This window comes from Leisingera sp. ANG-Vp (assembly GCF_000813725.1).
GTDB lineage: Bacteria > Pseudomonadota > Alphaproteobacteria > Rhodobacterales > Rhodobacteraceae > Leisingera.
Genome location: NZ_JWLD01000007.1, coordinates 56,264 through 111,483, shown reverse-complemented (window position 1 = coordinate 111,483; position 55,220 = coordinate 56,264). Strand labels below are relative to the sequence as shown.

Here is a 55,220-nt window from a genome sequence, read left to right as displayed (position 1 = left end):
TGCGGTCTGCAATCCAGAACACGGGACGGCCAAGGGTGCGGGCGGCATGGGCCACGGCGAAATACTCCGGATAGGCAAAGGCCTTCATGCCAAAGCCGCCGCCGACGTCGGGGATGGTGACTTTCACATCCGCCTCATCCAGTCCCAGCTTGGCAGACATCTGGGACTTCAGCCCCCAGACCCCCTGCCCGCCGAAACAGAAGTGCAGCCGGCCGTCTTCCCATTCGGCAAAACAGCCGCGCGGTTCCATCGAGTTCACGATGATCCGGTTGTCCTCAACCTGCAGCGCAACAGTATGGGCAGCGCTCCGGAACGCTTCTTCCGTCGCCACCTCATCCCCCGTGCCCCAATCAAAGGCCTTGTTGTCCGGGACATCATCATGCAGCGCTTCCCCGCCCGGCTTCACATCCATCTTCACCGGCAGGTCATCAATATCCAGCTCGATCAGCTCGCCCGCGTCCCGCGCCTGCTCCAGAGTATCCGCGATAACCACCGCAACCGGCTCGCCCACATAGCGGACACGGCCGCGCGCCAGCATCGGCCGCTCCGGCGAAGCGCCGTCCGAGCCGTCCCGGTTCTTGACCGTTGCCCCGTCCATGGAAACATCAATGCCAGCCGCTTCCAGATCCGCGAGAGTAATCACCAGATGGACGCCATCGCACTCGCGGGCGTCCTCCACATTCAGCGCCGCGATCATCCCATGCGCCACCGGGCTGCGCAGCACCCAGGCGCGCAGGGACCCAGTAGGGGCGGCGTCCTCGATGTAGCGCCCCTGGCCGGTCAGGAAACGGGTGTCTTCAACCCGTTTCACCGGCTGGCTTTTTCCGAATTTTTCCATGCTCGCCCCCTGTCCCGCGCTGGCTGGTGTCCGGGGGCGAGACTACTGTTAGCTGGCCGGTTGTCCAGCCAGCTCAATCACCGTCGCCACGTCACTGAGGCCGTAGCCGTTGAACTGCGTGCTCATGGCCGAGGAATAGGCGCCAAGCCCCGGGAACAGTACATAGTCGCCCGTCGCCGCATCACAAGGCAGCGGCAGCCCGTCGGGCAGCCGGTCAAGGCTGTCGCAAGTCGGCCCGAAGACCACCCGCGGCTTGCGGTCGCCCTCACGATGCTTGCCGCCGGAGGACACCACCTCCACCCGGCCCGGCAGACCCATATCGCGGATGTCCACCAGCCCGCCATAGATACCATCGTTCAGGAATACGACCTCGCCGTCCTTGCGCATCCCCTTGATGCGCGCAGCGAGAGTGAAGCTTTCGGAAACCATTGCCCGGCCCGGCTCGCAGATCAGGGTGGGACGGTCTGTGCCAAAAGCCTTGTCCGCCGCCTTTTCTATTGCGGCAAAGACCTTCTCCAGATCGGGCGCCTCGCCATCGCGGTTCGCGGCAAATCCGCCGCCGACGTTCAGCCGGGCAATCTGAACACCCGCATCATCGACGATCTTCTTGGCCGCGTAGATATACTCCACCCAAGCCGCCTCATCCTCGCACTGGGTGCCGGGGTGGAAGCACAACGCCGGGGTCCAGCCCTTGGCTGCCACCTGCTTCAGCAGTTCCACAGCCTCTTCCGGCGCAGCCCCGAATTTGCTGCCAAAGTCATAAGCCGCCCCCGCCACTGGCAGGGCAAAGCGCACCGCCAGCTCGCAGGAGCGCGGCACCGCGTCCAGCTTCTCCAATTCGCTCAGCTCATCCACCGACCAGCTGGCTACACCATGCTCGATCCCGGCAGCGATCTCTGCCTCCGACCGCATCGGGTTGTTGTAGTGCATCACCGCGTCGGGGCTGGCGGCACGCACGGCCTCCATTTCAGCGGGCGAGGCCACATCAAATGCAGTGATCCCCGCCGCCACCAGATTGGACAAAACAGCGGGGTGCGGGTTGGCCTTCACCGCATAGGTCACCAGCCCAGGAAACCCGCTGCGGAACCGCCGTGCCACCTCGTGCAGGACCCGCGGCGAGAAATACAGGATCGGATGATCCGGCGCGCTGCGGGCCAGGTGGGATTCAGGCGAAAGCCAAAGCGGAGGAATCTGCTGCATCGGGTAACCCTCATTCGTTTTACATATTTTCCGGGAAATTCCCGTCGATATCGCTTGGCACTTCGCCTATAGTGACGAAAACTTTCGTCATATCGCAGGTAAAACATGCAAACAGACGACACCGATCAGCGCCTTGTCACCCTGCTGCGCGAAAACGCCCGCCGCCCGGTGGCGGAGCTTGCCCGCCATCTGGGCCTCGCCCGCACCACTGTTCAGGCGCGGATCGAGCGGCTGGAGTCCACCGGCGTGATCACCGGCTATACCCTCAAATCCTCCGCCGCCGCCCGGCCGCCGCTGCAGGCGACGGTGCTGATGTCGATCGAGCCGCGGTCAGGCCCGGAGGTGCTTGCCCGCCTGCGCAGCCTGCCGGGGGTGGAGGTGGTGCATACCACCTCGGGCCGGTTCGACCTGCTGGCCCAGGTGGTGGCGCAAAGCACGGCTGAACTGGACGAGACCATCGACCGCATCGCGGAGGCACGCGGAGTGCGGTCGTCGGAAAGCCTGATCCATCTGGCAACCAAGCTTGACCGGACCGGGCAGTAGACGCTGCCAGTCACCAATGTACCGCCCGGCGGCACGCCGGGCAGCGCCTGACCTTCCCCCTGGGAAGGCGCTGCCCTCCGCTGCTCGGTTTCAAACCGTCCGCACGTAGTCCAGCAGCCAATCCCGGAACAGCTTGGCCGCCGGACGCATTGCACCACGGTCGGGATAGATCAGATGATAGGCCTCCTGCCCCGGCACCGACACCCCGGGCAGGCAGGGTACTAGACCAGCTGCTTTCATTGCGGCGTCAGATGCTGGCGCCCGGGCCAGCGCAATACCACCCCCCTGCGCCGCCAGTTCCGCGGCCATCAGCGAATTGTCGGCAAAGAAGTAGCGCGCCTGCCCATGCGGCAGCCGTAGATGCTCAAACAGCTGCACCCAGCTGGCGCGGTGGGTGGAGACTTCGATCAGCGGAAACTGAAACAGATCCTGCGGAGCGGCGATCTGCGCCGCGATTTCCGGCGGCGCCATCGGATACAGTACCTCCCGCAGCAGTTCGTCGCTTTCGGTGCCAAACAGCGCCGGATTGCCGAAGACGATCTGCAAGTCGGTGAACCGGTTGGCAAAATCCGCCGCCATATTGCCGGTGCTGAGCGCCAGATTGACCTGAGGATGCGTCGCCTGGAAGTCCGGCAGCCCCCGCGCCAGCACCCCATGGGCAAACAGCAGCACCGATTGCACAAACAGCCGCTGCTCACGGCTTTCCCCGAACAACCCCGTGGTGGCGGTCTCCAGCATCAAGAGCGACTGCTGCACTGAGGGCAGATAAGCCCGCCCCGCCTCGGTCAGCGTCACCGCATGGGCATGGCGCTGAAACAGCGGCGTGCCCAGCTGCGTCTCCAGCGCCTTCACTTGCTGGCTGACCGCAGCGGCCGACATGTTCAGCTGCGCCGCCGCCCGGGCAAAGCTTTCGGTGCGCGCCGCCGCTTCGAACACGCGCAGCCAGTTGAGTGAGGGAATCCGTGTCGCCATAGAAGCAGGCTAAGCTGAACTTAGCCTAACCGGCAAGACATACCGTGCTGGGATTTGCCGCCGTCACCCTAAGCTTCCAGCCAGCGAACAGAGATGCGTCTTCGCGCAGCCTCACCCCACCAGCCAGATGAGAGACGAGACATGACAAGTCCCGCCAACGCACCGCGCCCCAAGCGCAAAATTTGGAACTTCACCCCGCAGCTGCCGATCCAGACCTCGCCCTATTGGGACTGGCCTTTGAGGCCGCTGGCCTCGATCAAATACCTGCTGCAAAGCTGGAACCCGCTGGCGCTGCGGGCGCTGCTGCTGGGTTTTGCCATCATCACCTGGAATTTCTTCACCCCGTCGCTGGACCGGATCGCAACGCTCAGCTGGGACTGGGTGGCCGAGATCTGGTTCCGCAACTTCTGCATCCTGATGGTGGTGGCCGGCGGGCTGCATCTGGCCTTGTGGAAGTTCCGGACGCAAGCCGATGAGTACCGATATGACATGCGCCCGATGATGAAAGGCGCCAAGGTCTTCACCTTCAAGAACCAGGTTTGGGACAACATGTTCTGGACGCTTGGCCCGGCGCTCACCTTCTGGACCTTCTGGGAAAGCTTCATCCTTTATGCCTATGCCAACGGCTGGGTCACCATGATCACGCTGGACGGCAATCCGGTCACCTTCCTCCTGATGACCATCTTCATCCCGATCTGGGCAGGCTTCCACTTCTACTGGCTGCACCGGCTGCTGCATGTGGGCGTGCTTTATACCAAGGTCCATGCCTGGCATCACCGCAACATCAACACCGGCCCCTGGTCCGGCCTGGCGATGCACCCGGTGGAAAGCTTCTTCCTGATGTTCGACACGATGATCTTCTTCCTGCTGCCCTCGCACCCGGTTCTGGCCCTGTTTCTGCTGTTCCACCACGGCATCGGAGCTCCGACCTCGCACGCAGGCTTCGAGAACATCAAGTTCGGCAATAAGGCGAAATTCCTGGTCGGCGACTTCTTCCACCAGCTGCACCACAGGTTCTTCGACTGCAACTACGGCACCTGGGAGACGCCCTGGGACGAGTGGTTCAACACCTTCCACGACGGCACCGACGAGGGCAACGAAATGGTTAAGGAACGCCGCCGCAAGATCTGGGCTGCCGAGTAACCACGCCTAACAGCACACATTGCCGGGCCTGAATGGCCCGGCTTTCCTTTTTGAACAACAGGGGATGAACATGAAAAACATCTACACCTTCGGCCGCCGCCCGGCGCAACGCAACTATACGGTCAAGGACCTGATCGACCTCAAGAAAACCGGCAAGCGCCTGACCATGTGCAACCCGGCCAACGAGGCGGAAATCCGGGCCTGCGTCGATGCGGGCATCGATCTCTTGACGCTGTGGGACGTGCATCTGGAGATGGCGCGGGAAATCGCCCCCACCCACTTTGCCGGCACCGCGATGAATTGGGGCCAGTTCGCCACCAAGGATGAAATCATGCGCCACGCCATCGATTGCATGGAAAACGGCGCCGACATGTATTTCACCAACCGCTCCTATGACGTGGTGGAGATGCTGGCCAAGGAGGGCATCCCGGTGCAGGTGCATATGGGGCTGGTGCCCTCGCTCAGCCACTGGTGCGGGGGTTTGCGCGCCTTTGGCCGCACCGCGGAAGAGGCGATGCAGATCCACGAGACCTTCAAGAGCTATGAGAACGCCGGCGCCTTTGCCTGCGAGATTGAGTGCGTGGCCGAGGATACCCTGCGGCTCTTGAACGACCGCACCTCCATCGTCACCATCTCGCTGGGCTCCGGCAACGCAGGCGACGTGATCTTCCTGTTCATGGCTGACATCTGCGGCGAAGCGGACAACCCGCCGCGCCACGCCCATGCCTTCCGCGATCTCGGCCGGCTGCACAAGCAGATGTACCAGGAGCGGGTCGAGGCGCTGCAGGAATTCCAATCGGAGGTACGCGCCAAAAACTTCCCCTACAAGGCGCAAGCGATTTCGATGCACGATGGCGAACTGGAAAAGCTGCACGAAGCGCTGGACAAGCTGTAACTGGAGCTTAGCGGTGCGCGCCCGCGGGCGCGCGCTGGTTTCAGCGCCTGCGGCGCGGGATTTGGGTATTTTGACCAGAAAGAAGCCACAAGCGAAGCGCCCTTGCCCGCTGGCCGTCCGTCCGCCAGGGGATAATCCTGCCAGGAGCAAGGGCAGCTTCTTCCTGGTGCGGTCATCGGCTCCCCAGCCTGTACCGCATAAGGAGAGTGCGCCGATTCTGGTTAACGGAATCTTGCCGCTTCTTTCTGGTCTTAAATACCCAATAGCGCTCCGGCAGCCCCAGACGGACCGTTTGCGGCAAAATCCGCCTTCCCCTTCCCGGCCCCATTGGGTAATTGATCGCCCAACTGCATGAGGGATCACGAGCGATGGCGATGGAAAAGACGTTCAACGCAGGCGAAGCCGAAAGCCGCCTGTACAAGGCCTGGGAAGAAGCCGGCTGCTTCAAAGCGGGCGCAAATGCCAAGCCCGAGGCCTCGACCTATTGCATCATGATCCCGCCGCCGAACGTCACCGGCGTGCTGCACATGGGCCATGCCTTCAACAACACCCTGCAGGACATCCTGATCCGCTGGAAACGCATGCAGGGGTTCGACACCCTCTGGCAGCCGGGCACCGACCATGCGGGCATCGCCACCCAGATGGTTGTCGAGCGCGAGCTGGCCAAGACCCAGCAGCCCTCGCGCCGGGAACTGGGCCGCGAGAAGTTCCTCGAGAAGGTCTGGGAGTGGAAAGAGAAATCCGGCGGCACCATTGTGGAACAGCTGAAACGCCTCGGCGCCTCCTGCGACTTCTCCCGCACCGCCTTTACCATGGCAGGCGCGCAGGGCGACACCCGCACCGGCCATGAGAACTCCCCCAATTTCCACGACGCCGTGATCAAGGTCTTTGTGGAGATGTACAACAAGGGGCTGATCTATCGCGGCAAGCGGCTGGTGAATTGGGACCCGCATTTCGAGACCGCGATTTCCGACCTTGAGGTGGAGAACATCGAAGTCGCAGGCCACATGTGGCACTTCAAATACCCGCTCGCAGGCGGCGCCACCTACACTTACGTGGAGAAGGACGAGGACGGCAACGTCATCCTCGAGGAGGAGCGCGACTATATCTCCATCGCCACCACAAGGCCTGAGACCATGCTGGGCGACGGCGCGGTGGCTGTGCACCCCTCGGATGAGCGTTACGCGCCCATCGTCGGCAAGCTGTGTGAAATCCCGGTCGGCCCCAAGGAGCACCGCCGCCTGATCCCGATCATCACCGATGAATACCCGGACAAGGATTTCGGCTCCGGTGCCGTGAAGATCACCGGCGCGCATGACTTCAACGACTATCAGGTGGCCAAGCGCGGCGGCATTCCGATGTACCGCCTGATGGACATGCGTGGCCAGATGCGGGCTGACGGCGACAGCTACGAGGCCGCTGCCACCCTCGCCATGGCTGTGGCCAAAGGCGAAAAGACCCTGAGTGAGAACGAAGCCGACGCCGTCAACCTGGTGCCGGAGAACCTGCGCGGTCTGGACCGGTTCGAGGCCCGCAAACTGGTGGTCGAGCAGATCACCAGCGAAGGCCTGGCGGTGATGGTCAGCGAGACCAAGACCATCAAGGGCGAGGACGGCGAGGAAACGCAAGTCACCGAGACGGTGCCGTATGTCGAGAACAAGCCGATCATGCAGCCCTTTGGCGACCGTTCCAAGGTGGTGATCGAGCCGATGCTGACCGACCAGTGGTTTGTGGATGCGGAAAAAGTTGTCGGCCCCGCGCTGGATGCGGTGCGCAATGGCGATGTGAAGATCCTGCCGGAAAGCGGTGAGAAGACCTATTACCACTGGCTGGAAAACATCGAACCCTGGTGCATCTCGCGCCAACTGTGGTGGGGCCACCAGATCCCGGTTTGGTATTTGCCGTCGATTACCAAAGCTGAAGGGTCTTCCTCCATTGCTGACGCGGAATTGGACTTCAGCAGCCCGGTTCATTTCTGTGCAGCCTCTGAAGAAGAAGCTCAGAAACAAGTTGCGGCATATCTGAACGAACAGGGTGTTTCCTACGAGTTCTTCCACTCCGGTTACACAGTGGCATCCGAACTTAAGCAGGAGTTTGAAGCCAACGGTGGAGTACCGATCTGGCGCGACCCTGACGTGCTGGACACCTGGTTCTCCTCCGGCCTCTGGCCCATCGGCACCCTGGGCTGGCCGGAAGACACCGCGGAAATGCAGAAGTACTTCCCGACCTCGACCCTGGTCACCGGTCAGGACATTCTGTTCTTCTGGGTGGCCCGGATGATGATGATGCAGCTGGCCGTCGTTGATCAGATCCCCTTTGACACTGTCTACCTGCATGGCCTGGTGCGCGACGCCAAGGGCAAGAAGATGTCGAAATCCACCGGCAACGTGGTGGATCCGCTGGAGATCATCGAGGAATTCGGCGCCGACGCGCTGCGCTTCTCCTCGGCGGCGATGGCAGCTCTTGGCGGCGTGCTGAAACTGGATATGGAGCGCCTCAAGGGCTACCGGAACTTTGGCACCAAACTGTGGAATGCGGTGAACTTTGCCCATTTCAACAAAGTCTATGACGACACCTTCCCGGCCTTTGCCTGCCCCGATGCCAAAGCGGCCGTCAACCAGTGGATCATTGGCGAGACCGCCAAGGTGCGGGTGGAAGTGGACGCCGCATTGGAGGCCTACCGTTTCAACGACGCGGCCAATGCGCTTTATGCCTTTGTCTGGGGCAAGGTCTGCGACTGGTATATCGAACTCAGCAAACCGCTGTTCAACTCGGACGATGAGGCGGTGATCGCCGAGACCCGCCAGACGCTGGGCTGGGTGCTGGATCAGTGCATGATCCTGCTGCATCCGATCATGCCCTTCATCACCGAGGAGCTGTGGGGCAACACCGCCAAGCGCGAAAACATGCTGGTGCATGAGGACTGGCCGGCCTATGGCGCCGAACTGGTCAATGCCGACGCAGACGCCGAGATGAACTGGGTGATCACCGCGATCGAGAACATCCGCTCCACCCGGGCGCAGATGCATGTGCCGGCGGGCGCCAAGATCCCGATGGTGGTGACGGAGTTCTCGGACCAGGCGCGGTCGGCCTGGGAGAAGAACGAGGCGATGATCCAGAAACTGGCCCGCATCACCTCGCTGGAACAGGTGGACAGCTTCCCCAAGGGCTGCGCCTCCGTGGCGGCGCCCGGCGCCTCCTTCGGCCTGCCGCTGGCGGATGTGATCGACGTCGATGCCGAAAAGGCCCGCCTGGAGAAAACCCTGGGCAAGCTGGCCAAGGAACTGGGCGGCCTGCGCGGGCGGCTCAACAACCCGAAATTCGCGGCCTCCGCGCCGGAAGACGTGGTTGCGGAAGCCAAGGCGAACCTCGCCGCGCGCGAAGAAGAGGAAGCCAAGGTCAAGGAGGCGCTGGCGCGCCTGGCCGAGATCGGCTGATCCCGCCTTCCGCTGAACAGAAACGCCCGCCTCTCCGGCGGGCGTTTTGCGTTTTTGGCGCAGCGCTTTGAAACTGCCGCAAATTCCGCACGGAACGGGGAAATTCTTAACAACCGCCCCATTGTCTTTGACGCGGTTTTGTATCAGCCTGCCCACAACCATAAAATGCAGGGACACAAACGCCATGCCCAAGGGATACTGGGTTGCCCACATCGATGTGGAGGATACCGAGCGGTACAAGGACTATATCGCCGCCAATGCCGCGCCTTTTGCCGAATACGGCGCCCGCTTTCTGGTGCGCGGCGGCCGCAAGGAAGTGCGCGAGGGGCAGATGCGCTCCCGCACCGTGGTGATCGAATTCAAGGATTTCGAAACCGCAAAAGCCTGCTATGATTCAGTGGCCTACCAGGACGCCAAGGCCTTGCGCGATCCGGTGTCCGCAGGTGATATGGAAATCATCGAAGGCTACGGCGGCTGATGCCGCCTGCTTTGCTGCCCGGGGTCCGCTAATGTCACTGCTCAAGAAGTTCTTTCAAGCTTTCCGTCCCTCCGAACCGCCGGCGCTGCCGGATCCGGACGCCGAACTGGCACTGGGGGCGCTCCTGGTGCGGGTGGCGCAGTCGGACCGGGACTATCAGCTGGAGGAGATCAGCCTGATCGACCGGATCCTGGCGCGGCTCTATCAGCATAATGCGATCGAAGCCGCCAAGGTGCGCGCCACCTGCGAGAAGCTGCACATGGCAGCCCCCGAAACCGATACCTTCGGGCGGCTGATCCGCGAGACCACGGGCCTTGAAGAACGCCTCGCCGCGCTGGACGCGCTGTGGGAGGTGGTGCTGGCCGACGGCAACGAGCACCCGGGCGAGATCACCATTGTCGAGGATGCCCGCAAGGCGATGGGCCTGTCTTATGCCGACAGTCAGAAGGCCCGCGCCCGCGCCACTGAGAAGTTCACCGGAAATGCGGCTGACGTGCAGGAGGGCAGCTGATGTTCAAGGAACTGCTCCACAAGCTTCTGGAACCCGCCCCGGCGCCGCTGGATGACGAAGGCGCGCGGATGGCGCTGACGGCGCTGCTGGTGCGCATCGCCCGCTCGGACAATAATTACTCCGAGGTGGAAAAGGACCGTATCGACCGCATCCTTGGCGCCCGCTACGGGCTGGATACCGGCGGCGCCCTGATCCTGCGGGAACAGGCCGAGGCGATGGAGGCTGAGGCGCCGGACACTGTGCGCTTCACCCGCGCAATCAAGGATGCGGTGGCTTATGAGGACCGCACCGGTGTGATCGAGGCGCTGTGGCAAGTGGCGCTTGCCGACGGGCACCGTGATGCAAACGAGGATGCGCTCCTGCGGCTGTCTGCCAGCCTGCTGGGCGTTTCGGATATCGACAGCGCTCAGGCGCGCAAACGGGCAGAGGCTGCTTTATGATTGCTCACCTAGGAATGTACGACCGGCCGGAGACGGCCGCTGCAAATGACCGGTTCTGGGCTTCGGTCCGCGAACACCTGGGCGGCGGGCCCGAGGCGCTCACCCGCGATGCTGACTTCTGGGAGGTATGGAAGTCTCCCGATCTGGTGCTGTCGCAGACCTGCGGCTGCCCCTACCGCACCCGGCTGTACGGCGAGGTGGAGCTGGTCGGCACCCCTGACTACGGCCTGCCCGGATGCCCGCCCGGCTATTACAACAGCGTCTTCATTGCCCGCAGCGAGGATGCCGGCAAGCCGCTGAGCAGTTTTGCAGGCCGCCGCTTGGCCTATAACGAGGCCCTGTCGCAGTCCGGCTGGGCCGCGCCGATGGTGCATCTGCACGACCGCAATATTCTGCCCGGTGCATTGGTCGAAACCGGCGGCCACAAGCTGTCGGCCGAAGCGGTTGCCGAAGGGCGCGCCGATTTTGCCGCACTGGATGCGCTGACTTGGGAATTGATCAAGGAATACGACGAATTCGCCAGCGGGCTGGCGGAAATCGAGCGCACTGAGCCGACTCCGACTCTGCCTTACATCACCTCCCTCGGAACTGACGTGCAGGCATTGTTCACGGCGATAGAATCCGCCATCCGCGGGCTGGATGAAGAAACCCGCAGCCTGCTGCACCTGAAAGGCCTGGTGCAGATACCCCCCGCTGACTACCTGGCCGTGCCGACTCCTCCCGGCCCGGTGCTGACCGAGCAGCGCATCCGCGCCGCCGAGCTGACGTAACGCTCCCCTCCAAAATGACGGCCTGCCCTGCCATTTTGGCGCCTGCCCTGCCGGTTTGTGCGGTTTGAACGTTGCATTCGGTCTTTTTTTCGGTCCAATAAGAACGAATTTCCACTCACAGGGACAAAGACACCTTGACCGACACATCGCCCGTTCTGCAAATCCGCGGCCTGCATAAATCCTATGGCGAGCTGGAAGTGATCAAAGGCGTCGACATCACTGCCCACAAGGGCGATGTGGTCTCGCTGATCGGGTCTTCAGGATCGGGCAAGTCCACCCTCCTGCGCTGCTGCAACCTTTTAGAGGACAGCCAGCAAGGCGAAATCCTGTTCAAGGGCGAACCGATCACCTGGGCCGGCCAGGGCCTCAGCCGCCGCCCCGCCGACGCCAAGCAGGTCCTGCGCATCCGCACTAATCTCTCGATGGTGTTTCAGCAGTTCAACCTGTGGGCCCATATGACCATCCTGCAGAACGTGATGGAGGCCCCGGTCACCGTGCTGGGCCGCGACAAGGCAGAGGTTGAGGAAAAAGCCCGCCACTACCTGGCCCAGGTCGGCATCGGCGACAAATGCGATGTCTACCCGGCGCAGCTCTCTGGCGGCCAGCAGCAGCGCGCGGCGATTGCCCGCGGCCTGTGCATGGAGCCCGAAGCACTGCTGTTCGACGAGCCCACCTCTGCGCTCGACCCCGAGCTGGAGCAAGAGGTCATCAAGGTGATCAAGGACCTCGCCGCCGAAGGCCGCACCATGCTGATCGTGACCCACGATATGAAGATGGCGGCAGATGTTTCCAGCCACGTGGTGTTCCTGCATCAGGGGCTGATCGAGGAAGAAGGCACCCCGGACGAAGTCTTTGGCGGCACCCGCTCGGAACGGCTGCGGGCCTTCCTGTCCTCGACCCGCCACGCGCACTGACCGATAATAAACAAATCCAATAACCAATCAGAACGGGAGTAAATATATGAAATCTCTGATTCTCGGCACCGCCGCCCTGGCGCTGACCGCAGGCATGGGCCTGGCGGACACCGTACGCCTGGGCACCGAAGGCGCCTATGCGCCGTGGAACTTCGTGAACGACGCCGGCGAGATCGACGGCTTCGAGCGCGAGCTGGGCGACGAGCTGTGCAAGCGCGCCGAACTGACCTGCGAATGGGTCAAGAACGACTGGGATTCGATCATTCCGAACCTGGTGTCCGGCAACTACGACACCATCATCGCCGGCATGTCGATCACCGACGAGCGTGACGAAGTCATCGACTTCACCCAGGCCTACACCCCGCCGGATCCGTCCGCGTACCTGGCCCAGTCCGCCGATGTGGATCTGGCTGGCGGCGTGATCGCGGCCCAGGCGACCACCATTCAGGCCGCCTTCATCGCCGAGCAGGGCTGGACCCTGGTTGAATTCGCCACTCCGGAAGAAACCGTTGCCGCCGTGCGCAGCGGCGAAGCGGATGCGGTTCTGGCCGACAACAGCTTCATCGACACCATGGTCGGCGACGGCCTGGTCAAGCTTGAGCGCACCGAATCCATCGGCGGCGGCGTCGGCATGGGCTTCCGTGAATCCGACGCGGAACTGCGCGGCAAGTTCGACGCGGCGATCCAGTCGATGAAAGACGACGGCACGCTGAACACCCTGATCGCCAAGTGGGAAGTGGCTTCCCAGTGGTAATCTGATCCTCAAACAGGATCTGCAGGCCCGCGCGCCGTAGCACGCGGGCCTCATTCATTCTCTTCCGGCCGTACCCCGGCCGGGCGTGACCCGAGAAAGACAGGCTCATACATGTTTTCCTATTGCACGGACCCATCCACGCTTGAGGGGCTGAGCTGGCTCAGCTGCTACCTGACCACAGGCAAGCATATGAACCTCTACATCTCGGTCTTTGTGGTGCTGGTGCTGCTGGCCATCACCGCGCCGGTCGCGCTGTTGTTCGGCTTTGGCGCCGCCAGCGCCGCCCGCTCCAAATTCCTGCCGCTGCGCTGGTTCGGCATGGGCTACACCAGCATCGTGCGCGGCGTTCCGGACATTGCTTTCTTCCTGTTCTTTGTCATCGCGCTCGACCAGGCGTTTGAGTGGATGCGCCACAAGGTGAAATGCCCGGACTGGGATCAGCCGATCCGCCAGGGCATCGACTTTGTGGTCTGCGACGCGGCCAAGCTGCCGCTCTCCACCGCGCCGCAATGGGTGCATGAAACCTACGGCTTTTTCCTGGCCGTGCTGACCTTTTCCATCGTCTTCGGCGCCTTTGCGGCCAACGTGCTTTACGGCGCTATGCGTGCGGTGCCACGCGCCCAGATCGAAACCGCCGAGGCCTATGGCATGACCTCCCGCCAGGCCTTCTGGCGCATCCTGGTGCCGCAGATGTGGGTCTATGCGCTGCCCGGCCTGTCAAACCTCTGGATGGTGCTGATCAAGGCCACACCGCTCTTGTTCCTGCTCGGGGTCGAGGACATCGTTTATTGGGCGCGCGAACTGGGCGGCACCAAGACCGCACGGTTCACCGACTACCCGCACCCGAACTGGCACGTCTGGTATTTTGCAGCGCTGCTGGTCTTCTACCTCTGCTTCACCAAAGTGTCCGAGGTCGCCCTGGACCGCATCATGAAGCGCCTGACCAAAGGCCAGGCCACCGCAGGCGGCGAAGCACAAAGAAAGGCAGCGGCATGAGTTGCGTTGAAACCATCCAGGCCTATGCCTTCCGCTCCCTGGGCTTTGGCGAGCGCCTGCTGCCCAAAGGCGAGTACACCCTCTGCGAGCACTTCACCCTGATCGGCTCCGGCATGATCTGGAACGTCTACTTCGGTGTTTTGGCCCTGCTCACTGGCTTTTTCCTGGCGGTTGCTCTGGCCGTCGGCAAGTCCAACGCCAACCCGATGTGGCGCAAACCTGCGGAGTGGTTCATCTTCGTGTTCCGCGGCAGCCCGCTGTTCATCCAGTTCTTCTTTGCCTACGCCTGCTTTCTCAGCCTAAAAGGCGTCTCCAACTTTTTCGACCCCTTCACCTCAGCCTGGCTGGGTGCGCTGATCGTGCTGTTCTTCAACACCGCCGCCTACTCGGGCGAGATCTTCTACGGCGCGCTTCTGTCCATCCCCAAGGGCGATATCGAGGCCGCAGACGCCTATGGCATGACCGGCTGGACCCGCTTCCGCCGCATCACCTTCCCGACCATGATGCGGCTGGCCTGGCCCGCCTACACCAACGAGGCCATCTTCCTGTTCCACGCCACCACACTGGTGTTCTTCTCGGGCTTCCCAGCCTGGCGGCAAAAGGGCGACGCGCTTTATTACGCCAGCTATTTTGCGGACAAGACCTTCAACCCCTTTGTCCCCTACCCGATCCTGGCCTTCTACTTCATCCTGCTGACGCTCTTGATCATCTCGATCTTCGGCTTCGTGAACCGGCGCTTGAACAAGCACCTGCCGCAAGAGCGGCGCAGCAAGACCAAGCTGAAGCTCAACCTGATCCGCTGAAGAATGGCTCCTCCGAGAGCCATTTCATTTTTCGCGTCAAGCAGGCCATTCTGCCCCTGCCTAGGGCCTGTCGCGCTCAATCGAATTCACCGGCTGCCGCGCTAGCGGCAGCCACGCGCCTGCCCGCCCGTCAAACCGAAGGTTTGCCTCTGGCAAAACGGCGGGCGCGTACCGCGCCCACCCGGGCAGCCGCTCACCGCCAAGGGGAAACAAACACACTCTAATGCAACAGGCTCCGGTCGCTCCGCCGGGAACCAGGCCGCAGTTTTTCCAAGGAAAACTCCTGCAAAACGACGCCGCTCAAAACTTTTGATCAAATTATCTTGGCGAATGGAATTCCTTGCGCTAGGGTTGGCGCAACGAATTCATGGAGCCCCCTATGGACCTGTCCGCACTCAAGACCATCCGCATTGCCGCCTGTGACATGAACGGCCAGATGCGCGGCAAGCGCCTGCCTGCCGATATGGCCGACAAGCTGGACAGCGGCGCCGCGCGGATGCCGATCTCCACCTTGAACGTGGACCTTTGGGGCCAGGACATCGACAACAGCCCGTTGGTGTTCGAGACCGGCGACGCCGATGGCATCATGCTGCCCGCCGACCGCGGCGCGGTGCCGATGCCCTGGCTGGCAAACCCCTCTGCCCTGGTGCCGATGATGATGTACTGGGAAGACGGCTCCCCCTTCATGGGCGACCCGCGCCAGGTGCTGTCGCATGTGCTGGAGCGCTACAAGGCGCGCGGCTGGTCGGTGCTGGCCGCAACCGAAATGGAGTTCTGCCTGATCGACGACAGCGGCGACACCCCCCGTCCGGCCGTCAACCCGCAGACCGGCCGCCCGCTCGACCAGCAATCGGTACTGTCGATCAGCGAACTGGACGCTTTTGATGCCTTCTTCACCGACCTCTACGACGGTGCCGAGGCGATGGGCATCCCCGCCCAATCGGCGATCTGCGAGGCCGGCATGGGCCAGTTCGAGATCAACCTGAACCATCAGACTGCCCTGCGCGCTGCCGATGATGCGTGGCTGTTCAAGGCTTTGGTCAAAGGCATGGCGCGCAAACACGGCTTTGCCGCAACCTTTATGGCCAAGCCTTATGCCGAAGAAGCCGGTAACGGCATGCATGTGCATTTCTCCATTGTGGACCAGGACGGCCGCAACGTCTTTGACGATGGCACCGAGCAGGGTTCTGACCTCCTGCGCCAGGCAGTGGCCGGCTGCCTCGCGGCGATGCCAGCCAGCACCCTGATCTTTGCCCCGCACGGCAACTCCTATGAGCGGCTGGTGCCCGGCGCCCATGCCCCCACCGGCGCCGCCTGGGCCTATGAAAACCGCACCGCCGCCATCCGCATTCCCGGCGGCAGCCCCAAGGCCCGCCGCATCGAACACCGCACCGCCGGCGGCGACATCAACCCCTATCTGATGCTGGCCACTGTTCTGGGCGCAGCCCTGCTGGGCATCGAGGAGCAGATGGAGGCCCCCGCCCCCTCGGACGGCAACATCTATGAAATCGAAGGCCTGCCGCAGCTGGCCGCTGACTGGGAAACGGCCATCACCTGGTTTGAAACCGACCCGCTGATTGCCCGCATCCTGCCCAAGGACGCGATCCGCAACCTGGTGATGACCAAGCGCCAGGAGCTGCAACAGTTCGCAGACCGCCCCAGGGAGAGCCATTGGCTGTCCTGGCTCGAGGCGGTATAGAGCCCCGTTGAACAAGCGGCGCAACCGGGCTCTTGCCTGCTTCAGCCCCCTCAGCTAGGCTCAATTTGATCAAATCTGGTGACTCATGAAAATCGGCATCCTGCAAACCGGCCACTCCCCCGAAGACCTGTTCGGCCCCTTCGGCGATTACGACGGCATGTTCCGCGACATGCTGGATGGCAACGGCTTTGAATTCCAGACCTGGGCGGTGGTGGACGGCGTGTTTCCGGACAGCGCCGGTGACGCCGACGCCTGGCTGATCACCGGCTCCAAGCACGGCGCCTATGAGGACCACGCCTGGATTCCGCCGCTGGAAGCGCTGATCCGCGAGATCAACGCCAGGAAACAGCCGCTGGCAGGCATCTGCTTTGGCCATCAGATCATCGCTCAGGCGCTTGGCGGCAAGGTCGAAAAATACGAAGGCGGCTGGGCCGTCGGCCGGGTCACCTATCAGGTGGACGGCAAGGACCTGACCCTGAATGCCTGGCATCAGGACCAGGTGGTGGAACTGCCCGATGGCGCCCGGGTGCTGGGCGGCAACGCCTTCTGTGAGAACGGCATCCTGGCCTATGGCGACCATATCATTTCCTGGCAGCCGCATCCTGAGTTTCCCAGCGCCTTTGTCGGCGGCCTGATCGAGAAACGCGGCCGCGGCGTGGTGCCGGACAACCTGCTGGACCGTGCAGCCTCCGAGCTGGACGCCCCCGTGGACAACCCTGAAATTGCAACCTTCCTCGCAGAGTTTTACAGGAAAGAGAGGACCTAATGTCAGCCTGGCTCGACACCCTTCCCGAAGCAGCACAAGCCTATCTGGAGGGGCGTCGTCTCGACGAAGTCGAATGCGTTATCTCGGACCTTCCCGGTATCGCCCGTGGCAAGGCGGTACCGGCATCGAAATTCGCGAAAACCGATTACTTTCATCTGCCCGACAGCATCTTTTACCAGACCATCACCGGGGACTGGGCCGATGCCGCGGATGATGACGGCTGGATCGAAAAGGACATGACGCTGAAGCCGGACATGTCAACGGCCACGGCAGCGCCCTGGACCGGCGACTGGACCCTGCAGGTGATCCATGACGCCTATGACCGGGATGACAGGCCGATCCCCTTCTCTCCGCGCAACGTGCTCAAGCGCGTGGTGCAGCTCTACCACGACAAGGGCTGGAAGCCGGTTGTGGCACCGGAAATGGAGTTTTTCCTGGTCGCCCGCAACATTGACCCGGCCAAGGAAATCGAGCCGATGATGGGCCGTTCGGGGCGCCCGGCTGCGGCGCGCCAGGCTTATTCGATGACCGCGGTGGACGAGTTCGGCCCGGTCATCGACGACATCTACGACTTTGCCGAAGCGCAGGGGTTCGAGATCGACGGCATCACCCAGGAAGGCGGCGCCGGCCAGCTGGAGATCAACCTCCGCCACGGCAACCCGGTCAAGCTGGCGGATGAGGTGTTTTACTTCAAGCGCCTGATCCGGGAGGCGGCGCTGCGTCACGATTGCTTTGCCACCTTCATGGCCAAGCCGATCGAGAATGAGCCGGGATCGGCCATGCACATCCACCACTCGATCCTGGACATCGAGACGGGTGAGAACATCTTCTCCGGCCCCCAGGGCGGCGAGACAGATGCCTTCTACCACTTCATTGCCGGGCTGCAGAACCATCTGCCGGCAGGGCTTGCGGTGATGGCGCCTTATGTGAACTCCTACCGCCGCTACGTGAAGGACCACGCAGCACCCATCAATCTGGAATGGGCGCGCGACAACCGCACCACGGGCATCCGCATCCCGCTGTCGGGACCGGAAGCGCGGCGGGTGGAAAACCGCATCGCCGGCATGGACTGCAACCCCTATCTGGGCATCGCGCTGTCGCTTGCCTGCGGCTACCTCGGCCTGATCAAGGAAGAACGCCCGCGCAAACAGTTCAAGGGCGACGCTTACGAAGGCGAAGGCGATATCCCGCAAGTGATGGGCCAGGCGCTGGATCTGTTTGACGAGGCCACCGAGCTGCACGAAGTGCTGGGGCCGGAATTCGCCCGCGTCTACTCCATCGTGAAACGCGCGGAATACGAGGAGTTCCTGCAGGTGATCTCACCCTGGGAGCGCGAGCATCTGTTGATGAACGTGTAATCCATTTGCGCTGCCGCCCTCAGCCGGCGGCAGCGCAATTGAGTATTTGGACAAAGAAGAACAGCGGGACGCTCTAATAGGCCTCCCGCCAACAGGTGAGGTGCGGAATGGGGATGAATCTACTCTATTCCAATGATCGCAAAGGCGAATATCCAAACAGCTGGTATGCGGCGACGGCCATCCCGATGCAGCCGTTTCCGGCGCTGGCCGGCGAGGTAAAGGCTGACGTCTGCATTGTCGGCGGCGGCTATACCGGGCTGTCGGCGGCGCTGCATCTGGCCGAGGCCGGGATGGATGTGGTGCTGCTGGAAGCGCAGCGGGTGGGCTTTGGCGCCTCGGGGCGCAATGGCGGCCAGCTGGGCAGCGGCCAGCGGATGGACCAGGAAGGGCTGGAAGCGCTGATGGGGGAACCCGAGGCGCAGAAGCTCTGGCAGCTGGGCGAGGACTCCAAGGACCTGGTGAAATCGCTGATCGCCAAGCACGGGGAAGATTGCCACCTGAAACCCGGCGTTGCCTGGACCGCGTTCTCGGAGAAAGAAGCCACGGAGCTGCATGAATACGGCCGCCACCTGCAGGACCGCTACGGCTACAGCGGCATCGAATTCCTGGACAAGGACGCCTGCTGGGCCATGTGCCCCTCGCCCGCTTACAAGGGCGGCATCCTGGACCATGGAGCCGCGCATCTGCATCCCCTGAATTTTGCCTTCAGCCTCGCCCGTGCCGCCTCGGCTGCCGGCGCCCGCATTCATGAAGGCAGCGAAGTTCTGGATATCCAGGAAGGCGCCAAGGTACGCATCCGAACCGCAGGCGGCAGTGTCACTGCCGATCATTTGATCCTTGCCTGCAACGGCTATCTGGGCGGGCTCAACGGCCAGGTGGCGGCGCGGGTCATGCCGATCAACAACTTCGTGGCCGCAACCGAGCCGCTCGGCGATGAGGCCGCCCGGGTGCTGGCCCGCGACGTCGCGGTGGCGGATACCAAGTTCGTGGTCAACTATTTCCGCCTCAGCCACGACAAGCGGCTGCTGTTTGGCGGCGGCGAGAGCTACGGCTACCGGTTCCCGGCGGATATCTCTGCCACCGTGCGCAAGCCCATGGCCGGGATCTTCCCGCATCTGAAGGACGTGAAGATCGATTACGCATGGGGCGGAACCCTGGCAATCACCATGAAGCGGATGCCCTACCTGGCCCGCTTGGCGCCGAACATCCTGACAGCCTCCGGTTACTCCGGCCACGGCGTCGGCACCGCCACCCATGCAGGCCAGCTGATGGCACAAGCCATACAGGGACAGGCCGAAGGCTTCGACACCATAGCCCGCGTTCCCGCACCGCGATTCCCCGGCGGCCCGCGGATGCGCTCGCCGCTTCTGGCACTGGCAATGACCTGGTTTGCCCTGCGCGACCGGCTGGGGATCTGATCCCGGCCGGAATCCGCGCGAACTCCGCAACAGTTCAGTGAAATTTCGCGCGCGGCGGCAATTTCCGCCGCGTCGCCTCTTGGCATAGCCCTGCCATAGTTTTACATTTCCTGAAGCAACAATTCAGGATTTTGAAATATGGCTCTGCCGCCCAACGTTCATGACGCTGAACCCATTCCCGCAGCCGCCCGCGACGCCATCGACGCCCTGATGCAATCCGGCGACCTGTTCCGCTATACCGCTGCGGAAGACGCTCCGGTCACGCTGCTGGAGCAGGAATACGCCGAACTTCTGGGCAGCAAATACGCGCTGGCAGTGTCCTCCTGCTCGGCAGCGCTGTTCCTGTCGCTGAAGGCGCTTGGCCTGCCCCGCGACGCCCGGGTGCTGATCCCCGCCTTCACCTTTGCCGCGGTGCCGTCTTCGGTGGTGCATGCCGACTGCGTGCCGGTGCTCTGTGAAGTCGGCGACAACTACCGCATCGACATGAGCGACTTTGAGGCCAAGCTGGACAGTGTGCAGGCGGTGATCATCAGCCACATGCGCGGCCACACCTCCGACATGGACGCCATCATGGCGCTCTGCGATGCCCGCGGCCTCCCGGTGGTCGAAGACGCCGCCCATTCGCTTGGAACCACTTGGAACGGCCGCAACATCGGCACCATCGGCAAGGCGGGCTGCTTCTCCTTCCAGTCCTACAAGATGGTCAATGCCGGCGAAGGCGGCATCCTGATCACCGACGATGCCGATCTGGTCGCCCGCGCCGCCATCATGTCCGGCGCTTACGAGCACAACTGGAAAAAGCACAAAGGCCCGCACGGCGAAAACACCCCTGATCTGCAGCAGGCCTTTGCCAAATGGCAGAACCAGCTGCCGCTTTATAACCTGCGGATGAGCAACCTGTCCGCCGCCGTGATCCGCCCGCAGCTGCCGGAGCTGGAACGCCGGGTGCGCCTGGGCCTTGCCAACCACAACTATGTGGCAGAGCGGCTGAACGCCTCGCCCTTCTTTCAGGTACCGGAACCGCTGGCGCCGGAAAGCCGCGCGCCGGATTCGATCCAGTTCAACCTGGCCGGCCTCAGCGAGGAGCAGACCCGCTCCTTTGCCATTGCCGCCGAAGCCAAAGGCGTCAAGGTGCAGGTTTTCGGTCTCTCGACCGACAATGCCCGCGCCTTCTGGAACTGGCAGTTCCTGCGCGATCAGCCCGAGCTGCCGCAGACCCGCAGCATGCTGATGAAGGCCTGCGACGTGCGCCTGCCGGTGCGCCTCACCCGGGCCGAACTGGACGTTATTGCGGATATCCTGCTGGCCGCCGTGGAAGAAACCATGGGCAGGGCCGCCGCCTGAACACCGCTGTGCCGTGACGAGTGACAGCCCCGGCCCGCACGCCGGGGCTTTTTCGCGATTGCAATCCTGGCTTGTGCGTTCCACCTTGCCGCCATGACACCGCTTCCCGAATTCGAACGCCGCCCGGCCACGGCACTGGTGGCAATGGCAAATGCCCTTGGCATGGGCGATGCCCTCCCCGACCGGGACCTGACCCGCATTATCCAGGCGGTTGTCTCCAGCCGCGCCGAGCGCGCCGCACTGCTGGCTGCCGTCCGCGCGGCCAATGATCCTGACAGCGGCCTGACCGTGGCCGACCTGCTGACCGCCTATGCCGCCGAGGCAGGCGAAGGCGAGGCCCAGGAGCGCGACAGCGACCAGGTCCTCGGCCAATGGGCGCAGCGGCTGGCAGCCGGCGCCCTGCTGGCCAGCTTCGGCGCCGCCATCGCGGGCACAGTCACCGGCGGAGCGGCATTCGGCCTCACCCTGCTGTCCTTCTCCGGCTTCATCTTCTCCACCGCCTCCCGCCTCGGCAGCCGCAGCCGCATGCGCGTCAAGGCGCAGGAGCGCGAGGCCGCGGAAACCCTGGCCCGCCACGTGCTTGAAGCCGCAAAATCAGCAGGAGGCGAAGACTGATATGGAATTTTCACCCGTCCCTCCCTATATTGGTCCTGAACGCGGAGATCCGCATGTTTGAGGTTTTGGGACTGGATATGGGACTGGAAACTGTCATCGTCAGCGCAATTGCCGGGGCTTGCACCCTGTCCTTTGCTGCGAGCGTCTACCTGTTCTACCGCGCCCGGCCGCAGCCGGAAGCCAAGGACATTGACGAGATTGTCCGCAACGCGCCCTACCACCGGCTGCACAACATCCTGAAAATCAAGCCGTAGCCCGTACCGCGGCCCGCATGGCGCCTGCTGCTGCCACTCTGCTGGCATCAAACGAAACGGCACCGCGCCAGCGGTGCCATGCCCAACTGCGAACCGCATTCTCTGAATGCGCGTGAACAGGCGGGAGCGCCCCGTTCCGGGAAACGCTCCGACCCCGGCCTCACTTCATCTTCGACAGTTTTTCCTGCAGCTCAGCCAGCTGCTTTTTGATGTCGTCAAGGTCCTCGCCGTCACTCTCCGGCTTTTCCTCCGGCTGTGTGCCGCCGGTCCAGCCCGCCGCGCCAAAGCCGCCGGTCATCGCCTTCAGGAACGCCTCCTGCTGCGCCTTCATCGCCTCGAACCCCGGGATCTGCGCCATCGGGTTCATCGCGTTCATGTTCTCCATCATCTTCGACTGGCTGTCGCGCAGCATGTCGAATGAGGCCTGCAGGAACTGCGGCATCACCCCGCCGCCCGGCACCATGTAGCTGCGCACCAGGTCGTTCAGCACATTGACCGGCAGCACATTCTCGCCGCGGCTCTCATGCTCGGCAATGATCTGCAAGAGATACTGGCGGGTCAGGTCATCGCCCGTTTTCAGATCGACGATCTGCACTTCACGCCCGTCCCGGATGAACCCCGCGATATCCTCCAGCGTGACATAATCGCTGGTCTCGGTGTTATAGAGCCTGCGGCTCGCATACCGTTTGATCAGCAAGGGCTTGTCCTGTTCCGCCATCCGTTCCCTCCCCGGTGATGATGCATCGCAGCGAAGCCTATGCCAGTGCAGAACAAAATGGAAGCCTCAGCGTCGTTTCAGCAATATTTGTTCTTCCGGATCTGCGCTGGTGAATTTTGCTGCATTTGCAGCCAAGGCGCTTGACCTCAACCCGGCTTCAGCTTTTACAGATCGTACCTGCACCAGAATCTGCAGGAGAGCGCACTCATGAAAGTCCTGATCCTCGGCGGCACCGGATCCATCGGCACCGCTGTCACCCAAGAGCTGATCCGCCGCGGCCATGACGTTACCGGCCTGAGCCGCTCGGAAAGTTCAGACCGGAAGCTCATCGCCATGGGCGCCCGCCCGCTGCGCGGCGACCTGCGGTTTCCGGGCGATTGGGCCAGGGAAGCTGCCGCCATGGACGGGCTGATCCAGCTGGCCGCCACCTTCGACGAAGACATGGGCCAGGCTGACACCGCCGCCATCACCGCCATTCTGCGCCAGGCGGCCCTGCATCCCGAACGGCTGCGGCTGATCTATACCGGCGGATGCTGGCTCTACGGTGCCACCGGCCGCCGGGTGGCCGATGAAACCACCCCGATGCGCCCGATCAAACCCTTTGCCTGGATGCAGAAGAATGCCAATGCCGTGCTGGCCTCTTCTGCGGTTTCCGCTGCGGTGATCCACCCGGCCATGGTTTATCATCAGAACGGCGGTGTGTTTGACCGCTACCTGCAGGCCGCCCGCAACGCCAAACCGTTTGAGATCTGGGGCAGCATTGCCACCCGCTGGCCGCTGGTGCAGCGCGAAGATCTGGCCCGCGCCTACTGCCTGCTGCTGGAGAACCCGCAGCTCAGCGGCCATTTCAACGCCAGCGCCGAAGCCGGCGTGCAGGTTGCGGACATCACCGGCGAGATCGCACGCCGCCATGGCCATGACGGCAGCTATGTGGTGCGCTCGCTGAAACATGCGCTGATCAAATACGGCGACTGGGCCGAAGGCCCCACCCTGGACCAGCAGATGGGTTCTGACAAATTGCGCCGCCTGACCGGCTGGCAGCCGCAGTTCCCCAGCTTCCGCGAGGCTCAATTTTGAAAAACGCAGAGAACCCTCTGAACGGAGAACGGAAATTCTGTGACAGAAGTCACAGAAAAAGATTCTCAATGTGATATAATTGGAAACAGGTCTTTTGAGTCTGTGGTGGCAAGGAATATGGCTGACCAAGGGGACAGACAAAGACAAGCTGCCATTCTGATTGCTGACGTGGCGGGATTCTCCGCGCTGGTCGAGGCCGGGGAGCCCGATGCTGTTGCTGCAATCCGGCATCTGGCGGAAAACATCATTGCGCCTGCTGCGCAACGGTATTCCGGCGAGCTTGTCAAAACACAAGGGGACGGCTTTCTGCTGGCCTTCCCCAGTGCGGCGCAGGCGGTCAAGGCGGCGCTGCTGATATCCAGACAAACCGCATCCCCGGCGCAGGGCAAGACCCTGACCCTGCGGATCGGCATCCACTCCGGCGCTGTTCTGGAGGCCGGGGGAGACCTCTACGGCAGCGCGGTCAACATCGCCGCCCGCCTGGAATCCCTCGCCGCACCCGGTGAAATCTGTGTTTCCGGCACAATTCAGCGTCAGACCCGCGGCAAAGTTGATGCCGCCTTCGAAGATCTGGGCCTGCAAATGGTCCGCAACATTTCCGAACCGGTCCGCCTGTTCCGGGTCGCCGGGAATTCAATGCCTGCGCCAGAGCCCGAGGGACCGGCCGCGGAAGTGTCAGTCGCAGTTCTGCCATTCGCAGACCACTCTCCAGATGCACCATCAGCCGGCGCGCTGGCAGAGCAATTGACCGAAGATGTGACAATCGGGCTATCCCGCTTCCGCGATATGCGCGTGGTGTCCTGCACCACTGCGCTTCGCTACGCTGCCGGAGCTGCCGACAACACTCATGCTGCAGTGGAGCTTGGCGTCCGCTACCTGGTGGAAGGCAGCGTGCGGCAGATGCTGGGCAAGCTGCGCATCTCGGCGACGCTTACAGAGGGAAGCAGCGGCCTGGTGCTGCTGAGCCGGCAATACGTTCAGGAGGAGGCAGCGGGCTTCAGCGCCCAGGATGCACTTGCAGCGGAAATCATCCAGACCCTTGCAGGGCAGCTTCAAGCGGAGGCAAAACGCAAGTCCCAGCGACTGGCGGCCAGAGCCGGGCCGGAGACTCCGCGGGAACTGGTTCTGCGCGCCAAAGCCCTCATTCTGGACTCGCGGGAAACCCTGACCCGGTGCAGAGCGCTGTACCACGAGGCCTGCAGCAGCGATCCGGGCAATGCCGCTGCGCATTCGGGCCTGGCGCTCACCTATCTGGTGGAATGGATGAGCGGCTGGAGCATGTCCCCAGAGGACACTCTGGACAGAGCCTTCCCGCTGCTGCGCCGCGCTGCCCGCATCGACCCGCTGGACAGCGTCGCGCAGAGGCGCCTGGCCGTCATGCATCTATGCAAGGGGGAGTTCGCCCTGGCCGAGGACCACTTCCAGCGTGCTTTGGAGCTGAACCCGAATGACACCGATGCCATGGCCTTTCGCGGCCTGTCTCTTGTGTTTCAGGGACAGCCGGAAAAGGCCATTGCCGAGCTTGACAAAGCCTCTGTCCGCAACCCCTTCCATCCAACCTATTTCCACTGGTTCCGGGGCCTCGCGCTGTACATGTGCCGGGAATACCAGCCCGGCATTTCCGAAGTGAACAAGGCGGTTGCGCTGTTTCCCGGCTTCCCGTCGCCGCATCGCCATTTGGCCGCCTGCCATGCTCAGGCGGGCGACAAATCCGCGGCCGCACGCGAATGCGGGCGAATTCTGGACATGGAACCGGGTTTCTCCATCGCCAGCATCTGCAAGACGCTGCCCTTTGTCAGGGCTGAGGACCTGGAGCATTACTGCGACGGGCTGCGCCGCGCCGGGCTGCCGGCCTGACCCCCGCAACGCAAAAGGGCAGGCCTCGCAGCCTGCCCTTCTTCACGGTCCGGCACCTATCAGGGAGGAGAGCCGGGGCCGGTCCGTGGACGTTCTTACTTCGCAGCTGCTTTCTTGGCTGCGGTGGTCACCTCTTCGGTGGCCTTCTTCACGGCGGCGGTGGCTTCTTCCGAGGCTTCCTTGCCGGCAGCCATCATCAGTTCCACGGTGTCCATCTGGACTTTCTTGGCAACTTCAGCAAAGGCAGCCATGTTTTCGGCAGCCACTTCAGCGGAAGCGGAAGCGAAATCGGTTGCCGCCTTGGCATAGTCGGCCGGGTCGGCCTGGACTTTGGACACGTCGCCCAGCTTGGCCAGGGTTTCTTTGGTCCACTTGCTGGAGATCTCGGCGGATTTCTCAGCAGCGTCCAGAGCAACAGCGGACAGCTTTTCGTTCAGGGCAGCGGTGGTTTTGAACGCGTCTTCCATTGCCTTGGTGTCGACCGGGAATGCGCCCATGAAGTCTTTCATCATCGCGGTGAAGTCTTGGGTCTTTGCCATAGTTCTAATTCCTCAGAAAGCTGCGGCAGGACCATCCTGCGCTCTTCAGCATGAGGGGAATATCGTTTCTGCAGCGCAGCATTTCAAGATTTTTCTTGCTGCATTGCAGAAAAAAATCGCAAAACCTGTGAAATCAACGGTTTGCTTTGACCCTTACATAGGTGCCCGGCGCCGGAGCCAAAGAGGGATGACCCGAATCCCCCACCTCGCGGGCGGGAACCTGCTTGCCGGAGCGCTTCTTCAGCCACTCCTGCCAGCGCGGCCACCAGGAGCCCTCCTGGAACTCCGCCTGCTCCATCCAGGCGGTGCTGTCGCCCTTCAGGTCAGTGTTGGTGTAATGGCCGTATTTCTTCTTGCTGGGCGGATTGACGATGCCCGCGATATGGCCGGACTCCGAAACGATGAAGCTCTTGCTGCGCGAACCCATCTGCTGCACGCCGACATAGCAATCCTTCCAGCGCGCAATGTGATCCGTTTCGCAGGTGATCGCCATCAGCGGCACATCCACATCGCGGATATGCAGCTTGTGGCCCATCAGCTCGAACCCTTCGCCGACAAACTCGTTGTTCTGGCACAGGCCGCGCAGATACTGCACCGCCATCCGGCCCGGCAGATTGGCACCGTCGCCGTTCCAGTAAAGCAGATCAAAGGCGGGCGGTGTCTCCCCCATCATGTAGCTTTTGACGGCGGGACCGTAAATCAGATCCTTGGAGCGCAGGAAGGACATGGTGCGCGCAATCACCCAGGAGCGCAGCAGCCCCTCCTCTTCCACCTGCGCCTCGATGCCGTCGACAAAGTCGTTCTGCAGGAACGGGGTGAATTCCCCTTGGTCGCCGAAATCCGTCAGCGTGGTAAAGAAGGTCGCCGATTTCACTGACTTGTCGCCGCGCTGCTTCAGCAGCGACAGGGTCAGGCTCAGCGTGGTGCCGGCGATGCAGTAGCCCACCGCGTTCACCTGCTTGACCTTGCAGATCTCCTTGGCCTTTTCGATTGCGGTCAGGAAGCCTTCCTGAATGTAATCCTCCATGCCGACATCCGCATGGCTGGCATCTGCATTGACCCAGGAGACCACAAACAAGGTATAGCCCTGCTCGGTCACCCATTTGATCAGGCTGTTCTGCGCCTTGAGGTCGAGGATGTAGAACTTGTTGATCCAGGGCGGGAACAGCACAATCGGCGTCTCATGCACGGTTTCCGTGGACGGCTTGTACTGGATCAGTTCCATCATCCGGTTGCGGAACACCACATCGCCCGGCGTGGTGGCGATATTGGTTCCCAGTTCAAACGCGCTCTCATCCGCCAGCCGCACCACCAGTTCGCCGTTGTTGGCCTCCAGGTCAGTGACCAGGTTCTCCAGGCCGTCGATCAGCGACTGGCCTTCGGTCTCCACCGCCTTCTCCAGCGCGTCCGGGTTGGTCGGCAGGAAATTGGTTGGCGACATCATCTCGATGATCTGGTCGGCGAAATAGGTCAGGCGCTGCTTGTCCTTGCCGTCCATCTCGCCCGCATCCTGCACCGCCTTGCGGATTGCATCGGCATTGGTCAGGTATTGCTGCTTCACATAATGGAAATACGGGCTGGTTTCCCACAGCGGATTTGAAAAACGGCGGTCCTTGGGGCCGCCGTCATCCGCAGGTTCCATTTGACCGGCAAAGGCCTTCTGCGCTTCAGCGAAATTCAGAACCGACTTGCTCCAGTACTCCAGCTGATGCTCCAGCAGCTTGGCGGGATTTTGCATGGCTTCCGCCCAATAGGCCGTTGCTGCGCGCGCATAAAGTTCTTGATTCGGGCCGTCCAAAGCCGGGTTATGCGGGACCTTCTGGGACAAAACATCCGCCAGGCGTTTACTCAACTGCTCCACCCGGCCCATGTTTTCCTTAAGCTTTTCAATACTCTCAGGGGTGGCCGCGGCGGATAATTCTTCACTTGTTGTCATAGAAAGGAATCCCTCATAGGCTTTCTGCTATGCAGAATAACGTTCTGCAAAAATAAGGGCAAAGCGACGATTGGTCCGATAGTCCGGATTTGCCGGTGACGTTACGCCGGTTGGGAGCGCGAAGGAGGCAGGCATGCGGTACATGATGACCTACGATCTGATGGAGACCGTCCGGAACACCAACCAATGGCTGGGCGCCACGGCCCTTTCCATGGCATCTTATCCGGTCTTTTCGGCATTGCCAAACCCTGCTCTCAGCTGGATGGCCGCTTGGGGCGAAGTGACGGAACGTACTTACCAGCGCATGGTGGTAAAGCCCGACTGGGGCATCCCCTCCTTCACCTGCGAGGACGGCAAGGACCATCTGGTCGACATTACCACCGTGATCGAACGCCCTTTTGGCGATCTCATTCATTTCAAGGTCAACGGCCGCGAGGAACAGCCGCGCAAGGTGCTGCTGGTTGCCCCGATGTCCGGCCATTACGGCACCCTCCTGCGCTCCACCGTGCAAAGTCTGATCAGAAACTGTGAAGTCTATGTGACGGACTGGCACAACGCCCGCGATATCCCTGTTTCTGCTGGGAAATTCGACGTCGAGGATTATACCCTCTACCTCGTCGACTTCATGCGCGAACTGGGCCCCGACACCCATGTTGTCGCCGTCTGCCAGCCGGTGCCGCTGACCCTTGCCGCCACCGCCTACCTGGCCGAGCGCGACCCCAAGGCACAGCCTTCCTCGCTGACCCTGATCGGCGGCCCGGTGGACCCGGACGCCACCCCGACCGAAGTCACCGACTTCGGCCGCCGCGTCACCATGGGCCAGCTGGAAGAGACCATGATCCAGCAGGTCGGCTTCAAATACAAGGGCGTCGGCCGCAAGGTCTACCCGGGCCTGCTGCAGCTCGCCTCCTTCATGTCGATGAACGGCGAGCGCCACACCAAGGCATTTGTCGATCAGATCCAGCGGGTCTCCAAGGGCGAGGCCTCGGACCATGACGCCCACAACCGCTTTTACGACGAATACCTGGCGGTGATGGACATGACCGCCGAGTTCTACCTGTCGACGGTGGAGCGCGTCTTCAAGAACCGCGAGATCGCCCGCAACGAGTTTGTCGTGAACGGCCACAAGGTGGACTTTTCCAAGATCACCGATGTCGCGGTAAAAACTGTCGAAGGCGCCAAGGACGACATCTCCGCCCCCGGCCAATGCATCGCGGCGCTGGACCTCTGCACCGGGCTGCCGGAAAGCAAGAAAGCCAGCCATGTGGAGCCCGGCGCCGGCCATTACGGCATCTTTGCCGGCCGCAGCTGGCGCAACAACATCCGGCCGCTGGTGATTGATTTCATGAATGCCAACAGCCGCAAGAAACCGGCGCAGCGCAAGCCCGCAAACAAGAACACCGCGGCCTGACCCGGTGGCCGCGACGCAGAAGTTCTCCTGCAACTGCGGGGCCTTGTGCGGCGAAGTTTCCGCAGAAGGCATCCGGGGCGGCACCCGCGTGGTCTGCTATTGCCCTGACTGCCGTGCCAATGAACTGCACCACGGCCAGCCGGATCCGGCTCCGGATCCGGTTGACCTGTTCCAGCTGGCGCCGGACAGCATCACCATCACCCAGGGTGCCGAACACCTGAAGGCCATCCGCCTCGGCCCCCGCGGCCCCTTGCGCTGGTATGCCGCCTGCTGCGGCACGCCGTTTGCCAACACCCTCGCCAAACCCGGCCTGCCCTTTGCCGGCCTGCGCTCGGACCTGTTCGAAGATAAGGACGCGCTTGGCAAGATCCGCGCCAAGGCCTTCATCCCGGCGCCGGGAAAGCAATCCCGCACCAAGGGCGGCGGCGTCATGGCCTGGGGCATCATCAGCCGGATGATCACCGGCCGCCTGTCCGGCCGCTGGAAAGAGACCCCGTTTTTCGACACGGACAGCGGCAAACCGGTCTGCGAGCCAGAGCTTCTCAGCAAAGACCAGCGCGCAAAGCTTTATCCCTGATCTCAGGACACGGGTTCCGGTGCAGCCGCAGGTGCAGGAATTGCCAGCCAGTGCAGCAGCGCGCGGTTGACCGCATCCGGGTCTTCCAACACCGGGAAATGCCCGGCATCCGGCAGAATTTCCACCTTTGCCTCAGGGATCAGCTGTGCCAGCAGCTCCTGCTTGGCTGGCGGCACCATAGTGTCATGCGCCCCGCCCAGCACCAGCGCCGGCACATGCACCCGCCGCATGGTCGCCTGCTGATCGGGCCGCCGCTGCAGCGCCCTGGCCTGGGCCACATAAAGCTCAGGCCCCAACTCCATTCCCATCTGGCAAAACAGATTGTGCACCTCCAGCCGCGACGGCCCCGGCGCCAGGCACTCCATCGGCAGCGACTCGCGCAGCACATCCTCCAGCCGTCCGGTGCGTGCCGCGATAATCTGCGGTTCCCGGTCTGCTGCCTTCTCCGGCGTCTCCGCAAGCGGGCTCGCCCCCATGATACAGAGGCGGCTGATCCGCTCCGGCGCCCGGCGCACCAGTTCCATTGCCAGAATACCGCCCATCGACAGCCCGGCCAGGGAAAACCGCGGCGGCAGATGCGACAGCATCCGGGCGGCGATCTTCTCTACCGTGTCGCCGCCGGCCAGCGGCAGCACCATTACCGGCATGCTGCCGGAAAAGGTCCTGATCTGAGCATCAAAAATTCGGCCGTCGCACATCATTCCCGGCAGCAGAACCAAAGGTTCGCGGCACGGTTGCTGGTCATAAGGCATGTCCTGCCCTCGCGGTTTTGCCTTCCACCCGTTGGTTCAACTCTGCGGAGAACAAACCCCGGGATCAAGAAAAACCTCGCGCCAGAGGTGATTTAGAAAGCAATAGCCGCCGCCGCGCCACGCCTAGTGGCCGTTCCAGCAAAACGCGCCGTTCTCCGCCAGCCTGGAAAACGGGTTGAAGGCAATCTCCCAGATATGCCCGTCGGGGCTGCGGAAATAGCCGTGATGGCCGCCCCAGAACACATCCTGCGCCGGCTTCAGCACCTCGGCACCCGCGGCCTGCGCCGCCGCCAGCAGCTCCGCCACCTCTTCCTTCGTGCGGGTATTGTGGCTCAGCGTCATGGCACCGGTGCCCAGCTCCCGCTCCGGCACCCCGATTTCTGCCGCCAGCGCCGCCAGCGGGTAAAGCCCCAGGGTCTGCGAGATCAGATCAAAGGCAATCACCCCGTCCGGGCTTTCGGCACGCTGCCAGCCCAGGGCCTCATAGAAGGCCGCCGCCTTCTCCATATCCGGCACCCCCAGCGTAATCAGGCTTACCCTTTGCTCCATGGCTCAACCCCTTGTTTCTCAAATCTTTTCGAACTCTACAGCCGCTGCAGAATCGTGCCGTTCTGGAAAAGTTCTGGAAAACCTGCGTCAGCTTCCGCCCAGAACCTCCAGCACGGCATCCTCGATCATCTTCAAACAAGCCTCATCAGAGAACCGGTGGTCGGCATCCTTCACCAGGCTCAGCCGCATGTCCGGGCAATCCGCATGCTCCAGCAGCCGCACCGCCGTTTCGGTGGACACCGCGGTATCCGCCGTCCCCTGCAGGCAGCGCACCTTGAACGGCAGCTTCAGCGGTGCGCGCAAAACCAGCTGGCTGCGCCCGTCCTCAACCATCCGCTTGGACACATAATAGGGCTCCATGTAGTCGCTGGGCAGCTCCACATAGCCCCGGGCGTCCAAGTCTGCCTTCTGCGCCTCCGTGAAATTGGCCCACCAGCCATCCTCGGTGAAATCCGGCGCTGCGGCGATGGTCACCATGCCCTTGATCCGCTCCGGCATGGCACGCGCCAGCAGCAACGACTGCCAGCCGCCCATGGAAGAGCCGACCGGCACAATCTCCCCTTCGGTCAGTTTCGCCACAGCCTCCAGCGTGTCCTCGTGCCAGTCGCCGATGCAGCCGTCCTCGAAGCGCCCGGAGCTTTCGCCGTGGCCGGAGTAGTCGAACCGCAGAAACGCCTGGCCGCGCGCCCTGGCCCAGGCTTCCAGATGCACTGCCTTGGTGCCCTCCATGTCCGACTTCAAACCGCCTAGGAACACCACGCACGGCCCCTGCCCTTCGCTCTTGTGATAGGCAATCCGGCGGCCTTGGGCAGTCTCAAGGAACGAAGTGGCGGGCATGTCTCAGGTCTCCTGTCGGTTTGCCCAAGATGTGGCACGGCTGCGCCTGCCCCGCAAGCCGCGGAACTGCCTCTTGCCAGCGCCCTGCCCGCTTCCTTATGGTCGCCGAAATTTTTTAAGGACCGCAAGGCATGTTCAGATTTCTCAAAGGCATAGTACTGGCAACTGCAGCCGCCGCAGTGGCTCTGGCCACGGCCTGGGCCGCGCTGGCGCTGTGGTACCGGCTGCCGTTTGAGACCCTGCCCCGCGCCGCCTTGGCCGGGGGATTTGCCCTTCTCGGCCTTGCTGTCGTGATCGCCCTGTTCCGCCGCAAAGCCTTGCGCGCGCTCACAACCTTCACGCTGGCGCTTGCCGCCATGATCCTGTGGTGGTCCACCCTGACCCCGCCCGCAAACGGCAACTGGTCTCCCGACGTGGCCCGGCAGGTCACAGGTGTGGTCGAAGACGATATCCTCACCCTCTCCGGTGTGCGCAATTTTTCCTGGCAGACCCCAGAGGAGTTTTCCGAATCCTGGGAGGTCCGCAGCTACGACCTGACCGCGCTCCAAACCGTGGATCTGTTCATGTCCTATTGGGCCGGTCCGCAGATGGCCCATATGATTGTCAGCTTCGGCTTCGCTGACGGCGAGCAGATCGCCTGGTCCGTCGAGGTCCGCCGTCAGATCGGAGGCGGTTTTTCCCCCGTGGCCGATCTGTTCAAATCCAACACCCTGGTGCTGATCGCCGCGGATGAGCGCGATGTGGTCGGCACCCGCACCAACGCCCGCGGCGAAGATGTGCAGCTGTTCCGCATCGATGTGAGCCCGGACACCGCCCGCGCCCTGCTGCTGCGCTACGTCAACGCCGCCAACAGCCTTGCCGCGCAGCCGCAATGGTACAATTCGCTGACCACCAACTGCACCACCGTGGTGATGGACCTGATCCGCAGCTTTGCCGATGACGTACCGCTGGACTGGCGGGTGCTGGCCAACGGCTACCTGCCGGACTACGCCTGGGAGCAGGGCGTGCTCGACCAGACCCGCACCGTCGAAGAGCTGCGTGCCCTTGGCAGCATCACCCCGATAGCGCAGGCCCATGGCGTCACCCCGGACTATTCCGCCGTGATCCGCGACGGCGTGCCTTCCCCCGCAGCGAACTGACTTTGCTTCTTTCTGGCTGGAAATACCCTGGGGGAGACGCTGCAGGCGCCGGGGGCAAAGCCCCGTCTTGACAGCCGCCGCTGCACCTGCGAAATCAGCCGGACGACATAACCCGCAACCGGGCGTTCAGTGGGCGCCAAACCGACGAGGAGAGCCTTTAGATGGCCGAAATCTCTCTCACCTTCCCCGATGGCAATGCACGATCCTTTGACGCAGGCGTCACCCCTGCGCAGGTTGCCTCCAGCATTTCCACCTCGCTGGCCAAAAAGGCCATCTCCGCCACCGTCAACGATCAGCACTGGGACCTGCAGTGGCCGATCGATGCGGATGCCACCATCGCCATCCACACCATGAAGGACGAGGCTCAGGCAAATGAGCTGATCCGCCACGACCTGGCCCATGTTATGGCCCGTGCGGTGCAGGAAATCTGGCCCGACACCAAGGTCACCATTGGCCCGGTGATCGAAAACGGCTGGTATTACGACTTCGACCGTGCGGAGCCCTTCACCCCCGAAGACCTCGGCACTATCGAGAAAAAGATGAAAGAAATCATCAACAAGCGTGATGAGGTCCGGACCGAGGTATGGGAACGCAGCCGCGCGATCCAGCATTACACCGACAGCAATGAGCCCTATAAGGTCGAGCTGATCGAAAGCATCCCCGGCGATGAGCCGCTCAGGATGTACTGGCATGGCAACTGGCAGGACCTCTGCCGCGGCCCGCATCTGCAGCACACCGGCCAGCTGCCGGGCGATGCTTTCAAGCTGATGTCGATTGCCGGCGCCTACTGGCGCGGCGACAGCGACCGCGCCATGCTGCAGCGGATCTACGGCGTTGCCTTCACCGGCAAGGAAAAGCTGAAGGCCCACCTGACCATGCTGGAAGAGGCTGCCAAGCGCGACCACCGCAAGCTGGGCAAGGAAATGAACCTCTACCACATGCAGGAAGAGGCGCCGGGCCAGGTGTTCTGGCACCCCAACGGCTGGAAGATCTACACCACCCTGCAGGACTACATGCGCCGGATGCAGGAGCGTGACGGCTATGTCGAGGTCAACACCCCGCAGGTCGTCGACCGCAAGCTTTGGGAGGCCTCGGGCCACTGGGACAAATACCAGGAAAACATGTTCATCGTCGAAGTGGACGAGGACCATGCCCGCGAAAAAGCGATCAACGCGCTGAAGCCGATGAACTGCCCCTGCCACGTGCAGGTGTTCAACCAGGGCCTCAAATCCTACCGCGACCTGCCGCTGCGCATGGCCGAATTCGGCTCCTGCGCCCGCTATGAGCCTTCCGGCGCGCTGCACGGCATCATGCGGGTGCGCGGCTTCACCCAGGACGACGGCCATATCTTCTGCGCCGAGGATCAGATTGAATCCGAAACCGCAAAGTTCATCGCCTTCCTGTCCAAGGTCTATGCCGACCTCGGCTTCCACAACTGGACCATCAAGCTTTCGACCCGCCCCGAAAAGCGGATCGGCTCGGACGAAAGCTGGGATCTGGTGGAAAAGGCGCTTGGCGATGCTTGCAAGGCAGCCGGCTACGACTATGAATTGCTCGAAGGCGAAGGCGCTTTCTACGGACCCAAGCTGGAGTTCACCCTGACCGACGCCATCGGCCGGACCTGGCAGTGCGGCACCCTGCAGGTTGACCCCAACCTGCCGGAACGGCTGGAAGCGAGCTTTATCGGCGCCGACGGCAACAAGCACCGCCCGTTCATGCTGCACCGCGCCTGCCTGGGTTCGTTTGAGCGTTTCATCGGCATCCTGATCGAAGAACACGCCGGCAAGCTGCCGTTCTGGCTGGCGCCGCGCCAGGTGGTGGTCGCCTCGATCACCTCGGAAGCGGATGACTACGTGAACGAAGTGGTCGAAACCCTGCGTGCTGCGGGCGTCCGGGCAGAGGCCGATACCCGCAACGAGAAGATCAACTACAAGGTCCGCGAACATTCGGTGGGCAAGGTGCCGGTCATTCTTGCCATCGGCCACCGCGAAGTGGAGGAGCGCACCGTCTCCGTCCGCCGCCTCGGCGAAAAGCAGACCAAGGTTGAGAGCCTGGAAAATGTTACAAAGGCGCTGGCCCTCGAGGCCACCCCGCCGGACCTTCTGTAACATTTCGCTCCAATTGCAACACAAACGGCCCCCAATCGGGGGCCGTTTTGATTTCCAGCACCGTGAAAACACATAAAAACAACGGCTTGCCCCCAAAACCAGTGCAACCCTTTCTGACGCAGCTGTGAGACACGGCCTCGTGACTTAACCTCCTGAAAACCTCGGGTTAGTGTTTTCCTGTCATCACGACACCGCATGCTAAAACCGAAAGGAATTTACGAGATGTCGAACACCGCAAAATCCCTGGCCGTTGCTGGTGCCGTTGCCGCTGCTCTGACTGCTGCATCCACCATCCCCGCCGCCGCCGCCACCAAGGAAAAGTGCTACGGCGTTTCGCTGGCAGGCCAGAACGACTGCGCTGCCGGCCCCGGCACCACTTGCGCGGGCACCTCGACCGTCGACTATCAGGGCAACGCATGGACCCTGGTTGACGCAGGCACCTGCGAAGGCCTGGAACTGCCGGCACAGGCAGACGGTTCCGCACGCAGCGGCTCGCTGGAGCCTCTGGAGCGTGACCTGCCGGCATAATTGCCGCTAAAGTACCGGGGCGGGAGTGCAAATTCCCGCCCCTTTTGCACCCTGATACAGGACCCGCCATGCTTGACGCCGCTGCACATGACAAACTGCCCGCCGCCCCCGGCGTTGGCTACAAGCCGCAGCATTTTGCCCAGATCACCGAGGATGCGGGCAGCGTCAAATGGCTGGAAATCCACGCAGAAAACTACATGGGGGACGGCGGCCGCCCAATCGCGCAGCTGCGCCATCTCTCCGAACGCTTTGCCGTGTCGGTGCATGGCGTCGGTCTCTCCATCGGCGGCGAAGGCCCCTTGGATGCAGACCACCTGGCCCGGCTCAAGCACCTGGTCTCCTGGCTGAACCCCGCCAGCTTCTCCGAGCATCTGGCCTGGTCCACCCACGACAGCCATTTCTACAATGACTTGCTGCCGCTGCCCTATACGGATGCCAGCCTGCAGCGTATCTGCAGCCACATTGATCAGCTGCAGGACACAATCGGCCGCCGGATGCTGCTGGAAAATCCCTCCAGCTATCTCGCCTTTGCCGAAAGCACCTGGTCGGAACCTGAGTTCCTGGGTGAAATCTCCCGCCGCACCGGCTGCGGGCTGCTTTTGGACGTGAACAACGTCTTTGTCTCGGCCACCAATCTGGAGTTCTCGCCGCAGGGCTATATCGACGCCTTCCCGCTGGACAAGGTCGGCGAAATCCACCTCGGCGGCCATGACGAGGACGAAGACGACCATGGCCGCCCGCTGCTGATCGACAGCCACGGCCGCGAAGTGGTGGACCCGGTCTGGGCGCTGCTGGACTACACATTGGCCAAGTCCGGCCCCAGGCCGGTGCTGATCGAATGGGACAATGACGTCCCCGACTGGCCGGTGCTGGAGGCAGAGGCCGCCCGCGCCGCAACCGCGCTGGAGCGCGTCCCGGCATGAGCGTCACCCAGGCAGATTTCACCCGCGCCATGATGGATGCGGGCCAAGCGGTGCCGGATGGTCTGACCGACCACCTGGCGCAGCCCGCAGGCCGCCGGTTCAGCGTCTACCGCAACAACGTCGCTGTCTCGCTGACCGAAGCAATGCACAGCGCCTTTCCGGTGATTGCCAAGCTCCTGGGCAAACAGAACATGGACGGGCTCGCAGGCATCTACCTGCGCCAGCATCCGCCCTCCTCGCCTTTGATGATGTTCTACGGCGCGCATTTTCCGGAATTCCTGGAAGGCATGGAGCAGCTCAAGCACCTTGGCTACCTCGGCGACACCGCCCGGCTGGAGCTGGCCCTGCGCCGTGCCTACCACGCCGCGGATGCAGCCCCGATCGCGCCTGAGGCGCTTGGCGCCCTGACGCCGGACGCGCTGATGAACACACGCCTGGCGCTGGCGCCTGCCGTGCAGGTGCTGCGATCGCCCTGGCCGGTCCACGGCCTCTGGCGCTACAACACCGAGGACGGCGCGCCCAAGCCTGAGCCCCAGGCGCAGGACGTGCTGATCACCCGCCCCGAATTCGACCCCATTCCCCAGGTTCTGCCGCCCGGCGGCGCAGTCTGGATCCGCGCCTTGATGGGGGGCGCTGCCATTGGCGAGGCCCTGGAACAGGCCGCCGCCGAAGACGAAACCTTCGACCTGGGTGCCACGCTGGCCCTGCTGTTGCAGGGCGGCGCAATAACAGGACTGGATAGCAAAGGGTAAGACCATGCACGCACTTGTTTCCACTTACACATCCCTCCTCGGCAAGGCCGACCGGATGTCGGACTTCGTCGTCCCGACTCTGGCGCGGCTTGTTTTTGCCGCCGTCCTGCTGGTCTATTACTGGAATTCCGCAGGCCTGAAGACGGATGGCTCGATCTTCTCGCCCTCGGCCGGCGCCTTCGGCCAGATCTTCCCGCACGCGGCTGAGGCGGTGCTCTACGACGTCACCCAGCTGAACATTTTCCAGCGCCTGGTGATCTTTGCCGGCACCGTCGCCGAATACGTCCTGCCTGCGCTGATCCTTGTTGGCCTGATGACCCGCCTTGCCGCGCTTGGCACCATCGGCTTCATCTGGGTGCAGACCATCGTCGACGTCACCGGCCACGGCGTGAAACTGGGCAGCCTGTTCAACAATGCCATCGAACTGGTCGACCAGCGCGTGATGTGGAGCTTCCTGCTGCTGGTCCTGGTCTTCAAAGGTGCCGGCGCCCTGTCGGCTGACGCCCTGGTCCGCAAGGTCGCAGCACCGGCAGAAGCCTGAACTTTCAACTGAGAACGCAAAAGGCGCCCTGCCCCCGGCAGCGGCGCCTTTTTCATGTCTTGAGTTGCGGGTCAGAAATGGGCTTTGGGCTCATCCGGCTTGCCTGCGGCCAGGGCCAGCAGCCCGGCCAGGGCAGCAAAACTCAGCGGGAAAACCGTAAAGACGTTGAACCCGAACCCGGCGTACATGCCCGCGGCTGAGCCCAGCAGCAGGATGCCGCCCCAAAGGGCCCGCGCCCGTGCCATCGCACCGCCCGCGATCGCCAGCAGCGGCGACAGCACCGCCAGAAGCCTCAGCTGGCCCACATTGTCGACCTGCTCGGCCAAGCCTTCCACTTCGCCGAAATGCTCCACCGCCGCGGTGTAGCCATAGCCGAAGAACCCGACCACCATGCCGAAAATCCCGGCGATAATTCCCAGAACTAGCGCTGCATTGCGCATCATGCGTCTCCCGTCATCTGCCGGTATGACTTAGGCAGCGGGTTACGAGACGCCAAGGGCCGCGCGCGTGTTCTGATCCCAACCCAGGAATAATTCCCCGTCCCGCTCGATCAGCGGCCGCTTCATCAAAGCGGGATGCGCCCGCAGCAATGCCAGCGGTTCGCCGGCGCGCTCAGCCTCATCCAGCCCGCGCCAGGTGGTTGAGCGCGTGTTGACAAGCTTTGCTCCGAACTGCCCGTAAGCCGTCTCCAACAGCCCCTCTGGCATACCATCCGTGCGGATATCGACCAGAACCGAATCCGGAGAGGATTTCAAAGCCTTACGGCAGGTGTCGCAGTTCTTAAGCCCGTAAATTTTCATGCTTCCCCCAATGTCCCGCAGCGGAACTTGCACAATTTATGGTAGAATTCTTCACTTTCTCTTGATTTTCATCCAGCCCGTGCAAAACTCCAAGTTGTCTGGTCTTGCCTTGCCCACCACCGGAGCGGAGGGGCGCAAGGGACGGGCCGGATGCCTTGGGAGCCCCCAAGGCAAAGTGCAAAGTAGAAGGAGACACGGGAAATGCCAAGCGGCACCGTGAAGTGGTTCAACACCACCAAAGGGTATGGGTTTATTGAACCCGATGAAGGCGGCAAGGATGTGTTTGTGCACATTTCAGCGGTGGAGCGGTCCGGCATGACCGGCCTCGCCGACAATATGAAGATCGGCTATGAACTGACCGAAGGCCGTGACGGCCGGAAAATGGCTGCAGACCTCAAGGCGATTTAAGTTTTCCAAACCAGCGCTGCGCCCGGACTTCAGCTGGGCGCAGGCTATGCGCAGGCCCTTCAGGCCCGCCGTAGGTATTCAACCATCACGCAGGCCGGATCGCTGTCGCGAAGCAGCGTTTTCCCGGCCATGTTCCATTCGCCTGCCTGAAACTCGGGGAAAAACGCGTCCGCCGCGTCGATGCTCAGATCCACCTCGGTGATCAGCAGCCGGTCGGCCATGCCCAGCATGCCTTTGTAGATCCCCTCGCCGCCAATGCCATAGACCCGGCGGTAGCCCTGCGCATAAGCTTCCGCAACCGCGGCCTCAATTGACGGCAGCACGGTTTCCGCCGCCTGCGGATTAGAGGACACCACCAGGTTCAGGCGGTTTTTCAGCGGCTTGAACGGCAGGCTGTCCCAGGTATTCCGCCCCATGATGATAGCGCCGCCCAAAGTCTCGCGCTGGAACGCCTTCAGATCCTCCGGCGCGTGCCAGGGAATATCATTGTCCTTGCCAATGGCACCATTGCGCGCCCGCGCGGCGATCAGGGTAATCATCCGTATTTTCCTTTGAAATCAGACCGCAACCGGTGCCTTGATCACCGGATCCGGATCGTAGTTCAGGATCTCAAAATCCTCATACTTGAAGTCGAAGATCGAGCTGACCTGGCGCTTGATCCGCAGCTGCGGCAGCGGCTTCGGTTCGCGCGACAGCTGCAGCTTCACCTGTTCCATATGGTTCGAGTAGATATGCGCATCACCCATCGTGTGCACAAAATCCCCGGCCTCATAACCGGTCACATGCGCCAGCATCGCCAGCAGCAGTGAATAGGAAGCGATGTTGAAGGGCACGCCCAGGAACATGTCCGCCGAGCGCTGGTACAGCTGCAGATGCATCTTGCCGTTCACCACCCGCAATTGCCACAGCGTGTGGCACGGCGGCAGCGCCATGTCCGGCACATCGCCCGGGTTCCAGGCCGAGACGATCAGGCGGCGGCTGTCAGGGCTGGTGCGGATCATCTCCACCAGATCCGTGATCTGATCAACGGAACCGGCACGGTACAGCGGCTCATCCCCGGTGGTGCCTTCCGCCAGCTCCAGCCGCGGAAACTTGCGCCACTGATGGCCATAGACCGGTCCCAGGTCGCCGTTTCCATCCGCCCATTCATCCCAGATCGAGACGCCGTTCTCTTTCAGATAGCGGATATTGGTATCGCCGGACAGAAACCATAACAGCTCATGGATGATCGAGCGCAGATGCAGCTTCTTGGTGGTCACCAGCGGAAAGCCGTCCGCCAGCGAGTACCGCGCCTGCATCCCGAAACAGCTGAGCGTGCCGGTGCCGGTGCGGTCGCCGGACGGCTCCCCGTGATCCAGAATATGCTGTAGCTGATCCAGGTACTGCTGCACGGATTCTCCCCCTGTCCTGCCGCGGAATTTCACGCTCCGGCATAACGGCTGCAGTGCCGGGCGCCAAGCGCAAATATCGCCTTCACGCTGCCTCAGAATACTACATGTGCCGCCGCCTGCACCACTGCAAACTACATGCAGGTAGCGCATCCGCCACGGTTGCGCCCAAATCCTTACAGTTCAATTGACAAGAGCGCCCCTCCGGCCGAAGGTAGCGCAAAACGATAAAACATATTGAGGTACAGGCAGATGAGGCGCTATTGGCTAGGGCTCGCGGCAGCGTCCGCGCTGTCCGCATGCGGCGGGGGGAACCCCTTTGCAACAACAGACCCCACCGATCCGGTCACGGGCTCGACCATTCCTGAAGCCCTGGCGGGTGACGTAGACAGTGTGAGCTACAACGCTACCGACCAGACGCTGACCGTAACCGGTGTCGGCCTGGACGAGACTCCTTTCACCGCGACCTATGTCCGCAAACCCGCGCTCGACCGGAACGGCTATGAAGCCTATACGGTACAGGACAACGCGCTTACCGAACATTCCACCGCCTATGTGCGCGAGATTGAAGGCGGCCAAGCGACCGTTGTCATGACCGGGGGACAGTTCGGTTTTTTCCAAGGCGGAACGACCTATGGCCGCACCGGTACGTTTTCAGCACCTGACACCGAACAAGGGCCCGGTGGAATTGTCAGCTATGCTGGCACTTACATAGGTCTGCTGAACATCAACGGTGATGGTGGAGACCTGATCACGCCGACTCCAGGAACCGCCCCCGAATTGTTGCCTGGCCAGGCCGCCGAAGTGACCGGAGATGTGTTCATCAATGCCGATTTCTCGGACAACCGGGTCAAAGGGACGGTGTATAACCGTCAGATTACGGATCAGCCGGCAACAATAGTAGAAGACTTGGATCTTGAGCCCACCGATATTGCCTCCGGCGGGACGTTTGACGGAGCGGTTTCCACCGGCGGCATCGGCGTCGGGGAATACGGGGGCGTCTTCTCGGGAACAGATGCCGCGGCTGTGGCGGGATCAGTCCACGCTACAAGCCATATACAGGCCTTTTCAGGAAGTACGGTTCCAATCGAAGAGTTTGGTGTCTTTGTGCTCGGCTCCTGCGACGGCGCCAGCCCGGATCCGGTCTGCAACCAGCCCGATCCCTGATCCATGCGCAAGGCCGCAGCGGCGTTATTGTTGCTGGGCCTGGCAACGGCCCAGCCTCACGCACAGGAACCAGCCAAGCAGCAACTGCATCTGTCCCTGCAACAGGGGCAGGTCATGGCTGCGCATGCGCTGAACTCCGGCAATCCGCAGCTGGCCCTTCAGCTATCAAGCTCCCTGCTGCAAGCAAATGGCAAGGATCACCTTGCCTGGCATCTGCAAGCCGCCGCCTATGCCCGGACCGGTCAGCCGGAGAAAGGGCGCAAATCGGCTGCCCGCGCCTTCCGTTTTGCCCCGGATGACGCCAGCCGCTACCAGATGGCCCAACTGGCCTCCCGCCTCGCCTTTCAGGGCGGCAGCCCGACGCTGTCGCAATACTGGCTGCGCCGCACAGCCGTCTACGCACCGGATGAAAAGGCCGAGAAGCTGATTGCCAAGGATTACGAGACATTACGGCGCATAAACCCCTGGTCGTTCCGGCTCAGCGGAGGGGTGAAACCCTCCAGCAATGTGAACAACGGCTCGGACGCGGCCACCCAGGAAATCGACGGGCTGGCATCGCATGAAAACAGGTTCGGACCGCGCGCCATTGCACTGTCCGGCCTCATCGGCACGCTGGATGCAGGCGTCAGCCGCCGCCTGCAGCAAAGCGAATCCAGCCTGACCGCGCTTAGCGGCCGCCTGTATGTACAGCGGGTTGCCCTCTCTGACAGCGCCAAGGCGCAGGCGGCTGAGCTGGCCGCCCGCACCGGCACAACGGTTCCGCGGAACTCCGAATTCGGCTCGACCTATGGCGAGATCACCCTTAGCCACGCCTTCAAGGCAGGCAAACCTGGCCAAGGCGGCAGTGCCCGCGTCGCATTGACTGGTGCCACCTCCTGGTATGGCGGCGAGCGCAACTATAATCTAGCCAAACTCTCTGCAGCCCGCAGCTGGGCACTTTCACCGCAAAACCGGCTGACCATAGACGGCAGCGCCGAACACAGGCTGAGTCCGCGCTTTGCCACCTTGGAAGCGGATGTCTTTGGGCTTGGAGCGTCGCTGTCGCGCCAGCTCAGCAACGGCAGCAGCCTGAGTTTCTCGCTTGGACTGCGCGACACTCAAGCCAAGAGCAATAATTCCGACGGAACATCCGCGACCTTCCGCGTAGGCTATGCCCTTGGACACCAAATCGGACCGGCCAAAATCAGCACAGGGCTGATTCTAGGTACAGCGGACTACCCGCATCACACCTTTCACAATGGCCATTCCTGGCAGCCAGTCCCCGGCGGGCGCCAGGACACCTCCGCCTATGCCGACTTGAACGTGTTCTTTGAAGAATACGACTACGCCGGATTTGCCCCGATGCTGCGTCTGCGCGCTGGCAAGCGGTTCTCGAACCACAGCCGCTTCGAGACCTCAGAGTTCTCCATCTCTCTTGGCGTTGAATCAAAATTCTGAGAGCCTGCCGGCGCTTTTGCTGGCCTTCACCCCCTGCCCCGCTAAAGTCCCAGCAAACACAGACAGGAGAGAGCCGTGCCCCTTACGTATCTGCACACAATGGTCCGGGTGAAGGACCTGGAAAAATCCATGGCCTTCTATGAGCTGCTGGGCCTCAAGCAGACCCGCCGCTGGGACTATGAGGCGGGCCGCTTCACCCTGGTCTTCATGGCCCCTCCCGGCCAGGAGGAGACGCCGCTGGAGCTGACATACAATTGGGATGGCGACGAAGGGCTGCCGAGCGACAGCCGCCATTTCGGCCATCTCGCCTATGGGGTGGATGACATCTACGCCGCTTGTCAGCACCTGATGGACAACGGTGTTACGATCAACCGCCCACCGCGCGATGGCCGCATGGCTTTTGTGCGCTCGCCGGATAATGTGTCCATTGAACTTCTGCAGAACGGCGAGCCGCTCGCCCCGGCAGAGCCCTGGGCCAGCATGGAAAACACCGGTAGCTGGTAATCCTGCAAGCGCGGGCCGGAGCCTGTCCGGATCGCGCGCAAAAGTTTTGAGGAAAACTTTTGCCAAGACTTTTCCAAAAAGTCTTGGGCTCCACAGCCGCGGCACAGGCATATTCCCTTAAGGCGCCGGTTCTTTTCGGAAGATGAGGCGGCGGCAAGTGCGGTAGGCGGCCGTGTCTCAGCAAGCGTGCTGGAGAGCTGCGGCACACATGCTCAGAACATCTGGCTTTGGGAGCAATCGCCCGCCTCTTTGAATACTGGATGCGGCAGAGTTTCCTTTCCCGGAACGCAGAAAACCCGGTGCAGCGCCGCTGTGGTGCTGCCCGTTCGCCGCGGCATCTCCCGCCGCTCTTTGGTTTCCTGCAACCATCAAACCAAGTAATAAGGGCGGCTACTTCTGCAACCATCTGCCATGGCCCCTGTCCCGGGTCCCGGCGCTTTGCCCTTCAATACGTCCAGAGCACGGTTTCCCCTCATGCCCCTGTTTCGGCCCGCCGGATTTCCCCGGTCTGCACGGCCTGCTGCCTGCCGGGCTAATCTGCCCGTCTGGCGTCTTAATAGATGTAGCGGATCTGATCCGACCAGTAACGCTCCACCCGCTTCAGCGAGGCGGTAATATCCTCGATCCCTTCAGAAGAGATCACGTTTTTGCCTTCCAGCCCCTCCGCATGGCGGGAAAACAAGGCCGACACGATATCGCGGATTTCGCGGCCGCGCTGGGTCAGTCGCACCCGCACTGAACGGCGGTCGATCTCGCAGCGCTGATGGTGCATATAGCCCATCTCGACCAGCTTCTTCAGGTTGTAGCTGACATTGCTGCCCTGATAGTAGCCGCGGGTCTTCAATTCCCCGGCGGTTACCTCGTTATCGCCGATATTGAACAGCAGGAGCGCCTGGACTGCGTTGATTTCCAGCACCCCAACGCGTTCGAATTCATCCTTGATGACGTCCAGCAGCAGACGGTGGAGACGCTCGACCAGCGCCAGCGCCTCCAGATAGCCAGTCATAAACCCTTTGCGGTCCGTCTGGCCGATTGGCATTTCCATACTCATTCGCATCTCCGACTCGAATTTGCTCTTGAGGCAAGATGCCAACAATTCCCGAAAAATCAGTTAAGCCGGAATTTTATTATTTTTGGTACGTTTGCGCTATGTCTTCCACCAGCGCGCGGAACGGCTCAGCCGGCGCGGCCTGCCCGGTAACCCATTGATACAAATCCTGATCATTCTCGTGCAGCAGGGCGTCGTAAAGATCCAGCCGGGCGTCATCCATCTGCGCCAGATTGGCAGCGGCAAACCCCGACAGGAGAATGTCCATCTCCTTGATTCCCCGCCGCATCGAACGCATTTGCAGCCGCTTCAGCCGGACTTCGCGGGACTCGCTCATGCCTCTGCTCCGGCTACCTCGGCTGCCTCAGCCGCCTGCAGCAGGTTGCGCAGCTTCTTCTCCAGCCGCGCAGCACGCTCGGCATTGCTGCGCATTTCGCCGCGCAATTCGCGCATTTCCTTCAAAATGCCGGCAAATTCGCCCAGCCCCACGTCGGCGCCAACCGGCTCAGACATGCCCTCGCCCTCGCCAGTCAGCAGCCAGGACATCGACACGTTCAGAACACCCGCCATCATCGTCAGCTTGTTGGCGCGCGGCTCGGACAGATCCTGCTCCCAGGCCGCAAGCGTTGCTTTCTTGATGCCCAGCCGGCGGGCCAGCTGTGCCTGGGTCATGCCAGCAGCCTCGCGCGCGGCGGCCACCCGGTCGCCGAAAGTTGCTGCATCCGGGCCGTACCAGTCAGTCTCCTGCGCTTCCATCGTCAGTTCTCCTTATACTGTTGCCAATGCAGCTTGATCGCTGTCTGGCGGCACCCTATGACAGTTCCGCAGAACATACAAACCAGGGCCAGCCTAATGTCTTTCCTGTCGGATACCCTCAGCCGCGTCAAACCGTCGCCGACCATAGCCATGACCGCAAAAGCGGCTGAATTGAAGGCCGCGGGACGCGACGTCATCGGTCTTTCCGCCGGCGAGCCGGACTTTGACACGCCGCAGAACATCAAGGACGCAGCCGTCGCCGCCATCGCCGCAGGCAAGACCAAATACACCGCCCCCGACGGTATTCCGGAGCTGAAACAGGCCGTTTGCGCAAAGATGAAGCGCGACCACGGGCTGGACTACACGCCCGCGCAGGTCTCAGTCGGCACCGGCGGCAAGCAGACGCTCTACAACGCCCTGATGGCGACCCTGAACGCGGGCGACGAAGTGGTGATCCCGGCGCCCTATTGGGTCTCTTACCCCGACATGGTGCTGCTGGCAGGCGGCACGCCGGTGGTTGCCGAAACCTCGATCCAGACCAATTTCAAGCTGACCGCGGATCAGCTTGAGGCCGCGATCACGCCCAAAACCAAATGGTTCATCTTCAACTCGCCCTCCAACCCGACCGGCGCGGGCTACAGCTGGGAGGAGCTGAGGGCACTGACCGAGGTGCTGCTGCGCCATCCCCATGTCTGGATCATGACCGACGACATGTACGAGCACCTCGCCTATGACGGGTTCGAATTCTGCACCCCGGCGCAGGTTGAGCCCGCGCTTTATGAGCGCACCCTCACCTGCAACGGCGTCTCCAAAGCCTATGCCATGACCGGCTGGCGCATCGGCTATGCCGCAGGCCCGGAAAAGCTGATCGCCGCCATGCGCAAGGTGCAGTCGCAGTCCACTTCCAACCCCTGCTCGGTCAGCCAGTGGGCCGCGGTTGAGGCGCTCAATGGCACTCAGGACTTCCTGGCGCCCAACAACGAGACATTCGTGCGCCGCCGCAACCTGGTGGTCTCCATGCTGAACAAGATCGACGGCATCTCCTGCCCGGTGCCGGAAGGCGCATTCTACGTCTACCCGTCCATCGCCGGATTGATCGGCAAGACCACACCCGCGGGCAAGGTAATCGAAACAGACGAGGATTTCGCCACTGCCCTGCTGGAAGAGGCCGATGTCGCTGTGGTCTTTGGCGCAGCCTTCGGTCTGTCGCCCAACTTCCGCGTCAGCTACGCTACCTCGGACGAAGCGCTGGAGACGGCTTGCAGCCGCATCCAGAAATTCTGCGCCGCACTGACTTAAACGGGAGACAAGGCATGAGCGCCGAACTGCCGGAATACTACTTCCGCGTCCGTGAGAACGGCGCTTTTGTCTTCCGTGTCGATACCGAGAACCGCCAGCGGCGGATCGAGATGGATCAGATCGCCGTTGTGAACATCCGCAACGGCGAGATCAAACCGCACGGCCAGCGCGCACTGTCCGAGCAGGACATTGCCGAGATCAAATCCTGGATGGAAGCCCGCACCGCCACATTGGCGGCCCGCGACGTGGACGACATCCACCGCGCCATCGACCATTTGAACCTGACGACCCACTGGGCCAACAGCCGCGCCAGCGATGAGCAGCTGGAAAAGGTCACTGACGCACTGTTGCTGGCGATGCACGACCTGCGCAGCGTTCTGGTGCGCAAGAAGGCCGACCGGCTGATCAAGGCCCGCGAGGGCGAATAGCCCCTCTCAGCCGCAGAACCGCGACCGCACCATGTAGGACCGGAAGCTTTGCCGCGGCAAAGGCTCTACCTTTTCTTGCGTTTGCAATGCCTGATACGGAACCGGCGGCTCCGGGACTGACCGCGCCCGCAGCCTGCTTGTCTCTCCAGCCCGCTCAAGATCGCGGCGCCTGAGGCGCTCCGCCTCCTGCTGCCTGATGTGCTGCTGCGCATTTTCTTGCGCCTCCAGGCCCAGCTCAAACAGGCGGCGGCCCGGCTGCGGATCAAGCAGCGCGGGATCCGGCACCTCCAGCCGGGCAATCTGGCAGATAGATTGTTCTTTCAATCCGGCCAGCCAGCTGCGGCCAGGGCGCGGCTGCCGCAGGGTCACGATATGGCCAGCCTTGCTCCCCAGCCCGCGGACGGCGAATTCCAAGGGCTCCGGCATTTCGAAATGCTGCGTTCCGGCGCCGAACAGGGCCTCTTCCCCCTGCCATTTGGTGCCGCTGGCAAAACGCAGGACAAAGCGCCCCGGCGGCACCAGCACTTTGAAAAAGGCGCCGCCCTCGATATAGGCAGCCAGCGCGGCCTCGCCGGTCCCGTGATCATGCAGCGTCAGAAAGTAGTCCGCCCCCTTTGGCGACTTCACCTGCAGCGGGAACACCGCTGGCAGCCCGGTCCGGTTCCACATCAGCCCCGGCCTCTGCGGCGGCCCAACGCCGGCGCTTTCCGCCGACAATGCGCCTGGCGCCAGCCACATTGCCAGCACGGCAGCCAGCAAGCCCATCTGCCGGAATACTGCAATTGCGCGCCGCCAGTTCATAGAAGCCATTCCCTTCCGCTGCGCCGTTGTTTCCACCGCCAGCCTAGCACATCCGCCGCCCTGCCACGGCCCGCCCGTCTTCAAAATCGCGGCATCGGCCTATTGGCAAGGCTCCGCCGCTTTCCACCCTGCCTGCCGCCGCCTCTGGACGCCTTGGCCGCCGCGTGATTGAGCATTGGAACCCCGGCCAGCCCGGCCGGGCAAAAGACGAAAGACCCCCAGCATGCGTCCCCTTGCTCCGCTCGCCATCGCTCTCCTCTGTGCCGTCACCGCCCTTCCTGCCGCAGCAGGCGGGCCGAAGGTCAAAGTGCAGAACAAAGGCGATCAGTACAAATACGAGTACAAGGACCATCGCTGCCAGTTCAAATACCAGGTCAAGTTCTCCAGCGGCGAGGTCAAGTCGCAGGAAAAGGGCGACTGCTCCCATATCGGCCATTTCCCGCAGTTTGCTCCGCCCGCAGCTGCCGGGCACCGGCACAAGCAGCAGCCCAGCGGGACCATTTTCACCTGCAACTCCCAATCGCTTGGCACGCTGCTGGGTACCGCGGCAGGCGCCGCGGCGGGTTCGCGGCTGGGTGACGGCGATGCGCTGGCGATTGCCGCAGGCTCGGTGCTGGGCGCGCTGCTGGGCAGCGAGATCGGCCAGCGCATCGACAGCCGCGACCGCCGCTGCATCGGCTCAGCCCTTGCATATGCCGGCAGCAATCAGATGTTCGATTTTGTGAACCGGGAGACCGGGCTGGATTACGCGCTGCGCCCGCTGCAGTGGAGCCGCCGCGGCGGCAGCCGCTGCCGCAGCTTTGATGCCCGGTTCGGCGAAGGCCGCTGGCGCCGCGGCCTGGCCTGCCACCAGGGCGGCGGCTGGCAGATCGTGGATCTGGATTGAACAGCCCGCCCCTATGAGCAGCCAACGCGGGCCCCGCCGGGGCGCGGCCCGCAAGCCTCTGTGACTTAAGACGCCTTGGCGCCCGCCGCGTCTTTCATCGCATCAACGCCCTTCTTCCACAGGTTGCCCTGCCACAGCTCTTCCAAGCCGGTTTCGCCGCTGGCGCCCTTGGTGGTCAGGTAGTCATAGTAGGAGGTCGGCTTATGGCCGGTGATGTTGTAGAAATCCGGGCTGCAGCGGGTGTAGAAACCATTGGTCAGATACTCGAAGAACTCAGCCCGGGTGGCGCCGAAATCGGCCTCGAACTGCTCCATCGACTGGGCGCGGTATTCGATCTCCTTGCCCATGGCGCGGCCCAGGTCGGCGGCGATTTCCGCCATCGACTGCGGCGCCGGGCCGGTGATGTCGTAGAACTTGTTGCCATGACGCTCCGCGCCTTCGCTCAGCACCACGGCTGCGGCTTCGGCAATATCGCGGGTCGCCACGAAGGAGTTGCGCATATCGCCCAGCGGGTTCGAGAACCAGCCCTCGTTTTCAATGGTTTCGCAATCGGTCTTCAAGAGGTGGTTCATGAAGAAGTTGTTGCGCAGCGCAGTGACGTTCAGGCCCGCATCGATCAGCGCCTTCTCGCCCCACCAGTAGTGCTGCAGCATCAGCGGAATGCCGGCACCGGCGCGCGAGGCATGGGTGTCTGCATCGTAGTCGGCGGTGTTGGTATCCGCGCCCATGCAGCTGACGCGCACCACATGCTTGATCTGTGCCTTGCGCTCCCCCAGCGCCTTGCAGAAATTCAGATGCCCTTCCAGCATCGGATCCAGCGAGGCGGAGTAGATCGCCGAGACGCCGTCCAGCGCAGCCTCCCAGGTGGCAGGCTCCGACAGGTCGAACTTGACCACCTCATCAGCGCCCAAGGATTTCAGCATCTCCGCCTTGGACTCGCTGAAGTAGCAGGCGCGTACGGTGAAGCCGCCGGCCTCTGCCAGGCGTGCGACCAGCTCGCGGCCGATGCGGCCGGTGGCCGAGGTGATCAGAACAACGGGTTTGGACATGGGAAAGCCTCCTGATGCCGCGCACCGCCACAAGGCAGCCCGCGCATGATTTGCAAATCTGCGCGGACCCTACAGCGGAGCCCTCATCCAGTACCCCCGAAACCCGACGCAAAATGCCACGGTTTCGCCAGAGGCTTCCTCACTCGGCGATGTCTTCCGCCCACAGCTCCGGCTTCTCGCGGATAAATCGCTCCATCAGCGCGATGCAGTCCGGATCATCGGCAATCGCCACCTCGACGCCTTTGGAGCGCAGGAAGTCCTCGTTGCCGCCAAAGGTCCTGATGTCGCCCACCACCACCCGCGGAATGCCGAACTGCAGGATGGTGCCGCTGCACATCACGCGGCCTGACCCACAGTCTTGATCGAGCGCCGCCAGAACCGCAGCATCAGGAACAGACCCGCTGCAGACAGGCCCGCCACCAGACCGGCCCAGACACCAATACCGCCCCAGCCCAGCAGGAATCCCATCACATAGGATGCCGGGATGCCCACCGCCCAATAGCTCAGCACCGCAATCACCATCGGCACGCCGGTGTCCTGCACCCCGCGCAGCAGCCCCAGCGCAATCGCCTGCATTCCGTCCATCATCTGGAACAGTGCCGCCGCCGCCAAGAGCCCCCCTCCGATCAGCAGAATCTCCGCCTTGCGCGGGTCTGCCGGGTCCAGGAACAGCGACATCAGCGGATCGGGAATGGTCAGGAACAGGGTGATCCCAACCACCGAGACCGCCAGCGACATCGCCGTCACCACCTTGCCGCCGCGCGCCATATGCGCCTGGTCCTGGCGGCCAAAAGCATTGCCGACCCGGACCGTGGCCGCATTGGACAGGCCAAGGTGCACCATAAACGTGAGCCCCGCCAGCGAGATCGCAATGCCGTGGGCGGCCAGCGGCACCGTGCCCAGCCAGCCCATCATCATCGCCGAGGCCGCAAACAGGCTGGTCTCGGCCAGCGTCGTCAGCCCGATCGGCGCCCCCATGCGGAATACTTTGCCCAGCATCTCCCAGTCGGGACGCTGGAAATTTTTCAGCAGCTCATGCTCCGGCAGCACCTTCAGCGCATAGGCCAGCACAAGGCCAAAGGACACGCCGTTGGTCACCAAAGAGGCAATCGCCGCCCCGGTGATCCCCAGCTCCGGCGCACCCCAGTTGCCGAAGATCAGCGCGTAGTTCACCAGCGCGTTCAGCACCGCCGCCAGCACCGACATCCACAGTACCACCTGGGTATGCTCCAGCGCCGCCAGATATGACTTGGCCACCATGTACAATAGCGCCGGAAAGATCGCCCAGCCGGCAATCCGCAGGTACTCCGCCGCATCATGCGCCACCGCCGCCTCCTGCCCCAGCATGAGCAGAATCGGCTCCGACCACCACAACAGCGGCACCGCCAGCGCACCATAGAGAAGCGACAGCCACAGCCCCATACGGGTCGAGCGGCGGATCTGCCGCTCCTCCCCGGCCCCGGCCGCTGCCGCAACCATCGGCATCACCGCAAAGGCAAAGCCCGACCCCAGGAGGAAGATCGAGAAGAAATAGGTCGACCCCAGCGTCACCGCCGCCAGTTCCTCCACCCCGTACCAGCCCAGCATGACGGTATCGGTGAGGCCGATGGCAAACTGCGCCACATGGCCGCCGATCAGCGGCAGCCCCAGCACGGCAATTGCGCGGGCATGGCCGCCGACGGACATCCCGGAAGTTTTGGTCGCTAACATACTCATACAGCCAGCCATATGACGGCCCGCATCCCCCCGCAAGAGCAGAGTTCCCTTGCCAGTGCACAGGGCATTGGTGGTATTCTGCACAAGGACCACACCCCCTGCAGGAGCCCCTTGATGCCCGACGCTTTCGCCCAGCTGATCCCCGACGCCCGCCGCTTTCTGGCCGGGCTTCAGCAGAACAACAGCCGGGAGTGGTTCAACGATCACAAGGAGCAGTACGAGACGCAGCTGAAAGCCCCGGCCCTGCTGCTGCTGGACGAGGTTGCCCAGGCAATTTCCAAGCGCAGCGGCGCCAAGGTCTCAACCAAACTGTTCCGCCCCCAGCGCGATGTGCGGTTTTCCAAGGACAAGACGCCCTACAACACCCATCTGCACATGATGTGGACGGTGAACGGCGCGGGCTGCGCGCTGTTCTTCGGCATCGCCCCCGATTACTGCACCGCCGGCGGCGGCCTCATGAGCTTCTCACCCCAGCAGACCACCCGCTGGCGCGAAGCGCTGGACGGCGCATGGGGGGATGAGGCCTCAGCCCTCCTCGGCGTGCTGGCGCTTGGCGGCTTCCCTGCCAAGGAGCCCGAGCTGAAGCGCGTTCCCTCCCCCTATGGCAAAGCGCATCCCCACGGCCCCCAGCTGCGCCGCAAATCGCTGACGCTGTGGCACGAGATGACCAAGCAAGAGCAAGCCGCCCCGATGGCCGCGCTGATGTCGGCGCATCTGACGCTGTCGCCGCTGTTTGCAATGCTGGATGATGCCCTGTCCGAATAGAGTTTCTTTGTTGCGCTAACAAAGGTCAGATAGCGAATGGGACAGAACAAGTAACCGCTATCATCACAGTCCAAAAATACATCCGAAAGCGAACATTCCACGCTCTGGGCCCTTTGATTTTGTACCAAGTCTCCCAGCCAGTGTAAGGCCACGAGCAATCGGAACCACTCCGCGATAACTGGCACTCCAGCATGCTTAGGTATTCAGCAAGAGTTTCGATGTAGCGCAGCTGCATCTGAGATCGGTATAAAGCAAGAAAGGCCAAGCCTGGCGGAATCCAAAGCACGTACTGAAAGTTTTCGAAGCCTACGCCCTCACCCGTAACATCGCTAGCTTTTGAGGGCGCGGTACTAAAGTACCATGCATAAACCGCAGACAATGCAGAGAAGAGGTAAACTTCAATCTTTTGTAGCTGATCGACTGCGTATGACATCTTTGCATGGCAGACATCGTATTCTTTAAACAGAAAACCCGACACCAATGTAACTCCGTTATCTCGCAACGACACCTTTAGTTAGTTTCGAGAGGGAGGAATTCAAGCTGAAGGCGAGTTATCTCTCCTTACCTGAACTTTGCCTTCCTCAAACCTGAGAATTTCGAACCGGCCCGCCAAAGGATCAACCCGGTTGCTAGAAGCGCACCAATGATTGCCCAGCCAACCGCAGGCTCCAGGACACGCGCCTCACTTTCCTCAAAAGGCTGGATCGGAAGCAGCGCATAAATGTCAAAGCCGGGCTCACCGATAGAAAGCCAAACCCAAAACGCACCCAGGACAAACGGCAAGGCGATCAGTTTCAACAGCGTGCCTCTCACCTGCTGCATGGGCCGGCCTCTCTCACAAACCCCGCAGCATGATCTGGCTGGCCAGCACCGCCACCACGGCGCCCGCCAGGATCTCCAGCAGCGCCGCGGCCCGCAGCGCGCCGGTGCCCTCCATCTGCGCCAGCGCGCCCTTGCGCATGGTGACTGCTGCAGCCGCAACCGCCACGGTCACGGTCGCCGTGCCCAGCCCCATGGCAAAAGCCCCGGCAATCCCGGCCCAAAGGACGCCCATGCGCCAGGTCAGCAGCAGCAGAAACACCGCTCCGGTGCAGGGCCGCAGCGCCACTGCCCCCACAATCGCCAGCGCATCGCGCAGGGAGTGGGCACCGGCGGCCTCCTCCATCGTCGGACCATGGCGGTGCCCGCAAGAGGCGCAGACCCCGTCTTCCTGATCATGCCCGTGATGGTGACTATGATGATGATGCCCCGCATGCGCCTCTGCTTGAACAGCACGGCTCGCCAGCAGCCGCCGCACGCCGCGCAGCAGCAGCCATAGGCCGACAAGGGCGATCAGCCCGTACGACACCGGCGCCAGAACGTCCTCTGCCGCGCTGGTCAGCTGCTCGCGCCCCCAATCGAGCAGCAGCAGCCCGCCTGCGACCAGAACCACCGCAGTGGCCGCCTGCGCCAGCGAGGACGCCAGCGCCAGCCCTGCCAGCCGGGTCAAAGGCACCGGCTTGCCCATGCCGTAGCCGCCGATCACCAGCTTGCCGTGGCCGGGCCCGGCGGCGTGGAAAAAGCCATAGGCAAAACACAAGGACAAGAGCGCCAGCAGCGCCCCAGGCTCGCCGGCCCGCAGCGCCCGCAGCCCCCGCGCCATGGCATTCTGCGCCTCGCGCTGGCCTTCGGCAGCCCAGGCCGAGACCGCTCCGGACCCGCCAAAACCCCAAAGCCAAACCGCCGAAGCCGCCACACTCAGCGCTGCTATTGTTAATAGAACCTTCACCTTACGCGCCGCAGCTCAAGCGCAGGGTATCGGCAAAAGCCTCCCCGACTTTCGGATAGCTCTCCTCAGCCTGCTCTGCCGGCATTGCATAAAGCAGCTCCTCCACCATGGTATAGGCCTGATCCAGGTTGGGCGGCGTGATACTGCCCTGGCAGCCGCCGGTGACCTCAAGCCCCCGGTTCACGGTATAGGCAGTGTAATAGGTTGGATCATAGGCCTTGATCACCACCCCGTCAGCCGCTTGCGGCTGCACCAGCGCCCTGCGGTGCCGTGTGGTTATCCGCCCGTCTGCAACCTCCGTCGACAGATGCTCCGGTGCACCCAGCGCCAGCGCCTCGCCGTCCAGCGTCAGATAGGTATCGCCCTCGTACCCCTCGACCCAGGACATATCAAAGCCCTGCAGCTGCGCCAGTTCCTCCGCCGTCAGCGTCCCGTCATAGTCGCTGTCCAGCGCCCGGTCCTCGAAGATCAGAAGCGAATAGAACTCGTCATAGGCCCAGGTGATCTCCACCGCCTGCAGTTCTCCGGCTTCCGAGACAACAACCTTCACGGCAGTATCGACAAAGATATGCGGATGCGACCCGGCCGCCGCCGGAGCCAGCAGAGAC

60 protein-coding genes (2 of these 60 running past the window's edge) are annotated in these 55,220 nt (G+C 62.6%); 37 read left to right on the top strand and 23 right to left on the bottom strand.

What is annotated here, in order from left to right; genetic code table 11:
- On the bottom strand, window positions 1–838 hold the start of the coding sequence (locus tag RA20_RS03595; protein WP_039124703.1) for a xanthine dehydrogenase family protein molybdopterin-binding subunit. Its footprint begins 1,460 nt before the window's first position; 838 of the gene's 2,298 nt are visible here — the first part of the coding sequence; its start codon is at window positions 836–838; the stop codon falls past the left edge of the window.
- A gap of 48 nt (window positions 839–886) precedes the next feature.
- Window positions 887–2,038: a type III PLP-dependent enzyme gene (locus tag RA20_RS03590; RefSeq protein WP_039124701.1), complete on the bottom strand. Its 1,152-nt coding sequence runs from the start codon at window positions 2,036–2,038 to the stop codon at window positions 887–889.
- 105 nt (window positions 2,039–2,143) lie between these two features.
- On the opposite strand from RA20_RS03590, the gene RA20_RS03585 reads away from it, so the two are divergent.
- Window positions 2,144–2,581 carry an Lrp/AsnC family transcriptional regulator gene (locus RA20_RS03585; protein ID WP_039124700.1) on the top strand — a complete coding sequence of 146 codons (438 nt, stop codon included), beginning with the start codon at window positions 2,144–2,146 and terminating at the stop codon, window positions 2,579–2,581.
- Between the two features lie 90 nt (window positions 2,582–2,671).
- On the opposite strand, the gene RA20_RS03580 is transcribed toward RA20_RS03585, so the two are convergent.
- Window positions 2,672–3,553 (bottom strand): LysR family transcriptional regulator, encoded by an 882-nt coding sequence (locus RA20_RS03580; protein WP_039124699.1) that lies wholly within the window; start codon window positions 3,551–3,553, stop codon window positions 2,672–2,674.
- 141 nt (window positions 3,554–3,694) lie between these two features.
- On the opposite strand from RA20_RS03580, the gene RA20_RS03575 reads away from it, so the two are divergent.
- The 18 genes from RA20_RS03575 (at window position 3,695) to RA20_RS03490 (ending at window position 22,148) form a co-directional block, all read left to right on the top strand.
- Window positions 3,695–4,696 (top strand): sterol desaturase family protein, encoded by a 1,002-nt coding sequence (locus RA20_RS03575; RefSeq protein ID WP_039124698.1) that lies wholly within the window; start codon window positions 3,695–3,697, stop codon window positions 4,694–4,696.
- A gap of 70 nt (window positions 4,697–4,766) precedes the next feature.
- The gene (locus RA20_RS03570; RefSeq protein WP_039124740.1) at window positions 4,767–5,591 is read left to right on the top strand and encodes a 3-methyl-2-oxobutanoate hydroxymethyltransferase; all 825 of its coding nucleotides are present in this window, start codon (window positions 4,767–4,769) and stop codon (window positions 5,589–5,591) included.
- A 368-nt stretch (window positions 5,592–5,959) separates the two neighbouring features.
- Window positions 5,960–9,028, top strand: a complete 3,069-nt coding sequence (locus RA20_RS03565; RefSeq protein ID WP_039124697.1) for a valine--tRNA ligase — start codon at window positions 5,960–5,962, stop codon at window positions 9,026–9,028.
- 184 nt (window positions 9,029–9,212) lie between these two features.
- The gene (locus tag RA20_RS03560; RefSeq protein ID WP_039124696.1) at window positions 9,213–9,506 is read left to right on the top strand and encodes a DUF1330 domain-containing protein; all 294 of its coding nucleotides are present in this window, start codon (window positions 9,213–9,215) and stop codon (window positions 9,504–9,506) included.
- A gap of 37 nt (window positions 9,507–9,543) precedes the next feature.
- Window positions 9,544–10,017, top strand: a complete 474-nt coding sequence (locus RA20_RS03555; RefSeq protein WP_039124738.1) for a tellurite resistance TerB family protein — start codon at window positions 9,544–9,546, stop codon at window positions 10,015–10,017.
- The gene (locus tag RA20_RS03550) at window positions 10,017–10,457 is read left to right on the top strand and encodes a tellurite resistance TerB family protein (protein ID WP_039124695.1); all 441 of its coding nucleotides are present in this window, start codon (window positions 10,017–10,019) and stop codon (window positions 10,455–10,457) included. The genes RA20_RS03555 and RA20_RS03550 overlap by 1 nt, the downstream gene beginning before the upstream one ends.
- A complete protein-coding gene (locus RA20_RS03545) occupies window positions 10,454–11,227 on the top strand; it encodes a phosphate/phosphite/phosphonate ABC transporter substrate-binding protein (protein WP_039124694.1) in 774 nt (257 codons plus the stop codon). Before RA20_RS03550 ends, RA20_RS03545 begins: the two co-directional genes overlap by 4 nt.
- Before the next feature lie 134 nt (window positions 11,228–11,361).
- Window positions 11,362–12,141, top strand: a complete 780-nt coding sequence (locus tag RA20_RS03540; RefSeq protein ID WP_039124693.1) for an ABC transporter ATP-binding protein — start codon at window positions 11,362–11,364, stop codon at window positions 12,139–12,141.
- Between the two features lie 46 nt (window positions 12,142–12,187).
- The gene (locus RA20_RS03535) at window positions 12,188–12,895 is read left to right on the top strand and encodes a transporter substrate-binding domain-containing protein (protein ID WP_039124692.1); all 708 of its coding nucleotides are present in this window, start codon (window positions 12,188–12,190) and stop codon (window positions 12,893–12,895) included.
- 111 nt (window positions 12,896–13,006) lie between these two features.
- Window positions 13,007–13,891, top strand: a complete 885-nt coding sequence (locus tag RA20_RS03530) for an ABC transporter permease (RefSeq protein ID WP_039124691.1) — start codon at window positions 13,007–13,009, stop codon at window positions 13,889–13,891.
- Window positions 13,888–14,694 carry an ABC transporter permease gene (locus tag RA20_RS03525; protein ID WP_039124690.1) on the top strand — a complete coding sequence of 269 codons (807 nt, stop codon included), beginning with the start codon at window positions 13,888–13,890 and terminating at the stop codon, window positions 14,692–14,694. The genes RA20_RS03530 and RA20_RS03525 overlap by 4 nt, the downstream gene beginning before the upstream one ends.
- Window positions 14,695–15,073: 379 nt before the next feature.
- Window positions 15,074–16,393, top strand: coding sequence for a glutamine synthetase family protein (locus RA20_RS03520; protein ID WP_039124689.1), 1,320 nt, complete (start codon window positions 15,074–15,076; stop codon window positions 16,391–16,393).
- A gap of 85 nt (window positions 16,394–16,478) precedes the next feature.
- Window positions 16,479–17,159: a type 1 glutamine amidotransferase gene (locus RA20_RS03515; protein WP_039124687.1), complete on the top strand. Its 681-nt coding sequence runs from the start codon at window positions 16,479–16,481 to the stop codon at window positions 17,157–17,159.
- Entirely contained in the window at window positions 17,159–18,517 is a 1,359-nt protein-coding gene (locus tag RA20_RS03510) for a glutamine synthetase family protein (RefSeq protein ID WP_039124686.1), read from the top strand. Before RA20_RS03515 ends, RA20_RS03510 begins: the two co-directional genes overlap by 1 nt.
- A gap of 107 nt (window positions 18,518–18,624) precedes the next feature.
- Window positions 18,625–19,935, top strand: coding sequence for an NAD(P)/FAD-dependent oxidoreductase (locus RA20_RS03505; protein WP_193748762.1), 1,311 nt, complete (start codon window positions 18,625–18,627; stop codon window positions 19,933–19,935).
- Between the two features lie 138 nt (window positions 19,936–20,073).
- A complete protein-coding gene (locus RA20_RS03500; protein WP_039124685.1) occupies window positions 20,074–21,279 on the top strand; it encodes a DegT/DnrJ/EryC1/StrS family aminotransferase in 1,206 nt (401 codons plus the stop codon).
- Window positions 21,280–21,372: 93 nt separating this feature from the next.
- Complete coding sequence (locus RA20_RS03495) at window positions 21,373–21,894, top strand: hypothetical protein (RefSeq protein WP_039124683.1); 522 nt, start codon at window positions 21,373–21,375, stop codon at window positions 21,892–21,894.
- Window positions 21,895–21,947: 53 nt separating this feature from the next.
- Entirely contained in the window at window positions 21,948–22,148 is a 201-nt protein-coding gene (locus RA20_RS03490) for a hypothetical protein (RefSeq protein WP_039124682.1), read from the top strand.
- Between the two features lie 160 nt (window positions 22,149–22,308).
- Here RA20_RS03490 and phaR read toward each other — a convergent pair whose 3' ends face one another.
- The gene (phaR, locus tag RA20_RS03485; RefSeq protein ID WP_039124681.1) at window positions 22,309–22,866 is read right to left on the bottom strand and encodes a polyhydroxyalkanoate synthesis repressor PhaR; all 558 of its coding nucleotides are present in this window, start codon (window positions 22,864–22,866) and stop codon (window positions 22,309–22,311) included.
- 207 nt (window positions 22,867–23,073) lie between these two features.
- Here phaR and RA20_RS03480 point away from each other — a divergent pair, with 207 nt between their 5' ends.
- A complete protein-coding gene (locus RA20_RS03480; RefSeq protein ID WP_039124680.1) occupies window positions 23,074–23,943 on the top strand; it encodes an NAD-dependent epimerase/dehydratase family protein in 870 nt (289 codons plus the stop codon).
- Window positions 23,944–24,060: 117 nt separating this feature from the next.
- Window positions 24,061–25,800, top strand: coding sequence for an adenylate/guanylate cyclase domain-containing protein (locus tag RA20_RS03475; protein WP_082017903.1), 1,740 nt, complete (start codon window positions 24,061–24,063; stop codon window positions 25,798–25,800).
- Window positions 25,801–25,895: 95 nt separating this feature from the next.
- On the opposite strand, the gene RA20_RS03470 is transcribed toward RA20_RS03475, so the two are convergent.
- Window positions 25,896–26,339: a phasin family protein gene (locus tag RA20_RS03470; protein ID WP_039124679.1), complete on the bottom strand. Its 444-nt coding sequence runs from the start codon at window positions 26,337–26,339 to the stop codon at window positions 25,896–25,898.
- 133 nt (window positions 26,340–26,472) lie between these two features.
- On the bottom strand, window positions 26,473–28,275 hold the full coding sequence (locus RA20_RS03465; protein ID WP_039124677.1) for a PHA/PHB synthase family protein: 1,803 nt from the start codon (window positions 28,273–28,275) through the stop codon (window positions 26,473–26,475).
- 133 nt (window positions 28,276–28,408) lie between these two features.
- Here RA20_RS03465 and phaZ point away from each other — a divergent pair, with 133 nt between their 5' ends.
- Together phaZ and RA20_RS03455 are read left to right on the top strand one after the other, a co-directional pair.
- Window positions 28,409–29,686, top strand: a complete 1,278-nt coding sequence (phaZ, locus tag RA20_RS03460; protein ID WP_039124676.1) for a polyhydroxyalkanoate depolymerase — start codon at window positions 28,409–28,411, stop codon at window positions 29,684–29,686.
- A 4-nt stretch (window positions 29,687–29,690) separates the two neighbouring features.
- A complete protein-coding gene (locus RA20_RS03455) occupies window positions 29,691–30,263 on the top strand; it encodes a DUF6151 family protein (protein ID WP_039124675.1) in 573 nt (190 codons plus the stop codon).
- Window positions 30,264–30,265: 2 nt separating this feature from the next.
- On the opposite strand, the gene RA20_RS03450 is transcribed toward RA20_RS03455, so the two are convergent.
- The 3 genes from RA20_RS03450 to RA20_RS03440 form a co-directional block, all read right to left on the bottom strand.
- Entirely contained in the window at window positions 30,266–31,015 is a 750-nt protein-coding gene (locus tag RA20_RS03450) for an alpha/beta fold hydrolase (RefSeq protein ID WP_039124674.1), read from the bottom strand.
- A gap of 123 nt (window positions 31,016–31,138) precedes the next feature.
- Complete coding sequence (locus RA20_RS03445; RefSeq protein ID WP_039124673.1) at window positions 31,139–31,564, bottom strand: VOC family protein; 426 nt, start codon at window positions 31,562–31,564, stop codon at window positions 31,139–31,141.
- An 87-nt stretch (window positions 31,565–31,651) separates the two neighbouring features.
- Complete coding sequence (locus tag RA20_RS03440) at window positions 31,652–32,401, bottom strand: alpha/beta hydrolase (RefSeq protein ID WP_039124672.1); 750 nt, start codon at window positions 32,399–32,401, stop codon at window positions 31,652–31,654.
- 131 nt (window positions 32,402–32,532) lie between these two features.
- On the opposite strand from RA20_RS03440, the gene RA20_RS03435 reads away from it, so the two are divergent.
- From RA20_RS03435 to RA20_RS03410, 6 genes are all read left to right on the top strand, one after another.
- Window positions 32,533–33,540 (top strand): Lnb N-terminal periplasmic domain-containing protein, encoded by a 1,008-nt coding sequence (locus RA20_RS03435; RefSeq protein ID WP_039124671.1) that lies wholly within the window; start codon window positions 32,533–32,535, stop codon window positions 33,538–33,540.
- A 161-nt stretch (window positions 33,541–33,701) separates the two neighbouring features.
- On the top strand, window positions 33,702–35,648 hold the full coding sequence (gene thrS / locus RA20_RS03430) for a threonine--tRNA ligase (protein WP_039124670.1): 1,947 nt from the start codon (window positions 33,702–33,704) through the stop codon (window positions 35,646–35,648).
- A 222-nt stretch (window positions 35,649–35,870) separates the two neighbouring features.
- A complete protein-coding gene (locus RA20_RS03425) occupies window positions 35,871–36,176 on the top strand; it encodes a BufA1 family periplasmic bufferin-type metallophore (RefSeq protein ID WP_039124669.1) in 306 nt (101 codons plus the stop codon).
- Window positions 36,177–36,244: 68 nt separating this feature from the next.
- A complete protein-coding gene (gene bufB / locus RA20_RS03420; protein ID WP_039124668.1) occupies window positions 36,245–37,099 on the top strand; it encodes an MNIO family bufferin maturase in 855 nt (284 codons plus the stop codon).
- A complete protein-coding gene (locus tag RA20_RS03415) occupies window positions 37,096–37,851 on the top strand; it encodes an HvfC/BufC N-terminal domain-containing protein (protein ID WP_039124667.1) in 756 nt (251 codons plus the stop codon). The genes bufB and RA20_RS03415 overlap by 4 nt, the downstream gene beginning before the upstream one ends.
- 4 nt (window positions 37,852–37,855) lie before the next feature.
- The gene (locus tag RA20_RS03410) at window positions 37,856–38,392 is read left to right on the top strand and encodes a DoxX family protein (protein WP_039124666.1); all 537 of its coding nucleotides are present in this window, start codon (window positions 37,856–37,858) and stop codon (window positions 38,390–38,392) included.
- Window positions 38,393–38,463: 71 nt separating this feature from the next.
- Here RA20_RS03410 and RA20_RS03405 read toward each other — a convergent pair whose 3' ends face one another.
- Together RA20_RS03405 and RA20_RS03400 are read right to left on the bottom strand one after the other, a co-directional pair.
- Complete coding sequence (locus RA20_RS03405) at window positions 38,464–38,832, bottom strand: hypothetical protein (protein WP_039124731.1); 369 nt, start codon at window positions 38,830–38,832, stop codon at window positions 38,464–38,466.
- Between the two features lie 42 nt (window positions 38,833–38,874).
- Window positions 38,875–39,192 (bottom strand): ArsC/Spx/MgsR family protein, encoded by a 318-nt coding sequence (locus RA20_RS03400; protein ID WP_039124665.1) that lies wholly within the window; start codon window positions 39,190–39,192, stop codon window positions 38,875–38,877.
- 201 nt (window positions 39,193–39,393) lie between these two features.
- On the opposite strand from RA20_RS03400, the gene RA20_RS03395 reads away from it, so the two are divergent.
- Window positions 39,394–39,600, top strand: coding sequence for a cold-shock protein (locus RA20_RS03395; protein WP_039124664.1), 207 nt, complete (start codon window positions 39,394–39,396; stop codon window positions 39,598–39,600).
- 59 nt (window positions 39,601–39,659) lie between these two features.
- Here RA20_RS03395 and RA20_RS03390 read toward each other — a convergent pair whose 3' ends face one another.
- Window positions 39,660–40,139: a dihydrofolate reductase gene (locus RA20_RS03390; RefSeq protein ID WP_039124663.1), complete on the bottom strand. Its 480-nt coding sequence runs from the start codon at window positions 40,137–40,139 to the stop codon at window positions 39,660–39,662.
- Window positions 40,140–40,157: 18 nt separating this feature from the next.
- Window positions 40,158–40,991: a thymidylate synthase gene (locus tag RA20_RS03385; RefSeq protein ID WP_039124661.1), complete on the bottom strand. Its 834-nt coding sequence runs from the start codon at window positions 40,989–40,991 to the stop codon at window positions 40,158–40,160.
- 390 nt (window positions 40,992–41,381) lie between these two features.
- On the opposite strand from RA20_RS03385, the gene RA20_RS03380 reads away from it, so the two are divergent.
- The 3 genes from RA20_RS03380 to RA20_RS03370 all read left to right on the top strand — a co-directional run bounded on the left by RA20_RS03380 (window position 41,382) and on the right by RA20_RS03370 (window position 44,096).
- The gene (locus RA20_RS03380; protein ID WP_241482206.1) at window positions 41,382–42,155 is read left to right on the top strand and encodes a thymidylate synthase; all 774 of its coding nucleotides are present in this window, start codon (window positions 41,382–41,384) and stop codon (window positions 42,153–42,155) included.
- 114 nt (window positions 42,156–42,269) lie between these two features.
- Complete coding sequence (locus RA20_RS03375; protein ID WP_241482205.1) at window positions 42,270–43,592, top strand: hypothetical protein; 1,323 nt, start codon at window positions 42,270–42,272, stop codon at window positions 43,590–43,592.
- Window positions 43,593–43,667: 75 nt separating this feature from the next.
- Complete coding sequence (locus RA20_RS03370; RefSeq protein ID WP_039124657.1) at window positions 43,668–44,096, top strand: VOC family protein; 429 nt, start codon at window positions 43,668–43,670, stop codon at window positions 44,094–44,096.
- 553 nt (window positions 44,097–44,649) lie between these two features.
- Here RA20_RS03370 and RA20_RS03365 read toward each other — a convergent pair.
- The 3 genes from RA20_RS03365 to RA20_RS03355 form a co-directional block, all read right to left on the bottom strand.
- On the bottom strand, window positions 44,650–45,147 hold the full coding sequence (locus RA20_RS03365) for a MarR family winged helix-turn-helix transcriptional regulator (protein WP_193748761.1): 498 nt from the start codon (window positions 45,145–45,147) through the stop codon (window positions 44,650–44,652).
- Between the two features lie 76 nt (window positions 45,148–45,223).
- Entirely contained in the window at window positions 45,224–45,481 is a 258-nt protein-coding gene (locus RA20_RS03360; protein ID WP_039124654.1) for an FAD assembly factor SdhE, read from the bottom strand.
- Window positions 45,478–45,900 (bottom strand): helix-turn-helix domain-containing protein, encoded by a 423-nt coding sequence (locus RA20_RS03355; protein WP_039124652.1) that lies wholly within the window; start codon window positions 45,898–45,900, stop codon window positions 45,478–45,480. The genes RA20_RS03360 and RA20_RS03355 overlap by 4 nt, the downstream gene beginning before the upstream one ends.
- A 96-nt stretch (window positions 45,901–45,996) precedes the next feature.
- Here RA20_RS03355 and RA20_RS03350 point away from each other — a divergent pair, with 96 nt between their 5' ends.
- On the top strand, window positions 45,997–47,199 hold the full coding sequence (locus RA20_RS03350; protein ID WP_039124650.1) for a pyridoxal phosphate-dependent aminotransferase: 1,203 nt from the start codon (window positions 45,997–45,999) through the stop codon (window positions 47,197–47,199).
- 14 nt (window positions 47,200–47,213) lie between these two features.
- Complete coding sequence (locus tag RA20_RS03345; protein WP_039124646.1) at window positions 47,214–47,627, top strand: hypothetical protein; 414 nt, start codon at window positions 47,214–47,216, stop codon at window positions 47,625–47,627.
- 6 nt (window positions 47,628–47,633) lie between these two features.
- On the opposite strand, the gene RA20_RS03340 is transcribed toward RA20_RS03345, so the two are convergent.
- Window positions 47,634–48,428 (bottom strand): hypothetical protein, encoded by a 795-nt coding sequence (locus tag RA20_RS03340; protein ID WP_039124645.1) that lies wholly within the window; start codon window positions 48,426–48,428, stop codon window positions 47,634–47,636.
- A 223-nt stretch (window positions 48,429–48,651) separates the two neighbouring features.
- Here RA20_RS03340 and RA20_RS24525 point away from each other — a divergent pair, with 223 nt between their 5' ends.
- On the top strand, window positions 48,652–49,314 hold the full coding sequence (locus RA20_RS24525; RefSeq protein WP_052248803.1) for a glycine zipper 2TM domain-containing protein: 663 nt from the start codon (window positions 48,652–48,654) through the stop codon (window positions 49,312–49,314).
- Between the two features lie 65 nt (window positions 49,315–49,379).
- On the opposite strand, the gene RA20_RS03330 is transcribed toward RA20_RS24525, so the two are convergent.
- The 3 genes from RA20_RS03330 to RA20_RS03320 all read right to left on the bottom strand — a co-directional run bounded on the left by RA20_RS03330 (window position 49,380) and on the right by RA20_RS03320 (window position 52,073).
- Window positions 49,380–50,363: an NAD(P)H-binding protein gene (locus tag RA20_RS03330; RefSeq protein ID WP_039124644.1), complete on the bottom strand. Its 984-nt coding sequence runs from the start codon at window positions 50,361–50,363 to the stop codon at window positions 49,380–49,382.
- A gap of 139 nt (window positions 50,364–50,502) precedes the next feature.
- Window positions 50,503–50,700 (bottom strand): hypothetical protein, encoded by a 198-nt coding sequence (locus RA20_RS03325; protein WP_241482204.1) that lies wholly within the window; start codon window positions 50,698–50,700, stop codon window positions 50,503–50,505.
- Complete coding sequence (locus RA20_RS03320) at window positions 50,700–52,073, bottom strand: MATE family efflux transporter (RefSeq protein WP_152618425.1); 1,374 nt, start codon at window positions 52,071–52,073, stop codon at window positions 50,700–50,702. Before RA20_RS03320 ends, RA20_RS03325 begins: the two co-directional genes overlap by 1 nt.
- Window positions 52,074–52,193: 120 nt before the next feature.
- Here RA20_RS03320 and RA20_RS03315 point away from each other — a divergent pair, with 120 nt between their 5' ends.
- Window positions 52,194–52,844 carry a TIGR02453 family protein gene (locus RA20_RS03315; protein ID WP_039124639.1) on the top strand — a complete coding sequence of 217 codons (651 nt, stop codon included), beginning with the start codon at window positions 52,194–52,196 and terminating at the stop codon, window positions 52,842–52,844.
- A gap of 561 nt (window positions 52,845–53,405) precedes the next feature.
- Here RA20_RS03315 and RA20_RS03305 read toward each other — a convergent pair.
- The 3 genes in view from RA20_RS03305 to RA20_RS03295 are tightly spaced (at most 13 nt apart) and all read right to left on the bottom strand, a layout consistent with a single transcriptional unit that may run on beyond the window.
- Window positions 53,406–53,666: a hypothetical protein gene (locus RA20_RS03305; protein WP_039124632.1), complete on the bottom strand. Its 261-nt coding sequence runs from the start codon at window positions 53,664–53,666 to the stop codon at window positions 53,406–53,408.
- A 13-nt stretch (window positions 53,667–53,679) separates the two neighbouring features.
- Complete coding sequence (locus tag RA20_RS03300) at window positions 53,680–54,612, bottom strand: nickel/cobalt transporter (protein WP_039124630.1); 933 nt, start codon at window positions 54,610–54,612, stop codon at window positions 53,680–53,682.
- Window position 54,613: 1 nt separating this feature from the next.
- A protein-coding gene (locus RA20_RS03295) for a DUF1007 family protein (protein ID WP_039124628.1) crosses the window boundary here: on the bottom strand, window positions 54,614–55,220 show its 3' portion. The gene runs 29 nt beyond the window's last position; the window shows 607 of its 636 coding nt (coding positions 30–636); the start codon falls outside the window, past its right edge — the gene reads right to left on this strand; its stop codon occupies window positions 54,614–54,616.

Excerpts from the sequence above, each read along its gene's own strand:
- RA20_RS03340 (WP_039124645.1), bottom strand. The coding sequence starts at position 48,428 with ATGAACTGGCGGCGCGCAATTGCAGTATTCCGGCAGATGGGCTTGCTG.
- RA20_RS03480 (WP_039124680.1), top strand. The coding sequence starts at position 23,074 with ATGAAAGTCCTGATCCTCGGCGGCACCGGATCCATCGGCACCGCTGTC.
- RA20_RS03415 (WP_039124667.1), top strand. The coding sequence starts at position 37,096 with ATGAGCGTCACCCAGGCAGATTTCACCCGCGCCATGATGGATGCGGGC.
- RA20_RS03490 (WP_039124682.1), top strand. The coding sequence starts at position 21,948 with ATGTTTGAGGTTTTGGGACTGGATATGGGACTGGAAACTGTCATCGTC.
- RA20_RS03500 (WP_039124685.1), top strand. The coding sequence starts at position 20,074 with ATGGCTCTGCCGCCCAACGTTCATGACGCTGAACCCATTCCCGCAGCC.
- RA20_RS03535 (WP_039124692.1), top strand. The coding sequence starts at position 12,188 with ATGAAATCTCTGATTCTCGGCACCGCCGCCCTGGCGCTGACCGCAGGC.
- RA20_RS03365 (WP_193748761.1), bottom strand. The coding sequence starts at position 45,147 with ATGAGTATGGAAATGCCAATCGGCCAGACGGACCGCAAAGGGTTTATG.
- RA20_RS03575 (WP_039124698.1), top strand. The coding sequence starts at position 3,695 with ATGACAAGTCCCGCCAACGCACCGCGCCCCAAGCGCAAAATTTGGAAC.
- RA20_RS03375 (WP_241482205.1), top strand. The coding sequence starts at position 42,270 with ATGGCTGCGCATGCGCTGAACTCCGGCAATCCGCAGCTGGCCCTTCAG.
- RA20_RS03470 (WP_039124679.1), bottom strand. The coding sequence starts at position 26,339 with ATGGCAAAGACCCAAGACTTCACCGCGATGATGAAAGACTTCATGGGC.
- RA20_RS03565 (WP_039124697.1), top strand. The coding sequence starts at position 5,960 with ATGGCGATGGAAAAGACGTTCAACGCAGGCGAAGCCGAAAGCCGCCTG.
- RA20_RS03585 (WP_039124700.1), top strand. The coding sequence starts at position 2,144 with ATGCAAACAGACGACACCGATCAGCGCCTTGTCACCCTGCTGCGCGAA.
- RA20_RS03390 (WP_039124663.1), bottom strand. The coding sequence starts at position 40,139 with ATGATTACCCTGATCGCCGCGCGGGCGCGCAATGGTGCCATTGGCAAG.
- RA20_RS03545 (WP_039124694.1), top strand. The coding sequence starts at position 10,454 with ATGATTGCTCACCTAGGAATGTACGACCGGCCGGAGACGGCCGCTGCA.
- RA20_RS03450 (WP_039124674.1), bottom strand. The coding sequence starts at position 31,015 with ATGCCTTATGACCAGCAACCGTGCCGCGAACCTTTGGTTCTGCTGCCG.
- RA20_RS24525 (WP_052248803.1), top strand. The coding sequence starts at position 48,652 with ATGCGTCCCCTTGCTCCGCTCGCCATCGCTCTCCTCTGTGCCGTCACC.
- RA20_RS03570 (WP_039124740.1), top strand. The coding sequence starts at position 4,767 with ATGAAAAACATCTACACCTTCGGCCGCCGCCCGGCGCAACGCAACTAT.
- RA20_RS03330 (WP_039124644.1), bottom strand. The coding sequence starts at position 50,363 with ATGTCCAAACCCGTTGTTCTGATCACCTCGGCCACCGGCCGCATCGGC.
- phaR (WP_039124681.1), bottom strand. The coding sequence starts at position 22,866 with ATGGCGGAACAGGACAAGCCCTTGCTGATCAAACGGTATGCGAGCCGC.
- RA20_RS03530 (WP_039124691.1), top strand. The coding sequence starts at position 13,007 with ATGTTTTCCTATTGCACGGACCCATCCACGCTTGAGGGGCTGAGCTGG.
- RA20_RS03320 (WP_152618425.1), bottom strand. The coding sequence starts at position 52,073 with ATGTTAGCGACCAAAACTTCCGGGATGTCCGTCGGCGGCCATGCCCGC.
- RA20_RS03425 (WP_039124669.1), top strand. The coding sequence starts at position 35,871 with ATGTCGAACACCGCAAAATCCCTGGCCGTTGCTGGTGCCGTTGCCGCT.
- thrS (WP_039124670.1), top strand. The coding sequence starts at position 33,702 with ATGGCCGAAATCTCTCTCACCTTCCCCGATGGCAATGCACGATCCTTT.
- RA20_RS03505 (WP_193748762.1), top strand. The coding sequence starts at position 18,625 with ATGGGGATGAATCTACTCTATTCCAATGATCGCAAAGGCGAATATCCA.
- RA20_RS03405 (WP_039124731.1), bottom strand. The coding sequence starts at position 38,832 with ATGCGCAATGCAGCGCTAGTTCTGGGAATTATCGCCGGGATTTTCGGC.
- RA20_RS03325 (WP_241482204.1), bottom strand. The coding sequence starts at position 50,700 with ATGTGCAGCGGCACCATCCTGCAGTTCGGCATTCCGCGGGTGGTGGTG.
- RA20_RS03350 (WP_039124650.1), top strand. The coding sequence starts at position 45,997 with ATGTCTTTCCTGTCGGATACCCTCAGCCGCGTCAAACCGTCGCCGACC.
- RA20_RS03515 (WP_039124687.1), top strand. The coding sequence starts at position 16,479 with ATGAAAATCGGCATCCTGCAAACCGGCCACTCCCCCGAAGACCTGTTC.
- RA20_RS03465 (WP_039124677.1), bottom strand. The coding sequence starts at position 28,275 with ATGACAACAAGTGAAGAATTATCCGCCGCGGCCACCCCTGAGAGTATT.
- RA20_RS03560 (WP_039124696.1), top strand. The coding sequence starts at position 9,213 with ATGCCCAAGGGATACTGGGTTGCCCACATCGATGTGGAGGATACCGAG.
- RA20_RS03410 (WP_039124666.1), top strand. The coding sequence starts at position 37,856 with ATGCACGCACTTGTTTCCACTTACACATCCCTCCTCGGCAAGGCCGAC.
- bufB (WP_039124668.1), top strand. The coding sequence starts at position 36,245 with ATGCTTGACGCCGCTGCACATGACAAACTGCCCGCCGCCCCCGGCGTT.
- RA20_RS03580 (WP_039124699.1), bottom strand. The coding sequence starts at position 3,553 with ATGGCGACACGGATTCCCTCACTCAACTGGCTGCGCGTGTTCGAAGCG.
- RA20_RS03495 (WP_039124683.1), top strand. The coding sequence starts at position 21,373 with ATGACACCGCTTCCCGAATTCGAACGCCGCCCGGCCACGGCACTGGTG.
- RA20_RS03590 (WP_039124701.1), bottom strand. The coding sequence starts at position 2,038 with ATGCAGCAGATTCCTCCGCTTTGGCTTTCGCCTGAATCCCACCTGGCC.
- RA20_RS03525 (WP_039124690.1), top strand. The coding sequence starts at position 13,888 with ATGAGTTGCGTTGAAACCATCCAGGCCTATGCCTTCCGCTCCCTGGGC.
- RA20_RS03445 (WP_039124673.1), bottom strand. The coding sequence starts at position 31,564 with ATGGAGCAAAGGGTAAGCCTGATTACGCTGGGGGTGCCGGATATGGAG.
- RA20_RS03305 (WP_039124632.1), bottom strand. The coding sequence starts at position 53,666 with ATGCAGCAGGTGAGAGGCACGCTGTTGAAACTGATCGCCTTGCCGTTT.
- RA20_RS03400 (WP_039124665.1), bottom strand. The coding sequence starts at position 39,192 with ATGAAAATTTACGGGCTTAAGAACTGCGACACCTGCCGTAAGGCTTTG.
- RA20_RS03345 (WP_039124646.1), top strand. The coding sequence starts at position 47,214 with ATGAGCGCCGAACTGCCGGAATACTACTTCCGCGTCCGTGAGAACGGC.
- RA20_RS03550 (WP_039124695.1), top strand. The coding sequence starts at position 10,017 with ATGTTCAAGGAACTGCTCCACAAGCTTCTGGAACCCGCCCCGGCGCCG.
- RA20_RS03435 (WP_039124671.1), top strand. The coding sequence starts at position 32,533 with ATGTTCAGATTTCTCAAAGGCATAGTACTGGCAACTGCAGCCGCCGCA.
- RA20_RS03440 (WP_039124672.1), bottom strand. The coding sequence starts at position 32,401 with ATGCCCGCCACTTCGTTCCTTGAGACTGCCCAAGGCCGCCGGATTGCC.
- RA20_RS03510 (WP_039124686.1), top strand. The coding sequence starts at position 17,159 with ATGTCAGCCTGGCTCGACACCCTTCCCGAAGCAGCACAAGCCTATCTG.
- RA20_RS03395 (WP_039124664.1), top strand. The coding sequence starts at position 39,394 with ATGCCAAGCGGCACCGTGAAGTGGTTCAACACCACCAAAGGGTATGGG.
- phaZ (WP_039124676.1), top strand. The coding sequence starts at position 28,409 with ATGCGGTACATGATGACCTACGATCTGATGGAGACCGTCCGGAACACC.
- RA20_RS03355 (WP_039124652.1), bottom strand. The coding sequence starts at position 45,900 with ATGGAAGCGCAGGAGACTGACTGGTACGGCCCGGATGCAGCAACTTTC.
- RA20_RS03360 (WP_039124654.1), bottom strand. The coding sequence starts at position 45,481 with ATGAGCGAGTCCCGCGAAGTCCGGCTGAAGCGGCTGCAAATGCGTTCG.
- RA20_RS03475 (WP_082017903.1), top strand. The coding sequence starts at position 24,061 with ATGGCTGACCAAGGGGACAGACAAAGACAAGCTGCCATTCTGATTGCT.
- RA20_RS03315 (WP_039124639.1), top strand. The coding sequence starts at position 52,194 with ATGCCCGACGCTTTCGCCCAGCTGATCCCCGACGCCCGCCGCTTTCTG.
- RA20_RS03520 (WP_039124689.1), top strand. The coding sequence starts at position 15,074 with ATGGACCTGTCCGCACTCAAGACCATCCGCATTGCCGCCTGTGACATG.